At 60.4% G+C, this 55,205-nt stretch carries 57 protein-coding genes and 1 pseudogene (1 of these 58 running past the window's edge); 23 read left to right on the forward strand and 35 right to left on the reverse strand.

Annotated features, from left to right (window positions below; all coding sequences use genetic code 11):
* Positions 1–29 precede the first annotated feature (29 nt).
* A complete protein-coding gene (locus tag HX818_RS02965) occupies positions 30–785 on the reverse strand; it encodes a spermidine synthase (RefSeq protein ID WP_087693646.1) in 756 nt (251 codons plus the stop codon).
* Between the two features lie 118 nt (positions 786–903).
* Here HX818_RS02965 and HX818_RS02970 point away from each other — a divergent pair, with 118 nt between their 5' ends.
* Positions 904–2,250 carry a class II 3-deoxy-7-phosphoheptulonate synthase gene (locus tag HX818_RS02970; RefSeq protein ID WP_003218681.1) on the forward strand — a complete coding sequence of 449 codons (1,347 nt, stop codon included), beginning with the start codon at positions 904–906 and terminating at the stop codon, positions 2,248–2,250.
* Here the strand turns inward: HX818_RS02970 and HX818_RS02975 are convergent.
* Together HX818_RS02975 and HX818_RS02980 are read right to left on the reverse strand one after the other, a co-directional pair.
* The gene (locus HX818_RS02975; RefSeq protein WP_177019471.1) at positions 2,230–3,459 is read right to left on the reverse strand and encodes a winged helix-turn-helix domain-containing protein; all 1,230 of its coding nucleotides are present in this window, start codon (positions 3,457–3,459) and stop codon (positions 2,230–2,232) included. The two genes, HX818_RS02970 and HX818_RS02975, sit on opposite strands and share 21 nt — an antisense overlap.
* A gap of 45 nt (positions 3,460–3,504) precedes the next feature.
* Positions 3,505–3,711, reverse strand: coding sequence for a DUF1127 domain-containing protein (locus HX818_RS02980; RefSeq protein WP_003218685.1), 207 nt, complete (start codon positions 3,709–3,711; stop codon positions 3,505–3,507).
* 70 nt (positions 3,712–3,781) lie between these two features.
* Here HX818_RS02980 and HX818_RS02985 point away from each other — a divergent pair, with 70 nt between their 5' ends.
* Positions 3,782–4,663, forward strand: coding sequence for a LysR family transcriptional regulator (locus HX818_RS02985; protein ID WP_023659060.1), 882 nt, complete (start codon positions 3,782–3,784; stop codon positions 4,661–4,663).
* Here HX818_RS02985 and HX818_RS02990 read toward each other — a convergent pair.
* Entirely contained in the window at positions 4,653–5,402 is a 750-nt protein-coding gene (locus HX818_RS02990; protein WP_102605071.1) for a sulfite exporter TauE/SafE family protein, read from the reverse strand. The genes HX818_RS02985 and HX818_RS02990 overlap by 11 nt on opposite strands.
* Positions 5,403–5,510: 108 nt before the next feature.
* Between HX818_RS02990 and HX818_RS02995 the strand changes: the two genes are divergently transcribed.
* The 4 genes from HX818_RS02995 (at position 5,511) to HX818_RS03010 (ending at position 8,706) form a co-directional block, all read left to right on the forward strand.
* Positions 5,511–6,461, forward strand: coding sequence for a LysR family transcriptional regulator (locus tag HX818_RS02995; protein WP_008437773.1), 951 nt, complete (start codon positions 5,511–5,513; stop codon positions 6,459–6,461).
* A 77-nt stretch (positions 6,462–6,538) separates the two neighbouring features.
* Complete coding sequence (locus HX818_RS03000; RefSeq protein WP_003218693.1) at positions 6,539–6,991, forward strand: MarR family winged helix-turn-helix transcriptional regulator; 453 nt, start codon at positions 6,539–6,541, stop codon at positions 6,989–6,991.
* A gap of 253 nt (positions 6,992–7,244) precedes the next feature.
* Positions 7,245–7,664 carry an organic hydroperoxide resistance protein gene (locus HX818_RS03005; protein WP_003218695.1) on the forward strand — a complete coding sequence of 140 codons (420 nt, stop codon included), beginning with the start codon at positions 7,245–7,247 and terminating at the stop codon, positions 7,662–7,664.
* Positions 7,665–7,689: 25 nt separating this feature from the next.
* On the forward strand, positions 7,690–8,706 hold the full coding sequence (locus HX818_RS03010) for an alpha/beta hydrolase (RefSeq protein WP_134325998.1): 1,017 nt from the start codon (positions 7,690–7,692) through the stop codon (positions 8,704–8,706).
* 67 nt (positions 8,707–8,773) lie between these two features.
* Here HX818_RS03010 and HX818_RS03015 read toward each other — a convergent pair whose 3' ends face one another.
* Complete coding sequence (locus tag HX818_RS03015; RefSeq protein WP_003218698.1) at positions 8,774–9,346, reverse strand: elongation factor P; 573 nt, start codon at positions 9,344–9,346, stop codon at positions 8,774–8,776.
* Between the two features lie 49 nt (positions 9,347–9,395).
* A complete protein-coding gene (gene earP / locus HX818_RS03020) occupies positions 9,396–10,529 on the reverse strand; it encodes an elongation factor P maturation arginine rhamnosyltransferase EarP (protein ID WP_008437768.1) in 1,134 nt (377 codons plus the stop codon).
* Between the two features lie 131 nt (positions 10,530–10,660).
* On the opposite strand from earP, the gene HX818_RS03025 reads away from it, so the two are divergent.
* A complete protein-coding gene (locus tag HX818_RS03025) occupies positions 10,661–11,029 on the forward strand; it encodes a hypothetical protein (protein ID WP_003218702.1) in 369 nt (122 codons plus the stop codon).
* Positions 11,030–11,044: 15 nt separating this feature from the next.
* Entirely contained in the window at positions 11,045–11,527 is a 483-nt protein-coding gene (locus tag HX818_RS03030; RefSeq protein WP_003218705.1) for a GreA/GreB family elongation factor, read from the forward strand.
* 5 nt (positions 11,528–11,532) lie between these two features.
* Here HX818_RS03030 and cysB read toward each other — a convergent pair whose 3' ends face one another.
* The 5 genes from cysB to HX818_RS03055 form a co-directional block, all read right to left on the reverse strand.
* A complete protein-coding gene (gene cysB, locus HX818_RS03035; RefSeq protein ID WP_003218707.1) occupies positions 11,533–12,507 on the reverse strand; it encodes an HTH-type transcriptional regulator CysB in 975 nt (324 codons plus the stop codon).
* A 104-nt stretch (positions 12,508–12,611) separates the two neighbouring features.
* Positions 12,612–13,112, reverse strand: a complete 501-nt coding sequence (locus tag HX818_RS03040; RefSeq protein WP_003218709.1) for a universal stress protein — start codon at positions 13,110–13,112, stop codon at positions 12,612–12,614.
* Between the two features lie 63 nt (positions 13,113–13,175).
* Positions 13,176–14,093 carry a 5'-nucleotidase gene (locus HX818_RS03045; protein WP_003218711.1) on the reverse strand — a complete coding sequence of 306 codons (918 nt, stop codon included), beginning with the start codon at positions 14,091–14,093 and terminating at the stop codon, positions 13,176–13,178.
* A gap of 14 nt (positions 14,094–14,107) precedes the next feature.
* Positions 14,108–15,070, reverse strand: coding sequence for a putative 2-dehydropantoate 2-reductase (locus tag HX818_RS03050; protein ID WP_177019472.1), 963 nt, complete (start codon positions 15,068–15,070; stop codon positions 14,108–14,110).
* Positions 15,067–15,459, reverse strand: a complete 393-nt coding sequence (locus tag HX818_RS03055) for a thioredoxin (protein ID WP_102605075.1) — start codon at positions 15,457–15,459, stop codon at positions 15,067–15,069. Before HX818_RS03055 ends, HX818_RS03050 begins: the two co-directional genes overlap by 4 nt.
* Between HX818_RS03055 and HX818_RS03060 the strand changes: the two genes are divergently transcribed.
* Positions 15,458–15,892: a PilZ domain-containing protein gene (locus HX818_RS03060; RefSeq protein WP_177019473.1), complete on the forward strand. Its 435-nt coding sequence runs from the start codon at positions 15,458–15,460 to the stop codon at positions 15,890–15,892. The two genes, HX818_RS03055 and HX818_RS03060, sit on opposite strands and share 2 nt — an antisense overlap.
* A gap of 133 nt (positions 15,893–16,025) precedes the next feature.
* Positions 16,026–17,102 (forward strand): 3-deoxy-7-phosphoheptulonate synthase, encoded by a 1,077-nt coding sequence (locus tag HX818_RS03065; RefSeq protein ID WP_003218719.1) that lies wholly within the window; start codon positions 16,026–16,028, stop codon positions 17,100–17,102.
* A gap of 114 nt (positions 17,103–17,216) precedes the next feature.
* Here HX818_RS03065 and HX818_RS03070 read toward each other — a convergent pair whose 3' ends face one another.
* Entirely contained in the window at positions 17,217–17,498 is a 282-nt protein-coding gene (locus tag HX818_RS03070) for a GNAT family N-acetyltransferase (RefSeq protein ID WP_003189869.1), read from the reverse strand.
* A 626-nt stretch (positions 17,499–18,124) separates the two neighbouring features.
* Between HX818_RS03070 and oprI the strand changes: the two genes are divergently transcribed.
* On the forward strand, positions 18,125–18,376 hold the full coding sequence (gene oprI / locus HX818_RS03075) for an outer membrane lipoprotei OprI (protein WP_003172710.1): 252 nt from the start codon (positions 18,125–18,127) through the stop codon (positions 18,374–18,376).
* A 132-nt stretch (positions 18,377–18,508) separates the two neighbouring features.
* On the opposite strand, the gene HX818_RS03080 is transcribed toward oprI, so the two are convergent.
* From HX818_RS03080 to HX818_RS03090, 3 genes are all read right to left on the reverse strand, one after another.
* Positions 18,509–19,477 carry a L,D-transpeptidase family protein gene (locus HX818_RS03080; protein WP_008437756.1) on the reverse strand — a complete coding sequence of 323 codons (969 nt, stop codon included), beginning with the start codon at positions 19,475–19,477 and terminating at the stop codon, positions 18,509–18,511.
* A 72-nt stretch (positions 19,478–19,549) separates the two neighbouring features.
* Positions 19,550–19,843: a hypothetical protein gene (locus tag HX818_RS03085; protein ID WP_003218723.1), complete on the reverse strand. Its 294-nt coding sequence runs from the start codon at positions 19,841–19,843 to the stop codon at positions 19,550–19,552.
* Positions 19,844–19,901: 58 nt separating this feature from the next.
* Positions 19,902–20,507 (reverse strand): arylesterase, encoded by a 606-nt coding sequence (locus tag HX818_RS03090; RefSeq protein WP_003218725.1) that lies wholly within the window; start codon positions 20,505–20,507, stop codon positions 19,902–19,904.
* A gap of 10 nt (positions 20,508–20,517) precedes the next feature.
* Here HX818_RS03090 and HX818_RS03095 point away from each other — a divergent pair, with 10 nt between their 5' ends.
* Positions 20,518–21,201: an ABC transporter ATP-binding protein gene (locus tag HX818_RS03095; RefSeq protein WP_003218726.1), complete on the forward strand. Its 684-nt coding sequence runs from the start codon at positions 20,518–20,520 to the stop codon at positions 21,199–21,201.
* Entirely contained in the window at positions 21,201–23,711 is a 2,511-nt protein-coding gene (locus HX818_RS03100; protein ID WP_003218728.1) for an ABC transporter permease, read from the forward strand. The genes HX818_RS03095 and HX818_RS03100 overlap by 1 nt, the downstream gene beginning before the upstream one ends.
* Before the next feature lie 46 nt (positions 23,712–23,757).
* Here HX818_RS03100 and greB read toward each other — a convergent pair whose 3' ends face one another.
* Positions 23,758–24,231: a transcription elongation factor GreB gene (greB, locus tag HX818_RS03105; protein ID WP_008437752.1), complete on the reverse strand. Its 474-nt coding sequence runs from the start codon at positions 24,229–24,231 to the stop codon at positions 23,758–23,760.
* A gap of 152 nt (positions 24,232–24,383) precedes the next feature.
* Complete coding sequence (locus HX818_RS03110) at positions 24,384–25,613, reverse strand: hypothetical protein (protein WP_177008076.1); 1,230 nt, start codon at positions 25,611–25,613, stop codon at positions 24,384–24,386.
* A 304-nt stretch (positions 25,614–25,917) separates the two neighbouring features.
* Between HX818_RS03110 and HX818_RS03115 the strand changes: the two genes are divergently transcribed.
* From HX818_RS03115 to HX818_RS03125, 3 genes are read left to right on the forward strand one after another with little or no spacing between them, the layout of a single operon-like run.
* A complete protein-coding gene (locus tag HX818_RS03115; RefSeq protein ID WP_177019474.1) occupies positions 25,918–26,844 on the forward strand; it encodes an ABC transporter ATP-binding protein in 927 nt (308 codons plus the stop codon).
* A complete protein-coding gene (locus HX818_RS03120; RefSeq protein ID WP_177019475.1) occupies positions 26,841–27,566 on the forward strand; it encodes an ABC transporter permease in 726 nt (241 codons plus the stop codon). The genes HX818_RS03115 and HX818_RS03120 overlap by 4 nt, the downstream gene beginning before the upstream one ends.
* A gap of 15 nt (positions 27,567–27,581) precedes the next feature.
* Positions 27,582–29,387: a Gldg family protein gene (locus tag HX818_RS03125; RefSeq protein WP_177019476.1), complete on the forward strand. Its 1,806-nt coding sequence runs from the start codon at positions 27,582–27,584 to the stop codon at positions 29,385–29,387.
* 4 nt (positions 29,388–29,391) lie between these two features.
* Here HX818_RS03125 and HX818_RS03130 read toward each other — a convergent pair whose 3' ends face one another.
* From HX818_RS03130 to HX818_RS03140, 3 genes are all read right to left on the reverse strand, one after another.
* Positions 29,392–29,700 (reverse strand): hypothetical protein, encoded by a 309-nt coding sequence (locus tag HX818_RS03130; protein WP_003218736.1) that lies wholly within the window; start codon positions 29,698–29,700, stop codon positions 29,392–29,394.
* Between the two features lie 255 nt (positions 29,701–29,955).
* Positions 29,956–30,390, reverse strand: coding sequence for a DoxX family protein (locus HX818_RS03135; protein ID WP_177019477.1), 435 nt, complete (start codon positions 30,388–30,390; stop codon positions 29,956–29,958).
* Between the two features lie 104 nt (positions 30,391–30,494).
* Positions 30,495–31,916, reverse strand: coding sequence for a transglycosylase SLT domain-containing protein (locus HX818_RS03140; protein WP_177019478.1), 1,422 nt, complete (start codon positions 31,914–31,916; stop codon positions 30,495–30,497).
* A 238-nt stretch (positions 31,917–32,154) separates the two neighbouring features.
* On the opposite strand from HX818_RS03140, the gene HX818_RS03145 reads away from it, so the two are divergent.
* The 3 genes and pseudogenes from HX818_RS03145 to HX818_RS03155 form a co-directional block, all read left to right on the forward strand.
* Positions 32,155–32,961 carry a TatD family hydrolase gene (locus HX818_RS03145; protein WP_177019479.1) on the forward strand — a complete coding sequence of 269 codons (807 nt, stop codon included), beginning with the start codon at positions 32,155–32,157 and terminating at the stop codon, positions 32,959–32,961.
* A 96-nt stretch (positions 32,962–33,057) separates the two neighbouring features.
* The gene (locus HX818_RS03150; RefSeq protein ID WP_102605081.1) at positions 33,058–34,539 is read left to right on the forward strand and encodes a methyl-accepting chemotaxis protein; all 1,482 of its coding nucleotides are present in this window, start codon (positions 33,058–33,060) and stop codon (positions 34,537–34,539) included.
* A gap of 108 nt (positions 34,540–34,647) precedes the next feature.
* Positions 34,648–34,905 (forward strand): annotated as a pseudogene (locus HX818_RS03155) (terminase); the annotation flags it as partial.
* A gap of 19 nt (positions 34,906–34,924) precedes the next feature.
* On the opposite strand, the gene HX818_RS03160 reads toward HX818_RS03155, so the two are convergent.
* From HX818_RS03160 to HX818_RS03170, 3 genes are all read right to left on the reverse strand, one after another.
* The gene (locus HX818_RS03160) at positions 34,925–35,722 is read right to left on the reverse strand and encodes an acyl-CoA thioesterase II (protein WP_008437738.1); all 798 of its coding nucleotides are present in this window, start codon (positions 35,720–35,722) and stop codon (positions 34,925–34,927) included.
* 101 nt (positions 35,723–35,823) lie between these two features.
* Entirely contained in the window at positions 35,824–36,588 is a 765-nt protein-coding gene (locus HX818_RS03165) for a CHAD domain-containing protein (protein WP_134325986.1), read from the reverse strand.
* A gap of 80 nt (positions 36,589–36,668) precedes the next feature.
* Positions 36,669–36,947, reverse strand: a complete 279-nt coding sequence (locus HX818_RS03170; protein ID WP_003218744.1) for a hypothetical protein — start codon at positions 36,945–36,947, stop codon at positions 36,669–36,671.
* A gap of 217 nt (positions 36,948–37,164) precedes the next feature.
* Here HX818_RS03170 and HX818_RS03175 point away from each other — a divergent pair, with 217 nt between their 5' ends.
* Complete coding sequence (locus HX818_RS03175) at positions 37,165–38,202, forward strand: patatin-like phospholipase family protein (RefSeq protein ID WP_087693690.1); 1,038 nt, start codon at positions 37,165–37,167, stop codon at positions 38,200–38,202.
* Between the two features lie 128 nt (positions 38,203–38,330).
* Here the strand turns inward: HX818_RS03175 and HX818_RS03180 are convergent, their stop codons facing one another.
* The 6 genes from HX818_RS03180 to kdpF all read right to left on the reverse strand — a co-directional run bounded on the left by HX818_RS03180 (position 38,331) and on the right by kdpF (position 46,335).
* Positions 38,331–39,026 carry a response regulator gene (locus HX818_RS03180; RefSeq protein ID WP_003218747.1) on the reverse strand — a complete coding sequence of 232 codons (696 nt, stop codon included), beginning with the start codon at positions 39,024–39,026 and terminating at the stop codon, positions 38,331–38,333.
* A gap of 37 nt (positions 39,027–39,063) precedes the next feature.
* The gene (locus tag HX818_RS03185) at positions 39,064–41,715 is read right to left on the reverse strand and encodes a sensor histidine kinase KdpD (RefSeq protein WP_177019480.1); all 2,652 of its coding nucleotides are present in this window, start codon (positions 41,713–41,715) and stop codon (positions 39,064–39,066) included.
* 143 nt (positions 41,716–41,858) lie between these two features.
* Positions 41,859–42,404 carry a potassium-transporting ATPase subunit KdpC gene (gene kdpC, locus HX818_RS03190; RefSeq protein WP_087693688.1) on the reverse strand — a complete coding sequence of 182 codons (546 nt, stop codon included), beginning with the start codon at positions 42,402–42,404 and terminating at the stop codon, positions 41,859–41,861.
* A gap of 67 nt (positions 42,405–42,471) precedes the next feature.
* A complete protein-coding gene (kdpB, locus tag HX818_RS03195; RefSeq protein ID WP_177019481.1) occupies positions 42,472–44,529 on the reverse strand; it encodes a potassium-transporting ATPase subunit KdpB in 2,058 nt (685 codons plus the stop codon).
* A 12-nt stretch (positions 44,530–44,541) separates the two neighbouring features.
* The gene (kdpA, locus tag HX818_RS03200; RefSeq protein WP_177019482.1) at positions 44,542–46,236 is read right to left on the reverse strand and encodes a potassium-transporting ATPase subunit KdpA; all 1,695 of its coding nucleotides are present in this window, start codon (positions 46,234–46,236) and stop codon (positions 44,542–44,544) included.
* Positions 46,237–46,245: 9 nt separating this feature from the next.
* A complete protein-coding gene (kdpF, locus tag HX818_RS03205) occupies positions 46,246–46,335 on the reverse strand; it encodes a K(+)-transporting ATPase subunit F (protein WP_003218754.1) in 90 nt (29 codons plus the stop codon).
* 344 nt (positions 46,336–46,679) lie between these two features.
* Here kdpF and eat point away from each other — a divergent pair, with 344 nt between their 5' ends.
* From eat to HX818_RS03220, 3 genes are all read left to right on the forward strand, one after another.
* Complete coding sequence (gene eat / locus HX818_RS03210) at positions 46,680–48,044, forward strand: ethanolamine permease (protein ID WP_003218757.1); 1,365 nt, start codon at positions 46,680–46,682, stop codon at positions 48,042–48,044.
* A 110-nt stretch (positions 48,045–48,154) separates the two neighbouring features.
* Positions 48,155–48,322, forward strand: a complete 168-nt coding sequence (locus HX818_RS03215) for a DUF2897 family protein (protein WP_177019483.1) — start codon at positions 48,155–48,157, stop codon at positions 48,320–48,322.
* Positions 48,323–48,421: 99 nt separating this feature from the next.
* Positions 48,422–49,000: a TetR/AcrR family transcriptional regulator gene (locus HX818_RS03220; RefSeq protein ID WP_177019484.1), complete on the forward strand. Its 579-nt coding sequence runs from the start codon at positions 48,422–48,424 to the stop codon at positions 48,998–49,000.
* 28 nt (positions 49,001–49,028) lie between these two features.
* Here the strand turns inward: HX818_RS03220 and HX818_RS03225 are convergent, their stop codons facing one another.
* From HX818_RS03225 to HX818_RS03250, 6 genes are all read right to left on the reverse strand, one after another.
* Positions 49,029–49,361 carry a ComEA family DNA-binding protein gene (locus tag HX818_RS03225; protein WP_008437725.1) on the reverse strand — a complete coding sequence of 111 codons (333 nt, stop codon included), beginning with the start codon at positions 49,359–49,361 and terminating at the stop codon, positions 49,029–49,031.
* Positions 49,362–49,472: 111 nt separating this feature from the next.
* Positions 49,473–51,467, reverse strand: coding sequence for a nucleoside-diphosphate sugar epimerase/dehydratase (locus HX818_RS03230; RefSeq protein WP_177019485.1), 1,995 nt, complete (start codon positions 51,465–51,467; stop codon positions 49,473–49,475).
* Between the two features lie 164 nt (positions 51,468–51,631).
* The gene (locus HX818_RS03235; protein WP_177008085.1) at positions 51,632–52,810 is read right to left on the reverse strand and encodes a DegT/DnrJ/EryC1/StrS aminotransferase family protein; all 1,179 of its coding nucleotides are present in this window, start codon (positions 52,808–52,810) and stop codon (positions 51,632–51,634) included.
* A gap of 99 nt (positions 52,811–52,909) precedes the next feature.
* Positions 52,910–53,536 carry an acetyltransferase gene (locus tag HX818_RS03240; protein WP_177008086.1) on the reverse strand — a complete coding sequence of 209 codons (627 nt, stop codon included), beginning with the start codon at positions 53,534–53,536 and terminating at the stop codon, positions 52,910–52,912.
* A complete protein-coding gene (locus HX818_RS03245; RefSeq protein WP_177008087.1) occupies positions 53,533–54,129 on the reverse strand; it encodes a sugar transferase in 597 nt (198 codons plus the stop codon). Before HX818_RS03245 ends, HX818_RS03240 begins: the two co-directional genes overlap by 4 nt.
* A protein-coding gene (locus HX818_RS03250; protein ID WP_177008088.1) for a glycosyltransferase family 4 protein crosses the window boundary here: on the reverse strand, positions 54,126–55,205 show its 3' portion. It continues 138 nt past the right edge of the window; only the last 1,080 of its 1,218 coding nucleotides appear in the window; its start codon lies off the right edge, out of view; its stop codon occupies positions 54,126–54,128. Before HX818_RS03250 ends, HX818_RS03245 begins: the two co-directional genes overlap by 4 nt.

Here is a 55,205-nt window from a genome sequence, read left to right on the forward strand (position 1 = left end):
CAGCAACGGATATGTACACAATCAAAACCCTACGTAGCCGGCCGAATCGCCTTGATCAGCGACTGCAACGAATACCCCAACCGCGGCGCCAACGCCTCAGCCCGCGCAGACAACGCCGCCACATCGAGCACCTGATCCAGATCCGCCGGCACCAGCAAAATCACATTCCCCTCCTTCACCGGCAACTCCCAATAATGCCGGTGATACAACCCACGCAACAACGCCGCTCCCAACGGCTTCCCATCATCCGTAGCCCACTGATTAATCACCAACCACCCCCCCGGGTTCAGCTTCTTCTGGCAGTTCTCCAAAAACGTCCAAGCCAGATGCCCAACGCCCGGGCCAACATCCGTATACAGGTCGACAAAAATCAGGTCCGCCGACTCAGCCGAAGGCAGCAATTCCAACGCATCCCCAACGCGGATATACAGCCGAGGATCATCATCCAGCCCCAAGTACTCAATGGCCAGACGCGGCACATCAGGCCGCAGTTCGATGGCTTCTACATCATCCAAAGGCAGAAACTTCAGGCAAGCCTGGGTCAACGTCCCAGCCCCCAACCCAAGAAACAACGCACTCTCCGGCTGCTCATGGCACAACGCCCCAATCAGCATCGCGCGGGTGTAGTCATACTCCAACCAGCTCGGGTCAGCAGTAAACACACAACTCTGCTCGATGGCATCGCCAAACTCGAGAAAGCGGTAATCGGCCACTTCCAGCACGCGGATCATGCCGAAGTCATCATGGACCTCGGCCAGCAGGCGCTCGACGCGCTCCTCAGACATTGCAACTCCTAACGGCGTGCCAACGGGAAAGCCGGGATTGTGGGCGAACCGGCGGCAGCAGGTCACGTACTAATTGCTGATAACATGACGGCCCGACCGCAAATCACTCGAGTTCATGATGAGCCAACCCTGGAGCCCCGACAGCTGGCGCGCCCTGCCGATCCAGCAACAACCCCAGTACCCTGACGCCGCGCATTTGTCGCAGGTCGAGCAAAACCTGGCGAGCTATCCGCCGCTGGTATTTGCCGGTGAAGCCCGTGAGTTGCGCCGTCAGTTTGCCGAGGTGACCCAGGGTCGCGCCTTCCTGTTGCAAGGCGGCGATTGCGCCGAGAGTTTTGCCGAGTTCTCGGCGGCAAAAATCCGCGACACCTTCAAGGTGCTGCTGCAGATGGCGATTGTGATGACCTTCGCTGCCGGCTGCCCGGTGGTCAAGGTCGGGCGTATGGCGGGCCAGTTCGCCAAGCCGCGCTCTTCCAACGATGAAACCATCGACGGCATCACCCTGCCCGCCTACCGCGGCGATATCGTCAACGGTATCGGCTTCGACGAAAAAAGCCGCGTGCCCGATCCGGACCGCCTGCTGCAGTCCTACCACCAGTCCACCGCCACCCTGAACCTGCTGCGGGCGTTTGCCCAGGGCGGTTTTGCCGACCTGCACCAGGTGCACAAGTGGAACCTGGACTTCATCGCCAACTCCGCCCTGGCCGAGAAGTACAGCCAACTGGCCGACCGCATCGACGAAACCCTGGCCTTCATGCGTGCCTGTGGCATGGACAGCTCGCCGCAACTGCGCGAGACCAGTTTCTTCACCGCCCACGAAGCGCTGCTGCTCAACTACGAACAAGCCTTCGTGCGCCGCGACAGCCTGACCAACGACTATTACGACTGCTCGGCACACATGCTCTGGATCGGTGATCGCACCCGCCAACTGGACGGTGCCCACGTCGAATTCCTGCGCGGGGTGAACAACCCGATCGGGGTCAAGGTCGGCCCGAGCATGAACCCCGACGACCTGATCCGCCTGATCGACATCCTCAACCCGGACAACGACCCGGGCCGCCTGAACCTGATTGCGCGCATGGGTGCCAACAAGGTCGGCGACCATCTGCCCAACCTTATCCGCGCCGTTCAGCGCGAGGGCAAACAGGTGCTGTGGAGTTCCGACCCGATGCACGGCAACACCATCAAGGCCAGCAGCGGCTACAAGACCCGGGACTTCGCGCAGATTCTCAGTGAAGTGAAGGAGTTCTTCCAGGTGCATGAAGCCGAAGGCACTTACGCCGGCGGGATTCATATCGAGATGACCGGGCAGAATGTCACCGAGTGCATCGGTGGCGCACGGCCGATTACCGAAGACGGGTTGTCGGACCGCTACCACACCCACTGCGACCCACGGATGAATGCCGATCAGTCGCTGGAATTGGCATTCCTGATCGCCGAGACGCTAAAACAGGTCAAGCGTTAAAAGCTCTACCCGCAACCGTGCCGCACTGGCCCGCTGGCAATTGAGCTGTATCTGCTCAAGCCCGAGCCAGTCGGCCATCTGCCGCAGATTCAGGGCCAGCGCGCGCATGCCCTCCTCGTCCAACCCCGGCTCTTCCTCGTGAACGGCGTGCACCGCCAGGCGTCCGGCCGCCCGTTCCGCCCGCAGATCCACGCGCGCGGCGATCCGCTCGTTGTGCAGGAACGGCAGCACGTAGTAGCCATATACCCGCTTGTCCTGGGGCGTGTAGATCTCCAGCCGATAGCGGAAATCGAACAACCGCTCGGTACGGCTGCGCTCCCAGATCAGCGAATCAAAAGGCGATAACAGTGCGCTGGCAGGCACCTTGCGCGGGACTTTCGGCTCGGGCAGGCAATAAGCCGGCTGTTTCCAGCCCTGCACGTCGCAGGTGATCAATTGCCCATCCTCGACCAGCTCCGCCAGGCGCCCACGGCTGTCGGCCGGGTCCAGACGGAAGTAGTCGCGCAGGTCTTTTTCAGTGCCCACCCCCAGCGCCGTGGCGCTGTGCAGCAGCAAACCGCGTTGCGCCTCAGCCTCGTCCAAGGGGGGTTGCTGGAGAATGTCGGCCGGGATCACACGCTCCGGCAGGTCATACAAACGCTCAAAACCCCGCCTCCCGGCGACGGTCACCTGGCCGGCGGCGAACAACCATTCCAGCGCATGCTTTTCATCGCTCCAGTCCCACCACGGGCCGGCGCGCTCCTCGCGGGTCGACAAACTGCCCGCACCCAGGGCGCCTTGTTGTTCGACGATGCCCAGCACCCGGGCGATGGTGGCCTGCTGCTCGCGACCAAAACGCGCCATTTGCTGATAGATCCCCTGCCCCCGGGCCGCCCGTTCCATGCGCCAGAGCATCAATGGGTACAGCGCCATTGGCAACAACGACGCCTCATGGCCCCAATATTCGAACAGCGAGCGGCGCCGCCCCGAACTCCAGGCGGCCTGTTCTAGAATCAACGGAGAGTAATGCCCCAGACGGGAAAACAGCGGCAGGTAGTGCGAACGCACCACCGCATTTACCGAATCAATCTGCAACACGCCCAAACGCTCAACCAGGCGATTGACCTGCGCCGCCTTGATCAACGCCGGCGGCTGGCGCCCGGAAAAACCCTGGGCGGCCAGCGCCAGGCGTCGCGCCTGCTTGAGGGAAAAGGACAGTTCTGCGGGCATGGGCATCTCCTTGTGTGCTCGCGAACCACCCTACTGCATCCCGAGTCATTTTCGCAGCGGGTCTTCCCAAAAATGCCGGCGGCTTTCCTGCTCGACATCGCCACGGTTGAGCCCGATGTCCTTGAGCGCCTCATCGCTCATGCTCATCAACAGCTGACGCTCACGGTGCACGGCCATCCACCGGGAACCCAGTTGAAGCAGCCCGGAAAACGGCCGCTTCGCCATCAGTACAAAGCCTCTTTGACCTTTCATCATCTCGCCCTCCAGTGGGGATGACTGAAGTCTGTGCCTGGCGCTATGATCAATCCAACGAATGTTTCTTATGCAATACATCTCGGAGATTGATCAATTGTCCAGCTACCCGAGTATCGACACCGAGGTGCTGCGCACCTTCGTCGCCATCGCTGATCAAGGGGGCTTTACCCGCGCCGGCGAGCAGGTCAACCGCACCCAGTCGGCGGTGAGCATGCAGATGAAGCGCCTGGAAGAAGATGTGTTGCAGCGCAAGTTGTTCGAGCGCGATGGTCGCCAGGTGCGGCTGACTCCGGAAGGCCAGGTGCTATTGGGCTATGCCCGCAGGATCCTGAAGCTGCACAGCGAGGTGTTCAACACGTTGCGCGAGCCGCACATGGTCGGGTTGGTGCGCATCGGCACACCCGACGATTACGTGATGCGCTACTTGCCGGGGATTCTCAAGCGCTTCTCCAAGGCTTACCCGCTGATCCAGATTGAAATGCACTGCGAGTCGTCGCCGGTGCTGATGCAGCGCCGGGACCTCGACCTGACCGTTATCAGCCGCGAACCGGGAAATGAAATCGGCGAACTGCTGCGCCATGAACGCATGGTGTGGGTGGCGGCGCCCTGCTTCTGCATGGATGAGCACAGCGCCCTGCCCCTGGCCATTTCCGGCCTCGACAGTTTTTGCACGCAGTGGGCACGCGCCGCGCTGGACGCCCAGGGGCAGGAGTACCGACTGGCGTATCACAGCTCCAACGGGGCCGCGATCCTCGCTGTGGTGGGTGCCGGCCTGGCCGTCACGATCAATATGGAAAGCCTGGTGACCGAAGACCTGCGCATATTGGGCACAGCGGACGGTTTTCCGCCGCTGCCGTCGGTCAATCTGCGATTGTTGCGCAACCCGCGTACCACCTCGCCGATTACCGAATGCCTCGCCGAATACATCCTCGAAGGCTTCAAACTTTAAACGTCAGCATCACCGCACACACCGCCAGGAACCCGCAGAACAGCCCGCGTAACATGCGCTCCGGCATGGCGTGGGCGACTTTCACGCCCCAACTGATACTGAGCAAACCGCCGACGGCCAAAGGCACGCCGATCAGCCAGTCCACTTCGTGGTGCCAGGCGTAGGTCACCAGGGTCACGCTGGTGCTCGGCAGCGCCAGGGCCAGCGACAGCCCTTGGGCCACCACCTGGCTGGTGCCGAAGATGCTGGTCAGCACCGGCGTGGCAACCACTGCACCGCCCACCCCGAACAAGCCACCCATGGAGCCCGACGCCGCGCCCAACACCCCAAGCCACGGCCAGGAATAACGCATCTGCGCTGACGGCGGTGCATTGTGGGTAAACATTCGCAGCAGGTTGTAGGACGCCAATACCAGCAGAAACGCGATAAAACCCACCCGCATCACGTCAGCATCGATCCCCACCGCCCAGATCGAGCCCAGCCAGGCGAAGGAAAAACCCATCACGCCCAACGGCAGTGCATGACGCAATTCAATCCGGTTGCGCTGGTGATAACGCCACAACGCCAGCATCACATTCGGCACCACCATCACCAGGGCCGTGCCTTGGGCGATCTGCTGGTCGAGGCCGAAAAATACCCCCAGCACGGGAATGGCAATCAGCCCGCCGCCGATGCCGAACAAGCCACCGACCGTGCCCAACGCTACGCCCAGCATTAAATACAACGTTAAATCTGCCACCCGCTCGCTCCTGCTGTTCCCAGGCCTTGCATGCTACGCAGTCCGCTCTGGTGCGGAAACGCACAGCAACGCACAATGGCTATGCCAATCTCGCACAAGCAGACGCTGATGAACCCCAATACATTGACCGATCAACTGAGCCTGTTTCTCGACGTACTGGAAGCCGGCAGCTTTTCCGCAGCCGCGCGCCGTCACCCGCTCACGCCCTCGGCCGTGGCGCGGCGCATCGACAGCCTGGAAAGCTCGGTGGGTAGCCGGCTGTTTCAACGCAGCACCCATGCGGTGGTGCCGACGCCCGCCGGCCTGGCGTTTGCCGAGCGCGCCCGGCGGATTGTCAGCGAGCTGCAACTGGCGCGGGCCGAAGCGGTGTCGCTGAGTCATGCGCCTGAAGGCTTGATCCGCGTGGACGCACCGGCGGCTTTCGGCAGGCGGCATTTGGCGCCTGCCATCGCTGACTTTCTCAATGTCTATCCGGGACTGGACGTGCACCTGCACTTGATCGACAGCTTTGTCGACATGCAGGGCGAGCATCTGGGCAAGGTCGACCTGGTGCTGCGGGCCGGGCATATCGTCGACACCCGGCTGATTGCCACGCCACTGGCCAGCATCGTGCGCATCGCTTGCGCAAGCCCGGCCTACCTGAAAAGCCGTGGCACCCCGACCCATCCCAGCCAGTTAAGCGAGCATGACGGCCTGGATTGGGAAGGCCTGGCACCGATGTTCGCCTGGCGTTTTGAGCTCGATGGGCGCAAATCCACCTACCGCCCGCAGCGCATTCGCATGAGCGCCAATAACGCCGAAGCCCTGCTTTCAGGCGCGCTGGCCGGACTGGGTGTTGCGCATCTGCCCACCTGGCTCGCCAGTGAATACCTGGTGCGCGGTGAACTGGTCCCGCTGTTCTGCGAGAACGGCCTGCCGACGCCTGAAACCGCGGGCATCTATGCGCTACGCCTGGAGCAACACGCCAACGCCCGCAGCCGCTTGTTGCTGGAATACCTCAAGGCGCGCTTCAGCCCTGTGCCGCCCTGGGACCTGGCACTGCAAAGCGGCCTGGGTTGACCGGCCGGACAGAATTGTCTGGCGCGTTAAAGATTTGCCCGCTAGATTCGAAACCAGACACGTTTTAAGGCACTGCCATGACCAAGCCCCTCGATACCTGCGAATCCTTGCTGCTCGACAACCAACTGTGTTTTGCCCTGCATTCCACCTCGTTGTTGATGACCAAGGTCTACAAACCCCTGCTGCAAGCCCTCGGCCTGACCTATCCGCAGTACCTGGCCATGATGGTGCTCTGGGAAGAGGATGGCTTGACCGTAGGCGAAATCAGCAATCGCCTGCTGACGGATCCCGGCTCCCTGACGCCACTGCTCAAGCGCCTGGAAGCCGAAGGCCTGCTCAGCCGCACCCGCAGCCGCGAAGACGAGCGCGTGGTGGTGGTTGAATTGACCGAGGCCGGGCGCGCCCTGCGGGACAAAGCCATGGATATTCCACAGTGCATCCTGGGCGCCAGCGGGCTGGACATCGAGCAGTTGCGCAAGCTGCAGGGCGATTTACTGGCACTGCGAAAAAACCTGCAAGTCTCCCTCTAAAGGCACCACGCATCAAAAAATGTGGGAGCGGGCTTGCTCGCGAATGCGGTGGATCAGTCAATGCATCTAGTGACTGTCACACCGCATTCGCGAGCAAGCCCGCTCCCACATTTGTTTGTGCAATGCCTTGCTATCAAAGCGCGCAAAATATTTTCCAAATATATCTTGCGCACTAACTATTAGCGCGATACATTCACCTCGCCACTTACTTAGTGCGCAAACATTTAGCGCAAACACTGACGAGGAAATCACCATGCAAGCTCTCTACACCGCAGTAGCCACCGCCACCGGCGGCCGTGATGGTCGTGCTGTTTCCAGCGACAACATCCTCGATGTAAAACTCTCCACGCCAAAAGAACTGGGCGGCGCGGGTGGCCAGGCCACCAACCCGGAACAACTGTTCGCCGCCGGTTACTCAGCCTGCTTCATCGGCGCCCTGAAATTCGTCGCCAGCCAGACCAAACGCAAAATCCCGGATGACGCTTCGATCACTGCCCACGTCGGCATCGGTCAAATCCCCGGCGGTTTCGGCCTGGACATCGACCTGCACGTCAGCTTGCCCGGCCTGGCCCAGGACGACGCGCAAAGCCTGGTCGACGCTGCGCACCAGGTCTGCCCTTACTCCAACGCCACCCGTGGCAACGTCGATGTACGCCTGCACGTAACCGTCTGACCCACGCGGTTTTTTGGAGAAGAACATGAACACATTTGGCAAAGTACTCACCGGCACCCTGCTCGCCTTCTCGATCACCAATGCCTTTGCGGCCGGCGGTGACGTGGAGCACAACACCCAGGCGTTTCTCGATGTACTGAACGCCGGCACCGGCAAACCGATGGAGCAACTGACGCCCAGGGAAGCCCGTGCGGTGCTGACAGGTGCACAGTCAGGCGTGAAACTGACGCTGCCCAAGGCCGACGTGAGCCAGAAGACCATTCAGGTCGATGGCCAGCCGCTGAGCCTGACCATCGTGCGTCCGGCCGGGGTCAAGGGCACATTGCCGGTGTTCATGTTCTTCCACGGCGGTGGCTGGGTACTCGGGGATTTCCCGACCCACGAGCGTCTGGTACGTGACCTGGTGGTGGGGTCGGGAGCGGCGGCGGTGTTCGTCAACTACACGCCATCACCTGAAGCGCACTACCCGGTGGCGATCAACCAGGCGTACGGGGCAACCAAGTGGGTGGCCGAACACGGCAGCGAGATCAACGTTGATGGCAAACGCCTGGCCGTCGCCGGCAACAGCGTCGGCGGCAACATGGCAGCGGTGGTCAGCCTGATGGCCAAGGACAAGGGCACTCCGTCAATCAAGTTCCAACTGCTGTTGTGGCCGGTGACCGACGCCAACTTCGACACCGGGTCCTACAACCAGTTTGCCGAAGGCCACTTCCTGACCCGCAACATGATGAAGTGGTTCTGGGACAACTACACCACCGACACCAACCAGCGCGCCGAGATCTATGCGTCGCCCCTGCGGGCAAGTACCGCGCAGCTCAAGGGTTTGCCACCTGCGTTGATTCAGACCGCAGGCTCGGACGTGCTGCGTGACGAAGGCGAAGCCTATGCCCGCAAGCTGGATGAAGCCGGTGTACCGGTGACCGCCGTACGCTACAACGGCATGATCCATGACTACGGTTTGCTGAATGTCGTCAGCCAGGTACCGGAGGTTCGTTCGGCGCTGCTGCAGGCGTCCGAGGAACTGAAGCAACACCTGAAGTAAAAACCGGCACCCACAAAAAAGCCCGACTGATGGTCGGGCTTTTTTTATCGTACCGGTGGCGCAGGAATTACTTCTTGGCGCGACCTTTGTACGAACCACCTTCACGGGTGTCGATCTCGATCAGGTCGTCGATTTCGATGAAATCGGCTACTTGCAGTTCGGTACCGTTAGCCAGCTTGGCAGGCTTCATCACCTTGCCCGAAGTGTCGCCGCGAGCGGAACCTTCGGTGTAGGCAACCTTACGCACGATAGTGGTCGGCAGCTCTACGGAAACCAGACGGTCTTCGAAGAAGATAGCTTCGCAGACGTCTTCCATGCCTTCTTCCACGAACGGCAGAACGGCTTCGATGTCTTCAGCGTTCAGCTCGTACATGGTGTAGTCGGTGGTGTCCATGAACGTGTAGGTGTCGCCGCTGATGAAGGACAGGGTCGCTTCTTTGCGGTCGAGGATCACGTCGTCCAGTTTGTCGTCGGCGCTGTAGACGATCTCGGTCTTGTAACCGGTCAGCAGGTTCTTCAGCTTGGTCTTCATGATTGCGCTGTTACGACCAGACTTGGTGAACTCAGCTTTCTGAACCAGCCAAGGGTCGTTTTCGAGACGGATCACTGTACCGGGTTTCAGTTCTTTACCAGTTTTCATTGCGAATATCCGAAATTTGGATGGGATTTACAAAAATCAAGGTCGCGTATCATATCCAATTTACATAAAACTGTACCAGCGCCGTCGCAAGATCGGTCCGCGAGGCTTGTTCCAGAGCCCATTTCTCGGCGTTCGCGGTCACTTCCGGCCAGTGTTCCAGCAGCATTTTCCAGCAAAGTGCCATATCGCCATCAGCGTTCCAGGCCTGCCAAAGGCCGACCAACGCGACTTTCGCAGCCGGAGACAGACCTTCGGTATACAACTCAAGGAACGCATCGAGCTTGTCCAGGTGAATGTCTTCGTCCTGGCGATAGATATGCCACAACAGTGGCCGCCCGGCCCATTGCGCCCGCACGAACGAGTCTTCGCCGCGCACGGCGTTGAAGTCGCAGCACCACAACAGCCGGTCGTATTGCTCCTGGCGCACAAACGGCAGCACTTGCACGGTCAACCCGTCGCGCCGGTGCACATCACCTACTTCCAATGACTCGACCCCCAGCCAGCCCTGCACATCTCCGAGGATCCGCCCTTCCGGCACCAGCAGATGAGTGGCGCGCCCATCGGCCGCCAGCACGTCGAGCCAACTGGCCAGCCCGGCGTTTTCATAGGCGAACAACGACATCATCCGCGCACCGTCCACCGGGAAAACCCCAAGCGCCTGCAGAAACTGCTGCCGGGCGGCGGCGTCTTGCTGGAAGGCATCGCGCTGTTCCAGCAGCCCCGCCTCACGCAATAAGCCGCCGGTGCCGGGACGGAATCCGGGAAAGAAGAAGTACTTTTGCACGCCCTTGAATTTCACCGAGGGCAAACCGTGGCAGCCGACCACCCAGTCTTCGGCGCTCAGGTAATCCAGGTTCATCCACAGCGGCGTGCGGTCGCGTGCGGCCATCGCCTCCATGTAGTCAGGCGGCAATTGACAGGCGAACGCAGCGATCACCACGTCTGCCGCGTCGGTCGCCGGCCAGTCGGAGGGCCAGTAGCGCACGTCGACGCCCTCTTGCCATTGCTGGTGCACCTGCACATCAATCTCGGGGCACATGCGTTCGAACGCCCGCAGGTCATCGACCCACAAGCGCACCGCACACCCTTGTTCCGCCACCAATTGCCGGGCCAGGCGCCAGGTCACGCCGATGTCGCCGTAGTTATCGACGACGCTGCAAAAAATATCCCAGCGGGCTTTCATTCCGGGCTCCAACGCTCAAAGGCTCGATTGTCCGTATAAATGCCTCGATACAGAAGGGTTGATCGCGATTATTCTGCGCGCGGCTGTGGGACAATCGGCGCCATGCCGCACGTGCCTGCCAGGAGGCCACCATGTCTGATCGTTCGTTCTCGCTGTTCAAACTCAGTATCGCCGTGGCCTTCGGCCTGTGGCTGGGGTTTATCGCCATTGTGCTGAGCGTGTGGCTGGCTTCCCGCTACCTGCCCGAGCAAACCGTGGCGCCGGTGGCCCGAGTGGTGCAGCAACTGGGCAAGCCAGAGGTGGTTGCACCGGAGCCGCCGAACCGGATGTTCGAGCAGTACCAGGAGAACCTGCGCAAGCAGGAGCAACAGCAAACCCTGGACCAGGCCCGCAACAACCCGCGTAACCTGTCCAACCCCAAATGCCAGTTCTGGCTGCAACAGGACCAGAACGCCCCCAACGACAAGAGCCGGGCCAACGTCCTGCAATTTTGCGATTGATCACGAAAGCCGCCCATGAATAAACACGCCGTTCACCAGTTGGTTTTGGACAAACTCGCGGTCGATCTCGATATCGCCCAGCGCGCTGCGCAAACCGCGTACGAAACCGCGACCCACGAAGAAAACATCGCCGAGAACAAGTACGACACCCTGGGCCTGGAGGCTTCTTACCTGGCAGCCGGCCAGGCCCGACGCGTCGAGGAGATCCGGCAGGCGCTGACGCTGTGCCAGAACATGCAGCTACGGGCCTACGATGACCAGCGCGGCATCGAAGTGGGCGCATTACTGGGGTTGGCAGATGAAAACGATCGCCAGCAGTGGCTATTCCTGGCGCCGGACGGCGCAGGCTTGAAGGTCGATGTGGTGGGGCAACCGGTGACCGTCATCACCCCACGCTCGCCCTTGGGCAAAAGCCTGTTGGGCAAGTTCGAAGGGGATGAGGTGGAGATTCTGGTGGGGGGCGCTCGGCAACAGTTTGCTGTTACCGAGGTGAAGTAAGCCGATCAGTGAACCGGTAGTTCAACGCCGTCGAACAGCTCTTCCAGTTCCTGCTTGTTGTGGCACTGGATGGCCTTGGCCATCACTTCGCGCGTCAGGTGCGGCGCGAACTTTTCGATGAAGTCGCACATGAAACCACGCAGGAAGGTGCCACGACGGAAACCGATCTTGGTCACGCTGGACTCGAACAGCTCGCTGGCATCGAGCACCACCAGGTCGTTGTCGAGCTTGGTGTCGACCGCCATCTTGGCGACGATACCGACACCCAGGCCCAGGCGCACATAAGTCTTGATGACGTCGGCATCAGCCGCGGTGAACACCACTTTCGGCGTCAGGCCACGATGGCTGAAGGCTTCGTCGAGTTTCGAACGGCCGGTGAAACCGAACACGTAAGTCACGATCGGGTATTCAGCCAGGGCTTCCAGGGTCAGCTTCGGCAGCTTGGCCAATGGGTGGCCTTGTGGGACCACGACGCAACGGTTCCAGCGGTAGCACGGCATCATCACCAGGTCGCCGAACAATTCCAGCGCTTCGGTGGCAATCGCGAAATCGACGGTGCCGTCGGCGGCCATCTCGGCGATCTGCATCGGCGAGCCCTGGTGCATGTGCAAGGCCACGTCCGGGTACTGCTTGATAAAGCTGCTGATCACCGGCGGCAGCGCATAACGCGCCTGGGTGTGGGTGGTGGCGATCGACAGGGTGCCCTTTTTCTCGTTGGAGAATTCCTGGGCGATCTGCTTGATGCTTTCGACCTTGCGCAGGATCTCGCCGGCGGTGGTGATGATGCGCTCACCGGCCGGGGTGACACGGGTCAGGTGCTTGCCGCTGCGTGCGAACACTTCAACGCCCAACTCATCTTCGAGCAGGCGGATCTGCTTGCTGATACCGGGTTGCGAGGTGTAAAGGCTTTGAGCAGTAGCGGAAACGTTGAGGTCGTGGTGCGCCACTTCCCAGATGTAGCGCAGTTGTTGAAGCTTCATATGTGTCCCTCAAAGCGGATAGACGCCACGGGTATCAGCGACGGTATATAACTATATTAAAGGTTAGACGGATAAATCTAGAACTTTTTATCGTTTTCTACCAATCACACGTCGTCACTGCGTCGACGCTGCAACAGCGGCACCAGGTACACCGGCACCTGGGACAGCTGCAGCACCCGTGCTGCGGTTCTCCCCAGGGGTGTTGCCACCCCGACCGCCTGGCTGTGACTACCTACGATCAACAAATCCACAGAGAGTTTCTGCGACTGGTCGAGAATCACTTCACAAGGATCACCCTGGATCACCCGCACCGAACGGATCAACTTGAGGTCCTGCTCCCCGTCCCCCAGCTCCTCGCGAAAACTGTCGAGCACCCGTTGTTCGATGGTCGCCATCACCGTCGTCAGGCCCTGGCTTTGCCATTCACTCAAGGCCTTCTCATCAAGGTAGCTCTGCAACACCGATTCGGCGAACAGCCCGATGGGCTCGACCACGTGAATCACATACAGATCAGCCTTGAACGTTCGCGCCAGCGCCAGGGCATGTTGCATCACATAGGGGGCATACAGACCGAGGTCAGTGGCGTACAGCATCGAACGAATCATAGAACCTCCTGGGCAGCCAGGATGGCGGGGATTGATTCAGCTTAGCAGCGCCTTTGGCAGTGCTCAGCCCTCGGTCTGAATTTTCAACTCGTTACTGATGCCATGGGGTACGTGGCCGGTAGCCACGAACTCCCGGGCCTTCTCGCAATGCCCTTCCTGGTCATCGAAAAACACATCGGCGGCGAAGGCTTCGAGGAACGCTGACTTCTCCAGGCCACCAAGAAACAGCGACTCGTCGAGACGGATATCCCACTCGCGCAGCGTGCGAATCACCCGCTCGTGGGAAGGCGCCGAACGGGCGGTCACCAGCGCGGTGCGGATGGGGCAGGACTCGTCGGGGAACTCGCGCTGCAACAGGTTGAGTGCCGCCAGGAAGCCCTTGAATGGGCCGCCGCGCAACGGCTCGCGGGCGGATTCGCGCTCGCTGGCCTGAAAGGCTTCAAGGCCGCCCGACTGATAAACGCGCTCGGACTCGTCGGAAAACAGCACCGCGTCGCCATCGAAGGCGATCCGCAATTCGGCACTGGAGGCCCGACCTGCGCCGCCCGACAGAATCGTCGCTGCGGCAAACCCGGCATCCAGGGCGCTGCGCACATCCTCGGCATGGGTGGACAGAAACAAGTGGCAGCCAAACGCCGCCAGATAAGGATAAGGGCTGCGCCCGCCGACAAACGCCGCGCGGGAGATGTCGAGCCCGTAATGCTGGATCGAATTGAATACACGCAAGCCGGTGTCGGCACTGTTGCGCGACACCAGCACCACCTCGACCCGGGCGCGGCCGAGGCTGGCGTTGAGGCTCAGGAGTTTCTTCACCAGCGGGAAGGCGTCACCGGGCTCGAGGGTTTCTTCCTCGTGGTCGATCTGGTACTTGCGGTACGCCTCGACGCCTTGGGCCAGGTAGACCTTGTGGCTCTCGCTCAGGTCGAACAGCGCTCGCGAGGAAATCGCCAGCACCAGTTTGTCGCCCAATCCCTTCGCCATGGTGTTCCCCCCAATCAGCGGTTATGCCGATCCATAAAACTCAAGGCCTGATACAGCGCCTGCATGCGTGGCAATTCACAACCCGCCGCGTTGGCCGCGGCCAAGGGGCGCGCGTAGATCGCCGCCAGTTCCAGCGGGCGCTTGTGCACGTAATCGTGATACATGCTGGGCAAGTAGTCATCCATGCTCTCGGTCATGGTGAACATCTGCCCGGCGTAACTGGCGGGAATCTCATGCCCGCAGGCGTGGGCGCCCTGCACCACTTCGGCCATCAGCGCCTGGATCAGTTCGCGGCTGGACTCATCCGCCATCATCGCCGTGGTGCCCGTGCCGAACACTACCGAGAGGCCGTTGTAAGGCACGTTCCACACCAGTTTATGCCAGCGCGCCTGGTGCACATTGGCCATGGCCTGGGAATCGATACCGGCCAGGTGAAACAGCGCGGCGCCTTCTTCGACGATGGCTTGCCGACCGTTGTCATCGTTGGCCGCGGGGCCACTGTGGTAACCCAGGTTGACCCGGCCCAGCGCCTGATGCTCGACGATCCCGGGACCGGAACGGTGCACGCCGATGTAGCACAAGCCACCCAGCAGGTGCAGCGACGGCGGCAGGTGTTCACGCAGGCTGTCCTCTACGTCGAGGCCATTTTGCAACAGGATTATCCTGGCGTCCGGGGCGGCAACTTGAGCGATGGTCGGGGCCAGTTCGACATTCCCGGTCGATTTGGTGCCCACCAGCAGCCAGTCGCACGGCGGCATGTCGGCGGCGCGGGCATAAGCCTGTACCGGGTGAAGGTGCACGGTTCCGTGGATCGTGCTGTTGAGTTGCAGGCCGCGCTCGCTGACCGCCGCGTACTCGCTGCGCAGCAGGAAATGCACATCGAAGCCGGCGCGCGCGAGCATCACACCGTAGTAGCCACCAATGGCCCCGGTGCCGATGATCCCGATCCGTGGCGACTGTTTTGTTACTTCGGTCATGGCAACTCCTCTGGTATTCGTTTGAGCGCCTGCTGCACACCTTGAGTCAGGTCGCTGGCGGTCAGACGCGTCAGTGACGCTAATATTCCATGGAATTTCCCGTTACACACCACAAACAACGCCGGCAGGTGAAAGATCTCGTAGCGCTCCACTGCCCCGCCATTGTGACCCGCATCCACCCAGCACACCCGGTCCACCGGCAAGTCCCAACCCGGCAGTTGCTGGTGCAGGAAGCGGCAACGCGAGCAGCCGTCACCGGTAAACACCACCAGGGACGTGCCGGGAAGCCCCAGTAATTGCTGGTCGATATCCAGGTCGGTAAGTTGCAGTTCTTTCACTATACTGCTGCCACCGCCGTCAACTGGACGGTGCTCGGAGTCCGTGTGCATGGGTCGTTTCTTTCCTCACCCTGATGATGTCGCTGTCGAAATAACCCAACGCCCCATTTCCGGCATTTCCCGCCAACGGCTGCACACTATCGGCCTGGGCGGCGTCGCATGCAATTGCCCACGCGCCTGGCGCCAGGGCGCGGCCATCGAGTTGCACATCCCCTCACTGGGCCAGACGGCCCGCTATCCGGGCTATGTGGCATGGTGCTGCAAGGCCGAAAACGGCTACCGCGTCGACATTGCCTTTACCGATGAGCAGGCCTTGTTCGGTGCGCGGATGGGTGAGCAAGTGTGCCAGATCGAACGGTACTGCCGCCTCCACGAAGGCGTCGAGCCCACACCCGGGCAGAGCGAAGCGCTGGCCCGGGAATGGGTCACGCGCCATGCCGGCGAGTTCTCCCATGAGGCTTTTGTGCTGCCAGCGCTGGATTAAAGCGGACGTTGCCCATTGTCTCGCAGCCTTGTAACGCGCTAAGGTTCCGCTCCCCGCTGCACTTAAATCATGCTGTGCTCCGCCGCACGGGGATCGCTGGCGGCCGGCACCCGTGACCCTGACGAGTAACACGATGGCTGATTTACCGATCAACGACCTTAACGTCGAATCCAACGAGACCCTGATCACGCCCGATCAGCTCAAGCGCGAAATCCCCCTGAGCGACGCTGCCCTGCAGACCGTCACCAAGGGCCGCGAAGTCATCCGTGAGATTCTCGACGGCACCGACCACCGCCTGTTCGTGGTCATCGGGCCGTGCTCGATCCATGACCTCAAGGCTGCCCACGAATACGCCGAGCGCCTGAAGGTGCTGGCGGCGGAAGTGTCCGACACCTTGTACCTGGTGATGCGTGTCTATTTCGAGAAGCCGCGTACCACCGTCGGCTGGAAAGGCTTGATCAACGACCCGTACCTGGACGACTCGTTCAAGATCCAGGATGGCCTGCACATCGGTCGTCAATTGCTGCTGGACCTGGCAGAAATGGGCCTGCCGACGGCAACCGAAGCCCTGGACCCGATTTCCCCGCAGTACCTGCAAGACCTGATCAGCTGGTCGGCAATTGGTGCACGCACCACCGAATCCCAGACTCACCGCGAAATGGCTTCCGGCCTGTCCTCGGCCGTGGGTTTCAAGAACGGTACCGATGGCGGCCTGACCGTGGCGATCAACGCCCTGCAGTCGGTCTCCAGCCCGCACCGCTTCCTGGGTATCAACCAGGAAGGTGGCGTGTCCATCGTCACCACCAAGGGCAACGCCTACGGTCACGTGGTACTGCGTGGCGGCAATGGCAAGCCCAACTATGATTCGGTCAGCGTGGCCTTGTGCGAACAGGCGCTGAACAAGGCGAAGATCAAGCCGAACATCATGGTCGATTGCAGCCACGCCAACTCCAACAAGGACCCGGCCCTGCAACCGCTGGTGATGGAGAACGTGGCCAACCAGATTCTGGAAGGCAACCAGTCGATCATCGGCCTGATGGTCGAAAGCCACCTGAACTGGGGCTGCCAGGCGATTCCAAAGGACCTGGCCGACCTGCAATACGGCGTGTCGATCACCGATGCGTGCATCGACTGGTCTGCCACCGAGACCACCTTGCGCAGCATGCACGCCAAGCTCAAGGACGTGTTGCCCAAGCGCCAGCGCGGCTGAGCACAGACTGCGGACACAAAAACGCCGGGCTAAACCCGGCGTTTTTTTTGATCGTTCCCCCGCCCTGCGTGGGAATGCATCCTGGGATGCTCTGCGTCCCGCCCTACTCAATGCTCAAAGCTTCGCGGCATGGCGCTGGTGGCGCTCCATGTAGCGCTCAACGTAGGAGCAGGACGGGATCACCGTATAACCTGCCTCTTCGGCGAACTTCAACGCTTCCTCGGTCAGCGCGGCAGCAATGCCACGGCCGCGCAATGCGTTGGGCACGAAGGTGCGATAGATATCCAGGGTCTGCTTCCCGAGATCCATATAGGTCAGATAGGCACGATGACCGTCCACATTGGTCTCGAACTGATGACCAGCCTGGTCATGGTGGATGGACAACGCCTCGCTCATCACTACTCCTCGCGGGTCTTGGTTTCTGACCCCTACCTTACCGATGTTTTTCCGGCGAAGGAACATCTACGCCACCCGGTGCCGGTTTCGACAACGAGAAAAGCGGCCAGTGCCTTGCACTAGCGCTCACAACCAGCACAGGGAAATAGTAGGCGCCAATCGCACAATTGCTCAAGACGCGCTCGTCTTCCGTTGCGCTGGCGGACATAGAAAGGGCCAATCGAGATTCCTTACGTCGATGGCCTGAACATTGCCGGCAGTTGAAGCTTGAGACGAACACGCGCTCTTAAAGTCACCTCAACATGCACAAAAGATACCGAATGGCGAAAAGACAATCTGAACAATAGTGTCAGGGACGATATATAAAATGACTTATGTTTACATGGCTTAACACATGCCAGCCGGCCCTTTCAGGCTGGATCCAATCCTCGGCCGAGTGCAAAAATCTGCATATTTTTTATACAGACTCTCGAAAGATTAGCCAAAATAGATTGGACGCGAGAATTTTTTTTGCTTCTTGCGCTACGTCAGTTTACTTACTACAAGTAATGGGTAGTATGTACGCCGGCTATTAGCTCACTCTGAGAAAGTAGCCATTTAATAGAAAGTCCTTGAAGGGGAACACGATGAACAACGTTCTGAAATTCTCTGCTCTGGCTCTGGCCGCAGTTCTGGCTACCGGTTGCAGCAGCGTCTCCAAAGAAACCGAAGCTCGTCTGACTGCAACTGAAGACGCAGCAGCACGCTCCCAGGCTCGTGCAGACGAAGCCTACCGTAAAGCTGATGAAGCTCTGGCTGCTGCTCAAAAAGCACAACAGACTGCTGACGAAGCTAACGAGCGCGCTCTGCGCATGCTTGAAAAAGCAAGCCGCAAGTAATAATCCTCCGGGGTTGTTATCAAGCCGATCCATTCTTGGATCGGCTTTTTTTTGCCTGTGATTTGGCTGGATTCCAGACAATAAAAAACCCGTCACCGCGCGAGGCGATAACGGGTTATGGATCGTGCAGGCTTACTGCTGCAGATCGACCGGCGTACTCGATACCATCGGCGCCCCGCCGGGTACACCGATTTCCGTCGGCAAACCGTCTTCAGCCGCAACCACGTCACGCACCTGGTCCCAGTTGACCCGCAGGTTGCTGGACAGGTCTTCACGCTTGAGCAAGGCGTTGATGACGGCGGTGTGCTTGTCGACGACCGATGGGGTGCCATCGTCGTTCAGCGGCGTATGGGCTTCCAGGTAGACCTTGCCCCCGGCCGCGCCGAACTTGTAGGCGTCGTTGATAATCCGCACCGACGTGCCCACCGGCACCATGTCGGCCATTTCCAGCACGTTGTTGTTGAACATGCGGAAGCAACCGTGGCTGGTACGGGTACCGATGCCGAACTTCATGTTGGAACCGTGGATCAGGTAGCCCGGCGTGCCGAGGGTGAACTTGAACGGCCCCAGCGGGTTGTCCGGGCCCGCCGGCACGACGTTGGGCAACGGGTCGCCATTGGCGGCGTGTTCTGCCTTGATCGAGGCTGGCGGGGTCCAGGTCGGGTTCGGGATCTTGCCCGTGATGGTGGTGTGGGCCACTGGCGAGCCCCAGCCTTCACGGCCAATCCCCAACGGGAACGTGTACACCACGTTCTGGCCCTTGGGGTAGTAGTAGAGCCGGTACTCCGCCAGGTTGATCACGATGCCTTCACGCGGGCCGGGCGGCAGGATGAAGCGCGTCGGCAACACGATCTCGGTACCCGCTCCCGGCAGCCAGGCATCCACGCCCGGGTTGGCCGCGACCATCTCCGAATAACCCAGGTCGTAGGTGGTGCCGAGGTCCGCGAAGGTATCTTCGTACTTGGCCTTGATCACCTGGACCTGGCCAACGATATCTTCACCCGGTGGCGGCAAAGGCAACTGCAAGGCTGCAGCAGGACCGGCCGCGCAGAGCGCAGCGAGAGACAGGCAGCAGGTGACGGCGGAAAGGCGCGACAACATCCGGGAATTCCTTCGCAGATCGACGGGTAGTAGAAAATGGATTGTACACGGCTGCCCGGCGGGCACCCATATTCAAAGCTCGAAGCGCAGCTCCGGCCAGATCGGCGGTGTGCCGCGTTTTTGCGACTCGAGGATCGCCCGGCACAGGGGGCACAAACGCTGGTCCTGGAAGATCGAGCGATCCACCGATGACCAGCGCGGCTGGGCAGGCAACAACGTGCCGCAGAGGGTGCGGTCGATGGACCCGCCCAACTCCAATTGACGCGTCACCAGATGCACCCGGACTTCCTGGCAGGCGAACAGATCCAGCTGTTCGTCAGGCTCGATCAGTTGGTAGGCAAACAGTGACCAGGCAGGACGCGACATCGGGGGCTCCAAATCGGGGGGGCGCCACCTTAGCCGAAAGACCGCTGCTAGAAAAGCGTCATAGCAGTGGTTTTAGCGTTGGCCAGACATTTTCCAGCAACTTGCCCTGCGCGCCAACCGCCGGGTGCAATTGGTCAGCCTGCATCAGGTCCGGATGACCACCGACGCCTTCAAGGAAAAACGGCACCAGCGGGACGCTTTTTTCCTTGGCCAGGGCCGGGTAGACATTAGCAAACGCGGTGGTGTATTTCGGCCCGTAATTAGGCGGCAACTGCATGCCCAGCAGCAGCACCTTGGCACCGCTGGCCTTGGACTGTTCAATCATCGATGCAAGATTTTGTTTCAATTGCTCGGGTGGCTGCCCACGCAGGCCGTCATTGCCGCCCAGCTCAATGATCACCAGGTCCGGCTTATGCTCTGCAAGCGCCGCCGGCAGCCGCGCCCGGCCTCCGGCACTGGTGTCGCCGCTGATGGAGGCGTTGACCACTTTATCGTCGAAACCTTCGCTCTTGAGCCGTTGTCCCAACAACGCTACCCACCCTTTGCTGGTATCCAGCCCGAAACCGGCACTGATACTATCGCCAACGATCAGGACTGTACCCGCCGCTGCGTTCTGGGCCATGCACATCAAGGCCAGGCCAGCACTCAAAAACCACATTCGCATTGGATTCTCCATGGGCGCAAGCATTCTCACCGCGCGAAACCTTAGCAAAGTGGTTCCCAGCGCGGAAGGTGAACTGACTATCCTGCACGAACTGAGCCTGGAACTGAACAAGGGCGATAGCCTGGCTATCGTCGGCGCCTCCGGTTCCGGCAAATCCACCCTCCTCGGCCTGCTGGCCGGCCTCGACCTGCCCAGCAGTGGCGAAGTCACCCTCGCCGGCCAGGCCCTGAGTACCCTCGACGAAGACCAGCGTGCACGCATCCGCGCCGAGCACGTGGGGTTTGTGTTCCAGTCCTTCCAGTTGCTCGACAGCCTCAACGCGCTGGAAAACGTGATGCTGCCCCTGGAGCTGGACGGCCGCAAGGACGCCCGCGAGCGCGCCAAACACCTGCTGGAGCGTGTCGGCCTGGGCCAGCGTCTCACCCACTCGCCGCGCCAACTCTCGGGGGGTGAGCAGCAACGGGTAGCGATTGCCCGGGCGTTTGCTGCCGAACCGGACGTGCTGTTTGCCGATGAACCCACCGGCAACCTCGACAGCCATACCGGCGAGCGCATCAGCGACCTGCTGTTCGAACTCAACAAAGAGAGCGGCACGACCCTGGTGCTGGTGACCCATGACGAGCGCCTGGCCCACCGTTGCCGTCGCCTGATCCGTCTTGAAGCCGGCCTGATGGTCGCGCCCCTGGAGCCTTGATGGCACGCTTGCCCTTGTTGCGCCTGTTCAGCCTTGCCCTTCGCCAGTTGCTGCGCGATGCCCGCGCCGGCGAACTGCGCGTGCTGTTCTTCGCCCTGCTGGTGGCCGTGGCCGCCAGCACCGCCATCGGTTACTTCGGTGCCCGCCTGAACGGCGCGATGATGTTGCGCGCCACCGAGTTCCTGGCGGCCGACCTGGTGCTGGAAGGCAGTTCACCCGCCCGCACCGAGCAAATCCAGAGTGGCACCGAGCTGGGCCTGCAGCACGCCAGGGTGGTGGAATTCTCCAGCGTGATTGCCACTGACGCTGGCATCCAGCTGTCCAGCATCAAGGCGGTCAACGAGGCGTATCCGTTGCGCGGCGAGCTGAAGAGCGCCGCCGAACCCTTCGCCGAAGAAACTGCCGGAGGTGGCCCCAAACCCGGTGAAGCCTGGGTGGAAGCACGGCTGTTGACGGCACTGAACCTGAAAATCGGCGACAGCATCGACGTCGGCATGAAGACCCTGCGCCTTTCGCGCGTGCTGACCTATGAGCCGGATCGCGCCGGCAACTTCTATAGCCTGACGCCCAGGGTGATGATCAACCTGGCCGACCTTGACGCCACCGGCGTGGTGCAGCCCGGCAGTCGCGTGAGTTATCGCGACCTGTGGCGCGCGCCACAAGGCGGCACCGTGCTGCAAACCTATCGCGACCTGGTCAAGCCCGGCCTGGCTGCCAACCAGCGGCTGCAGGATGCGCGCGACGGCAACCAGCAGATCGGCGGCGCGCTGGGCAAGGCCGAACGTTACTTGAACATGGCCAGCCTGGTGGCGGTGCTGCTCTCCGGCGTGGCCGTGGCGCTCTCGGCCAATCGCTTCGCCAGCCGACGCTTTGATGCCAGCGCCTTGCTGCGCTGCCTCGGGTTGTCGCGACGCGAAACCATGTTGCTGTTCAGCCTGCAATTGGCCGTGCTGGGGTTGCTGGCCAGCCTGACCGGCGCCCTGCTCGGCTGGCTGGCGCAATTGGGCCTGTTTGCGCTGTTGCATGACCTGCTGCCGGCGGACGTTCCACCCGGCGGGCTGCTGCCGGCCGTTGCCGGGATTGGCACCGGGCTGGTAGCCCTCGCCGGTTTCGCCCTGCCGCCGCTGGCCGCCCTGGGGCGGGTGCCGCCACTGCGGGTATTGCGCCGCGACTTGCTGCCAATCCCTTCCAGCACCTGGATGGTCTACGGCGCCGCACTCTTCGCCCTGGGCCTGATCATGTGGCGCTTGAGCCTCGACCTGGTGCTGACCTTCGCCCTGCTGGGTGGCGGCGTGATTGCTGCACTGGTTCTCGGCGGCCTGCTGCTCCTGTTGCTGCAAAGCCTGCGACGCCTGCTGGCCCGGGCCTCCCTGCCCTGGCGCCTGGGGCTGGGCCAGTTGCTGCGTCATCCCCTGGCCGCCGCGGGGCAGTCACTGGCGTTCGGGCTGATCCTGTTATCCATGGGCTTGATCGCGTTGTTGCGCGGCGAATTGCTGGACACCTGGCAGAACCAGTTGCCCAAGGACGCCCCCAACTATTTCGCCCTGAACATCCTGCCCGCCGACAAAGACACCTTCGGCGCACGCCTGCTGGAATTACAGGCGCAATCGGCTCCGCTGTATCCGGTGGTACCGGGACGACTGATCAGCATCAATGGCTCGCCAGTGCAGGAGATTGTCAGCAAGGACTCCAGCGGCGATCGTGCAGTACAGCGAGACTTGAGCCTGACCTGGGCCGCCGACCTGCCACCGGGAAACAAGCTGACGGCGGGCTCCTGGTGGACGGCGCAACCGACCGACGAGATTCCAGGCGTCTCGGTGGAGGCCAAGGTCGCCGACAGCCTGAAACTCAAGCTCAACGATCACCTGGTGTTTACCGTCGGCGGGGAAAACCGCGAAGCGCGGGTCACCAGCCTGCGGGAAATCAACTGGGACAACTTCCAGCCCAACTTCTTCATGATCTTCCAGCCCGGCACCCTGAAGGACCTGCCGGCCACCTACCTGACCAGCTTCTACCTCGCACCCGGCCATGACCAACAGATCGTCGACCTGTCCCGGGCCTTCCCGGCGGTGACCATCCTGCAGGTGGAGGCATTGCTGGAACAACTGCGCAGCATCCTGGCCCAAGTCACCCTGGCGGTGGAGTACGTGCTGTTGTTTGTCCTGGCCGCGGGGATGGCGGTGTTGTTCTCCGGGCTCCAGGCAACCCTCGATGAGCGGATTCGCCAGGGCGCCCTGCTGCGGGCGCTGGGGGCTGAGCGCAAGTTGCTGGTCAAGGCCCGGCGTATCGAGTTCGGGCTGTTGGGCGCGGTCAGCGGGCTGTTGGCGGCGTTGGGTACGGAACTGGTGACACTGGTGCTGTACCGCTACGCGTTCGACCTGACCTGGCACCCGCATCCGTGGCTATTGCTGCTGCCGGTGATAGGCGCCGTGCTGATCGGCGGTGCCGGCGTGTTCGGCACCCGCCGCGCACTGAATGCCAGCCCGTTGACGGTGCTGCGCGAGGGCTGAAAACGCAAATGGCCCGCACGCGTTCATGCGTACGGGCCATCCGTTGTCACTTCACATATTCGATAGCGGTGATCCACCAGCACACTTCGCCACTGGGGGTCTGCACGAGCGCCTCGTCATCCACTTCCTTGCGCAACAGTGCCCGGGCCATGGGTGAGTCGATGGAGATGTAGTCCATACGTTCATAGATCTCGTCGTACCCCACGATGCGAAACCGCTTGGTCTCGCCCTGTTCGTTTTCAATCTCCACCCAGGCGCCGAAAAACACCTTCCCTTCCTGCTCGGGCATATACTCGACCACGCGCATGTCTTCCAGGCGCTTGCGTAAATAACGCACCCGACGATCAATTTCCCGCAGCAGCTTCTTGTTGTACTGGTAGTCAGCGTTTTCGCTCCTGTCCCCCAGGGAGGCCGCCCACGTCACTTTGCGGGTGGTATCAGGGCGCTTTTCTCGCCACAGGTAATCAAGCTCCTTTTTCAGGGCCTCATGACCTTCTTTGGTAATCAGCTTGGTGCTCAAAAGCTCTACATCCCCTGGAAGTTTGCATTTTTCAGACCCGCTGCCGCATCAGGCACAACGCATTTAACGCCCGATGTCGGCTGTGGGGGTCGATGATAAATGAACTCGGGAAAGTAGCCAGACCCACCGGCGGATTCCGGCAACGACGCGTATCAGTCAGCCTCCGTCTGGGTCGGGCCGCATTCAGGCTGGCCGCGCCCGTTCTCGCCAAGCCATGCAAGTGACTCATCCAGGGATTGAAGCGTAACCCTCAGGTTGTCCCGCAGGACAGGCAACTGGAACAGCGCAGCCGTCAGCTGTTGCTCCTTGAGGCGCACCGCAAGGTCACGGTCGTGCAACTGGGCTTCCTGGCTCTCCAGGTAGCGCGCACGCTCGTCCATTCGACGCTGCTCTGTCTGGTTCAGCGCCGAGCTGCCAGCCAGATGCTCCTCCCGGAGGGCCAGCGTGCGGGCCAACTGTTCCAGGGACGTTTCCTTTTCGGCAATCCTATCGGCACTCCGCTGACTCTCCTGCTCAAGGTCAGCCTTTTCCTGGCGCAGTTCGAGACGCAACTGATCAAGCGCTTCTTCCTGCTTGAGCACGCTGAGCTTTTGCTGCGTCAGCTCCTGTGACAATCGGGAAAGATTGGCCAGCGTATCGTCCACTTCAAACAACGAGGATGACTCATTCCGGGCAGGCATGGGCGGCGGCGCCTGGGGGACCGGTTCAGGTTGTTGGACTATGGGCGCCGGCACTGGCGCAGCGACAGCAGGCGCCTCGATCGGTGCCTGTAGTGGCGCCTCAACGAGCGGCTCGGATATCTCGAGCTCAGCCTCGGGCGCCTGCGCCACCGGCTCGGGCAATGACCGCGCAGGCTCTGAAGGATCGGGGGACCTGGGAGCAGACACCATTCTTGAGGAGAAACGAATCGACGGCACGATCAACGTATTGCTTTCAATGGCGGGCAAACCGGGCGCCGACGTTCCCAGGGTAATCACCTTCATCACCAGGGATTTCTTGATCGTCAACGAGTGATGATCTTCAGGCCTGGCCGGGGGCAATTTGCAGCCTTTCAAATCAACAAAATGAAAGGGAATCTGAGTTTCGCCGCTGCTTGCAGATTTTGCCCCGGGAGCAGCCGCGAGCGTCAGGATTTGCTTGAAGACATGGGTCGCTATTTGCAGGTCTTCCTTGGAGTCTATCGCCCCCAGAAAGTAACGTTCGGACTTTTTGCGCAACGCTGCGATGTACACCCGTGAACTACCGGGCTCTGTTTCTTCATCCAGACTGTAGGCAAGAAAGTTTGAAGAGATCTGCGCCACCGCAAAACCACAAAGCAGTGCACCATTGACCGGCGCATCATGCCCGGACTGTTCAAGAACAAGGGTACGTAGAAGCAGCATGACATCAGGCTCCATTTCAAATTGGCATAAACTTTAAATAAACACCAAATAAACAACGACTGTAATTAAATCATCAAAAGCAAAACAATTGTTTCAGCGAGTCATAGTCTGGCATGTAGGACTTATCTTATTCAGCCCCCTCAGCATTTCCAAGAGCGTTTATTGAACGTACCATTTTTTAACAGTGCGACACCGGAAAAGCTTCAACATAAAAAGATTTCAAGCATTGAATTTCGAACATTCACAACCTGCTGTTCACCCAGGTTAATCCAGCCTTGCCATATCCATTCAGTAGAAAAGCATAATGATCGAGATAACGAGCCTGACAAAAACCATGGGCGGAAAAAACATTATTCATGACTTCTCATTCAACGCCCAACCCCAGGAATGCCTCGGGCTGTTTGGAAATGATGGTGCGGGAAAAACAACTATTATCAAAATGATCTCAGGCTCGACTACACCCTCTTCAGGCCATATAAAAATATTCGGTAACGATATCGCCCTGAACGCATTCCAGGCAAAGAAAGTCACCGGCTACCAGCCAGAGCGACTCTTGAGCCATGGTGCAATGAGCGTAAAGGCCTTTCTCGGTTTCATTGCCGAAATACGCGGATTCCGCGGCGCGGAAAAACGCAAGATGATTGACCGGGCAGTTGCACGACTTGAGCTGTGGCGAATACTCAAAAGCCCGGTGGAAACCCTCACGGACGGGTTGAAACGCAAGGTAGCCATCGCCCAGGCAATCCTGCATGACCCCGGCCTGCTGTTGCTCGACGAGCCAACAGAAGGTCTGAGTGCCGACCAGAAACACAAAGTCAGAATGCTCATCAAGTCGCTCAGCGACGAGATGACGATCATTGTCGCGTCCCGTGCGCCGGAAGAACTGACCGGTATTTGTACCCGCGCACTGGTGATAGCCGACGGTCGATTGGTGGCAGACACCTCGGTGCCCGAACTGCAGCGCAGCTCACGTCATCACCAGGCGGTCACCCTTGCAGCCGACACACCACTGGACCTGTTGGCCCTGGCGGTATTGCCCGGGGTCGCCGGCATCGAGGAAGACCGCGAGACTCCCGGCACAGTGACCGTACTCGCCCTGCCGGGGCAAATCATCTACCCCCACATCAATGCACTGGTCACCCAGCGCCGCTGGAAGCTCAATGCCCTGAACCTGGAAGCCGGGCGCCTGGATGACGTTGTGCACCATATGAGCCAGGAGGCATCGATTTGAAACTTCTCCCGGTCATATTCAAGCGTCAACTGGTCAGTTATCTTTCGGCTCCCCTCACTTACCTGAGCACTGCGGTTTTCCTGACCGCCGCTGCTGTATTTGGCTTCCATGCAACCCGGTTACTGGAAGTCGGCAGTGCCGACTTGCAGGGCTTCTTCCAGTTGCACCCCTGGCTCTACTTACTGTTGACACCTGTTCTATGCACTCGGCTTTGGGCCGACGAGCCCACCACCGGTTCCATGGAGTTCCTGAAAACCCTGCCCGTCACACGTTTCGAGATAGTGGTCGGAAAGTTTCTGGCGGCCTGGATTGTTTCTGGCGTGGCTCTGCTGTTGACCTTCCCGATAGTCATCACCCTCAACTATTTTGGCAATCCGGACAATACAGTCATTGCATCACAATACCTGGGAAGTTGGGTATTGGCCGGATGTTATCTATCCGTGGGTTGTTTTATCTGCGCACTGACACACCATCGCGCGATTATATTCACCGTAACCCTGTGCTTGCTGCTGACCGCCAGTGGCCTGTCATCCATTCTTGATGCGATTGAACATCAAGTTCCGGTATGGCTGATTGACCGCCTTCTTTCCCTGAGCCCGTCTGCGCGTTTTGACGCCATTGACCAAGGGGTACTGGCTCTTCAAGACAGTTTGTACTTCATCAGTATGATCATCGCCTTTCTTGGCGCGACGGTCATTGTCCTGAATGTAAGAAACGGTTGAGAGGGACACATCACGATGAAAACGCGACTAAGTGCCAGCCTCACAATTATCACGCTCCTGTTACTGTTTCTCGCTTTTAACCTGGTCTGGGCACTGAAACTTCCAAATCCACGGCTGGATTTTTCGGAACAGAACATCCATACACTTTCCGATCCTGTACAGACTATGCTCGGTTCACTGGAAAGACCGGTGGATCTGTACTTCTTCAATTCAAGCAACCGTGCACACAAAGCCAACGCCGTTGAAAGCTACGCTAAACGGGTAGAGCTGTTGCTCAAGGAATATGAAAAAGCGGCAAAGGGCAAAATCAACCTGCACCTCATCGACCCCACCCCTTTTTCTGAAGATGAATACAAAGCCAGGTTACTGGGACTTGACGAACAACACGGATTCTTCGGCCTGGTGGGTACCAGCGCGGGCCATGCGCCCCATAGCATCCCGTCATTCAGCCCGGACCGGGAGTCACTGCTGGAGTATGAAATCAGCCATTTGATTCATAAGGTGATCCACCCCGAGCAACCCGTCATGGGCGTGATCTCCCGGCTGCCAATAAACGGTGAGCGAGATGAACGCAACGGCGTTAATACGCCTCCCTGGCAGGTGTTGCAAGAGATCCGTCGCCAGTTCAACGTGGTGAGCCTGGAGCCGGGTATCGCGCAAATTCCTGAACACGTCAAAACCCTGATGGTGGTTCATCCCGGCAACCTGCCTGACCAAACCCTTTACGCAATAGACCAGTTTGTATTGGGCGCAGGCAAGTTGATGATGTTTATCGACCCGCTTGTCGGGCTGGACACCAGCGTCACGGCCCCGGAAAACCCCAGGCTGGAGGCATTGCTGTCCGCCTGGGGCATCCAGATGCCCGCGAACAAGGTGATTGCCGATCGCGACTATGCCACTTCGGTGATCCTGACCACGGGCCAGCCGCCTGTGCGCCATCCCGCGGCACTGACCTTGCCCCGCCAGGCGATGGCACAGGATGACATCAGCGCCTGGAAACTTCACAACGTCAACGTCTTGAGCAGCGGCGCCCTGGCCCCTGCCAAGAGAAGCCGCATGACCTTCACCCCGTTGCTGCAAAGCTCCGCGCACGCCGCGCTGTTTGAGACAGAGCACTTTGTCCTGCCAGCGCAGCTCAATTCACTGATCAATGAAACAGCCACTCGCGCTCAACAACAGGTGATCGCCGCCCGCGTCGAAGGGCCCGCCTATTCCGCCTTTCCTGACGGCATCAGTGGGCGTAACACCGGCTTGCAAAAGGCTGCGAACATCCATGTGGTCGTGGTCGCCGACACTGACCTGCTCAGCGATCGCGTGTCTGGAATGCTCCAGAAGCATCGCGCGGCGGGTAGCCCGTTGTCAGATAACGCGATGTTTGTATTGAACACCCTGGACAACCTGGCGGCGCCCGATGCACTGATGAACATTCGCCCTCGCGCAGGCGGTGCTCGATCACTGCAGGTGCTGCAGGCAATGCGCGAAGACGCGGCACTGGCCTACGGTGAGAAGTCCGCCGAACTGGCGCAACGCCTGGAACAAACGGAAAAGGAATGGCAACTGCTCAACCCCCCGACAATTTCCCCGGGCCCTCAGGCTGCAACCTCCAACACACTGCTGCAAGCGCTCAACAAGGAGCGCTTGCGAATCCCCATGGAAATTCACGCGCTGAAGGTCCAGTCATACGCCGAGGTTCACGCCCTGGAACGCAAAGTGAAGCTGCTCAATATCGTGCCTGTACCGCTGATACTGTGCCTGATTGCGGGGGGTATTTTCCTGTTGCGTCGCCGTCACCGGCACCTGCCTTCAGCAGCGTTCTACTGAGGGCTCAACGCCGGGCGATCAGCCCTTGCCGGGCAATGCGGGTCAGTTGGCGTATCACTTCGCCCGCGTCGCTGGCACTGGGTGCCTGAATGACGGCCAGGTCGAAGCTGTTGGACGCAAAGCGCGCAAGGGAGTCGCCGTCTTCGACAAACTGGATCAGAAAGGCCGAAGGCCGCCCCGTGCGGCGCGGCCAGCCATCCAGATAGCGCAGCAACGTCGGCTGATGCTTGCCGCCCAAGAGGATTTTAGGATTGCGTTGGGTCAGGTCCGCGGTGATCGGGGCCAGGCGTATGAGGGGGCGTAGTGCATTCATTGTGTCGTGTCTCTGCCTCAAAAGTCTGCGGGCAGGTGAGAGGCAACACCGAACCAGCGCTTTAGCGGAATTTCGAAGCTGGCCCATGGCTCTGGCTTCTGTCGGGACTGTGATCAGTCACCCGTGGCGCCCCGCAATTAGCTGTTTAAATCGGCGCATGGGCAACATCCTAGAGAAGCCTGTAGGGCGGTGTCAAGAATCCCGAGCAACGAAAAGGCCCGCACTGGGCGGGCCTTTTAAGGGGGGTTCGCGGTATCAGTGAGTGATGACGCGGTCTGCGGACAATTTGCCCGCACCTTCCAACAACACGGCCAGCGTACCGCCCAGCAGCGCCAGGGCGAACTCGTAGCCGTTGTTGGCCATGAACAAACCGTTATGGATATGCACCGAGAAAATCGCCACCAGGGAAATGATCGACAGGCCGAGTGCCGCCGGCCGCGCCAGCAAACCAATGATCAGCGCCAGCCCGGCGAAGAACTCGGTACCACCGGACAACACCGCCATCAGGGTACCCGGGGCCAGGCCGATACTTTCCATCCACTGGGCAGTGCCCGCGAGGCCGCCGCCGCCAAACCAGCCAAAGAGCTTTTGCGAACCGTGGGCGGCGAAGATGATCCCGACAAAAATCCGCAGGACAGTCAGGCCGTAGCCGGCGCGGGTGGAGAGGATGCGGGTGATCAATGGGCTCATGCTGATAATCCTTTTCAAGGTAGGGGTTGGGTTGGCCGCTATATTAATCAGTTTAAACAATGATAAAAGCCGATAAAACGGCTCATAATTATCGAATTAATAGATTATTTCCGTGAGGCAACCCGTGGCGCTGCCGGCTCCAACGACTCCCGCTCACGATCAAACGCCAGGTAATACTTGTTCACGCTATTAACATAGCTGACGCCGCTCATTCCCACCTGCTCCATGGCAATGCGCTCGACCTGGAAAAACCATTGGTTTGGGTTAAGCCCCCGCCGCCGCGCCTCGGCACGCATTCCCTGGACCCGCTCGGGCCCCATGTTGTAGGCCGCCAGCACAAACGCCATGCGCTCGCGCTCGTTGAGCTTGGGGCTTGAGAAGAACTTGCGCCGGATCATCGCCAGGTACCGCGCGCCCGCCTGCACATTGTTGTCCAGGCTTTCGATGTTGTTCACCCCGACCCGCTGCGCCGCCGATGGCGTGATCTGCATCAGCCCGGTGGGGCCGCCGCTGCTGCGAGCGCCAGGGTCCAGGGCAGATTCCTTGAACGCCAGCGCGGCCAGGTTCAGCCAGTCCATGCCCTGCTCGCGGGCATGCTTTTGCAGCACCGGGCGCAGTTTTTCCAGGCGCTGGCGGTCGACGCGAGCCAGTGGATAACGTACCTGGTAGAGGCGGCGGTAGATGCGCTGGAACGCCACATCCTGATCGGACGGCGTGCGGTAGGTCTTGAGGAAGCGATCAATACTGGCCCGCAGCATCGAGGCATCCTGGCGCACAAACCAATACTCTTCGCCCGGCTCGCTGATGGTCACTTGCCGGTCGAAACGCAGCTTGGGCAGGATCTTCGCCCAGCGTTCGGCAATCGGCCGCTCGACAATGGTCAGGTGGAAAATCCCGGCCTGTACCATCTCCAGCACGTCCTCTACCGCGAGGCTCGGATCCACCCATTCCACCTTCACCGGCGGCAATTTGTGCAGCGCCAGCTTCTGGTTGACCTGGCTGATCGCATCCGACGCGGCACTGCCCGTGGTCAAGGCCAGCGTGCGCCCGGACAGTTGCTCCAGCCGGGTAAACCGCCGCTCGCCCTTCAGCCCCACCAGCCATAACGGCACGTCGCTGGCGATCGGGTCGCTGGTGGCAATCTTGTGGGCGGCCTTCACATCCAGCAATTCGCCGGGTGCCACCAGGTCGCCCTCGCCACGGGCCAATGCGCCAATCAACTGATCCTTGGCCTTGGGAATAATCTTGAGGTTGATTTCCTCGCCGTCACGGGCGTGACCGTTGAGGTATTGCTCGAAAGCGCGTAGGCGATGGTATTCAACACCGATGGCCTGGCCCTGGACTTCGCCGGAACTGTTGCGGCTCTGGTTGACCAATACCCGCAAGGTGCGGCTGCTGCGGATTTCCGCAAGGTCGCGGACCTTGCCGGGCCGGGTCACTTCCAGCGGCCCGTCCAGACGCGCAACCGCCGCCGTGGGCAGCAGTAACGTCAGGCACAACACAAGCAACGCCGAGGGTCGGATCATCCGCTCTCCGGAAGAAAGAATACTGCCCATTACTTCGCGAAAAACGAGGCGTTGGGGGACAGAAACAGAGCGCCATGAGCGCAGGCTTTGGGCGCAAGGGTGGCACGGCAGATGGCGACAAACCAAACACGGTGTTACTTGCGACTTTCAAAGACAGCTTTAACTCGTTGTAGTTCTTGGCTTTTCTTATAAATCTACAGCTCTGATATGCTTTCCGACCGCAGGCGGAGGTAGCACCATGCAACTCATTGATATCGGCGTCAACCTGACCAACCCAAGTTTCGACGAAAAGCACCAGGCCGTTCTCGACCGTGCCTACGCCGCCGGGGTGAGCCAATTGGTGCTCACCGGTACCAGTGTCGACGGCAGCGAACAGGCCCTGGAGCTGTGCCAGCAACTGGACGAAAGTGGCCAACGCCTGTTCGCCACCGCCGGCATTCACCCCCACTCTGCCAGTGACTGGAACGCCGAAAGCGCCAGGCGCCTGCGCGGCCTGCTCAAGGAAAGTCGCGTGCGTGCGGTGGGTGAATGCGGGCTGGATTTCAACCGGGATTTCTCACCGCGCCCCCAGCAGGAAAAAGTCCTCGAAGAACACCTGGCCCTGGCCGTGGAGTTGAAGCTCCCGGTATTCCTCCACGAACGTGACGCCAACCAGCGCCTGCTGGAAATCCTGCGGGACTACCGCGATCACCTGTCGGCCGCCGTGGTGCACTGCTTCACCGGCGAGCAGCGGGCGCTGTTCAGCTACCTCGACCTGGACCTGCATATCGGCATCACCGGCTGGATCTGCGACGAGCGCCGTGGGACGCACCTGCATGCGCTGGTCAGGGAAATTCCCCGGGGCCGCCTGATGCTGGAAAGCGACGCGCCCTACCTGCTGCCTCGCACCCTGCGGCCCAAGCCGAAAAACGGTCGCAACGAACCCGCCTATTTGCCGGAAGTCCTGCGGGAGGTCGCGTTGCACCGCGAAGAAACCGTGGAAGACCTGGCGCAACACAGCACCGCCTGTGCCCGCGCCTTTTTTGGATTGCCTGTGCCGGATTGACGCGGCGCATTGACCCATATCAAAACCCGGCATCCCGATAGCGGCACAATAATGGCACCTTGCCAATGCTGTTTCCGCTATCAGAGAAAACCTTCCATGGGTGCCTGGCTTAGCAACATCTCGCTGAAGTACAAATTCTGGGCCGTGAACGCGGTCGCCTTCATCACCACCCTGCTGCTGGTGTTGTACGCCGTGCAGCTCGAACAACAGGCCCGCAGCCAGGCCTCACAGGCGTCGGCGCAAGCCCAGGGGCGCTTGCTCGGTGCCTGGCCCGCCGGCCAGCCACTGCCCAAGGGCGAGCACTGGCTGACGTTTGCCAGGGGCAAAGTCCCACAACTGGGCGACGAAGATCTGTCAGCCCTGGCCAACGCCAGTGGCTGGGTGGATTTCAATCACATGCCACTGCTCGGCGAAAACCCGCTGATGGGCGCCGAAGTAATCAGCCGTGCCGACGGTCAACAGGTCGCCGTGCTGGCCTACGGGCCCAGCTTGAGCCAAGTGTTCGAAGAACGCTTCGCCAACTACGCCGTAGCGGTGATGATTCTGATGCTGGCCATGCTCGGCGCCTCACAGCTGCTGATCCGCTTTCTCCTCAGCCAGCTCAACACCTTGAAAGACGTGATGCTGCACGTCGAGAAAACCGGCGACCTCTCGGCCCGCGTCCCTCTGGCCTGCAAGGATGAAGTCGGGCAGATGGCCAGCGCCTTCAACGCGATGCAGGCGGGTTATCAACGGGTGGTCAACACGGTTGCGCGCACCGCCAGGCAACTGGACGACGGCGCCGCACGCCTGGCCAGCAGCATGAACGAGGTGCAGCACGGCATGCTCGGCCAGCAAAGCGAAACCGACCAGGCCGCCACGGCGATCAACGAGATGACCGCCACCGTCTACCACATCGCCCAGCACGCCGGCGCCACCCGCGACCTGTCCCAGACGGCCGACACTCTCGCCGGCAGCGGCCAGGAAGTGGTCAGCCGGGTACAGCGCTCGATTGCCGGGCTGTCCACCGGCGTGCAGCAGACCGCCGAAATGATCCAGAAGCTGGCCGAGGACAGCCAGAAAATCAATGGCGTGGTCGGGGTGATTCACAGCATCGCCGAACAGACCAACCTGCTGGCCCTCAACGCCGCCATCGAAGCCGCCCGCGCCGGCGAAATGGGCCGGGGTTTTGCCGTGGTCGCCGACGAAGTGCGCAACCTGGCCAAGCGGGTGCAAAGCTCTACCGATGAAATCACCCGCATGGTGTCCGCCCTGCAAGCCGGCACCCGGGACGCGGTGGATTTCATGCAGGAAAGCTCGTTCAAGGCCGACGACTGTGTGCAACAGGCTCAAGAAGCCGGGATTGCCCTCGCCGAGATCACCGGCGCGGTGGCGCAGATGCGCGAGAGCAACACGCAGATTGCCGTGGCTGCCGAGCAGCAAAGCCATGTGGCCGAGGAAATGAATCGGGCGGTGGTGAGCATTCGGGACGTCACCGAAAACACCGTGCAGCAGACAGTAGACTCGGCGACCACCAGCAATGAGCTGGCAACCCTGGCCGGGGAACTGAGCAAGGCCATCGGCCAGTTGCGGCTTTAACCCCTGAAGAGATGGCTATGGCCCCCATAGCCATCCTTGATTCGCGGCCCCACCCTGCCCGACCTAAACTCTGCTCAAGATGTTTCAACGGACAGAGGAATCACGATCATGGGCAAACGTCATCCGAATATCCCCGCCTGGCAATGGCGCACCCACCCGCAAAATCACCAGCACGGGACCAATCAAGTGTTGCAGCTGATTGCGCTGCCACTCCTGGTCATCGGTTTTCTGTTGATGGCATCGGGCGTGTTCAGCGAGAACCTGGCGAGTGCCGCCATCGGTATCGTCGGCATTCTGGCAGCCCTTGGATTGCAGCATCACGGTCGCCGCCTGGAGGCACGCGGCAGCGACGCCTCCAGCGATCAACACTTGCTGGTCTGAGGACTCAGGCGAACACCACCACCGACTGGCGGCTGATAGCGATCAACTGGCCGTCGGGGCTCCACAACTGCGCAGCCGCATGGCCATAGCCATCGCGGGCGTGCTCGATGTGGACCAGGTATTGGCACCAGTCCAGGGTGCTCAGGTTTTGCAGCGGTTGGACAAATTCGATGGTCCAAGTCAGGGTGCTGCCGGCCGCCGGTTGTTTCAGGTGCGGCAACACCGACGGTGGCCACGCATCCACCAGCGCGAGGATGTGCGCTTCGGTCAGCGGCTCTTCTTTTACATCGCCACGCAAGCGCACCCAGCCGCCCATCTCCCGGGATGTATTGCCGGTGAACGGCAGGCCACCGACGCTCCAGCGCATCGCCAGGTGGCGCATGAACTCCGGCGTCACGCCTTTGATGTAGGGCAACTCCTGGCATTCATCCCAATGCTTGAAGGTGGGCGCCGGTTCGGCGGCGACGTCAATCTGCGAAGGCCGTGATGCGCCAAAACTGGCCTGCACCAGGGTCATCGTTTCACCGTTCTGCACCACACGTCCCAGCACTTGGCTGACGGCCTTGCCTTCGCGCAGCACTTCGACTTCGTAGCGGGCCGGCACGTCCGGCGCCACCGGCCCCACAAAGGTGATCGCCAGTGAGCGCAACGGGCGATCCGCCGGGACTTTCGCCCGCAAGGCCTCGTACTCCAACGCCGCAACCAGCCCGCCAAAGCTGGCGCGGCCCTGGGCCCATTCGGCCGGGATCGAAACGTCCAACGGGTGGCTGCGGGCAGCGTCGAGCAAATCACTAAAGCGCATGGCGGTCTCAACTTGAAAAAGGAGTTGAGGGATCTTAACCAGCCGGCCTACACCACGCAGCGCCTATTCCGGCCAAAATCCCGGACAGATAGGTCGCAGGGTCAAGCGAAGCAGTCGGCGTTCAACTTATCCAAAACCCGATCCGCCTGCCCTTCCGCCTCGGCCATGGTGCGGTGCCAACCAGGCACGCACGGCTGCAAATCGGGCTCGTGCCCGGCTTGCGCCAGCCATTGCCAGCAATCGTGCCAATCACCCAGGGCGCCCTGGGCCGCCTTGAGACGCGATATGGCTTTGGGCGGTAGCTTGTTCAGCTCGGGATAAGCCTCGGCCGCATAACGCACGCGCTTGATCAACAGGCGCAGGCGATGACGGTCGTGGTTGGGGTCGTGCAGCGCTTCGCCGAGCTTCTTCCATTGCTTGGCCAGGCGTTTTTCAATGCGCGTGCGCAGTCCCTTGAGCAACTTCTGCCGTTGGGAAGCGCGGATAAAGCGGGGGAATGCTTCGAGGATCAACAGCAGTTGCGCCAGCTCAGGCCCTTGTGCAACCGAGCGGTAGGTGGCCGGCTGCTGCCGGATACGCCGCTCGGCCGCCTCATGATGGCCGTGTTGGTGCAGGTACGCCGCCAGCACTTCGCGGTCGCGAAATGGCGTGGTCAGTTGGCCGACGGCACTGGCGGCCGCCTCGAGCTGCTCGACACCGGGCAACCCGCGCAATGGCCGCAACAGGCTGCGCAAGCGCCGCACCGTGGTACGCAGATCATGCAGGGCCTCGTCGTCCGTGACGGCGGCGAGGCGCGCCTGGCAGCTCAGTAACCCAACTTCCAGGCCGATGACCTGAGCGACTAGCTGATCGACCAAGGCTGACATCCTTTCCTCCTCAATGATTAAACCTTCGGGCTTGAGGCCGCCGACGCAACCTCGTTGCACTCGACAACTGCTACGCGGGGTTAGCGCCCGGCGCGCGACTCACGAATATAGAAGCGGGCTTTCTCGGCCTTGGTCGAGCAGCCTTCGAAGGCTTCGAACTGCTGCTGGGTCTTGGCGCCAGTCAACAACGACAGAGCCTTGGAGTAACTCACGGTGCCGGCGAAACCTTCGGCCTTGGCCAGGTCCAGCTCGTGCCACGCAGCATCCAGTTGCGTGCCGCAGCTGTCGCGATAAGCGGTTTTCCCGGCACAACCGGCCAGGGCCAACACGATCACAGGCACACACATCCAGGCTTTCATCAAATGACACCTCAAGAAAAGAAAAAACAGTCACAGGTGTAGACGTTGCCTACACCGAAAAGTGCCTTATCCGACTGCCTGAATCCGCAGTCCCGATTGCCAGAGCATACCCGAGCGTGGTGGCCCGCTCGCGAAAATAATCGGTTGTGACAGTGATGATTGAAGCGCGCCCCTCGATGGGTGCATTGTGGTCACCTGTTTTGCGAAGGATCAGGTCATGAAGAAACGTGTTGCATTGGTGCTGGGCTCCGGCGGCGCCCGGGGCTACGCCCATATCGGCGTGATCGAGGAAATCGAAAAACGCGGCTACGACATCGCCTGCATTGCCGGTTGCTCCATGGGCGCCGTGGTGGGTGGGATCTATGCCGCGGGCAAGCTGGAAGAGTACCGAAACTGGATCGAAAGCCTCGACTACCTGGACGTACTGCGCCTGGTAGACGTGAGCTTTCGCCTCGGGGCGATCCGTGGCGAGAAGGTGTTCGGGCAGATCCGCAAGATCGTCGGCGAGATCAATATCGAAGACCTGCGCATTCCCTACACCGCCGTGGCCACGGACCTGACCAACCAGCAGGAAATCTGGTTCCAGGAAGGCTGCCTGCACCAGGCCATGCGGGCCTCGGCGGCGATTCCCAGTCTGTTCACCCCGGTGATGCAGGGCAATCGCATGCTGGTGGACGGCGGCTTGCTGAACCCTCTGCCGATCGTGCCGGTGGTGTCGAGCCACTGCGACCTGATCATTGCGGTCAACCTCAACTCCACCAACCAGAAGCACTACAAGCTTCCGGTGATCCAGCGTCCGCCGGCGTTCAGGAGCCGCTTCGACAACCTGGTGCGTTCACTGGGTTCGCACTTGCCGTTTCGGCGCAAGCAGGCCGAGCAGTTGTTGATGCTGGAACAGGAAGCGCTGCTGGCCCAGGCTGCCGACATCAACCCGTGGCTGGACTCTGCCGAACCCGAGGCGCAACAACCGGCGGCGGCACCGGAAAAGGCCGGGGCGCCAAAGTCGGCGACCGGCTCGTTCATCATCGATAACGTGGGGCCTGCATCGCTGCTGGATTTGATCAACCAGAGCTTTGAGGTGATGCAGACGTCATTGGCGCAGTACAAGATCGCCGGGTATCCGCCGGATATTCTGATCAACGTGCCGAAGCGCGTGTGCCGGTTTTTCGAGTTTTACAAAGCGCCGGAGTTGATCGCGCTGGGGCGGGAGATCGCGAGCGATACGCTGGATCGTTACGAGAGCGAGCAACACTGAAGTTTTATAAGCAGGGCTTGTGTGGCGAGGGAGCTTGCTCCCGCTGGAGTGCGAAGCGCTCCCAGGATTCTGGGGCTGCTGCGCAGCCCAGCGGGAGCAAGCTCCCTCGCCACAGCTGAGCTAACGCTTCAGGCTTCGGTGTTCAATAGCCGATACCCAACACCGGCCTCAGTCACGATAAACCGTGGTTGGGTCGGATCATCCGCCAGTTTCTGGCGCAGATGCCCCACCACAATCCGCAGGTAATGGCTGTCTTCGGTATGGGTCGGCCCCCAGATATCCTTGAGCAGTTGCTGCTGGGTGATCACCCGCCCGGGATGCCGCGCCAGTTGCGCCAGCACCGCGTATTCCTTGCGGGTCAGCGCCACTTCGACACCGTCCAGCAGCACCCGCCGATAAGCCAGGTCTACCGTCAGCGGGCCAAAGCGCAACGCCGCTTCCTGGGCCTCCCCCGCCGGCGCCTGGCGCAACAACGCCCGCACCCGTGCAAGAAACTCCTGGATGCCAAATGGCTTGGTCACATAGTCATTGGCGCCGTTGTCCAGCGCCTCGACTTTTTGCACTTCACTGGCTCGCACCGACAACACCAGTACCGGTACCGTGGACCACTCACGAAACTCGCGCAGCACCTGCTGGCCGTCCATGTCCGGCAGGCCGAGGTCGAGCACCAGCAGGTCCGGTTTACTCAAGGCGGCCTGCGCCAGGCCTTCGTTGCCGGTGCCGGCCTCGATCACTTTGTAGCCCTGGGAGGCCAGGCTGATACGCAAGAACTTGCGGATCTGCGGTTCGTCGTCAATGACCAAAATCGTCGCAGTCTGGCTCATGGTGTCCAATCAAAATCCGTGAAGAAAAGAGGGTAGCTCAAGGTTCGCTTTCCAGGCCAGGCTGGGCCTGCAATGGCAGGAATAAAGTGATGCAGGTGCCACGGCCCTCAATGCCGTCGGCCACGCTGATATGCCCGCCGTGGGCGCCGACCATGCCCTGGCAGATCGCCAGGCCGAGCCCGGTGCCCTGCCCGCCGCGATCCCCCCTGGCGGCGGTGTAGAACATATCGAAAATTTTCGCCCGCTCCTCCTCGGGAATCCCCGGTCCCTCATCGGCAACAGCAAAAAACAACTGGTTATCCTGCACGCCCGCGCTGAGTTTCAGCCGGCCTTGTGGCGGCGAGAAGCGTGCGGCATTTTCCAGTACGTTGACCAGTGCTTGCTCGATCAACGCGGCATGCACGTAGAGCAGCGGCAGCTCGGGCGGCACGTCGGTGATCACCTGCAGCGGCGCCAATACCGCACGCAAGCGGCCCAGGGAGCTGCCGACGATATCGCCGGGTGACACCCAGTCCCGCGCCAGCTTCAGCGCGCCGTGGCCCAGACGAGTCATGTCCAGCAGGTTCTGGATGTAGCGATCCAGGCGCTCAGCCTCATCGCGAGTGCCTTCCAGCAGCTCCCGGCGATCTTCCAGGGGAATCGCCTCGCCGAGGGCCAGCAGGCTGTCGATGCTGCCACGCATGGAGGTCAGCGGTGTGCGCAAATCGTGAGACACCGAAGCCAGCAAGGCGCTGCGCAATTGCTCGGTTTCACCGTGCAGGCGTGCCGCTTCCAGTTCCTGGCCGAGCTGCGCACGGGCCAGGGCTTGAGCCAATGGCTGGCTCAAGGCCGTGAGCAGGCGACGGCGCTGGCCGCTCAGTTCAAGCCCGGCCTTCGGGCTGACCCCCAGCAGACCCAACGGGCCTTCTTCGCTGGACAACGGCCACCACCACCAGCGCCCGAACGGCAAGGTGCCGGTGCCCATGCCGGCCGGCTGATCGTGCTGCCAGGCCCAGTCGGCGGCGGCGCGTTCGGCTTCGGTAAAGGTGATCGGGCCTCCGGTCTCGACCTTCCAGTCGCCCTGCCCGTCGCGGTTGAGCAGGCACAATTGCAGGTCGCTCCAGCCTTCCAGATGATGCGCGGCGGCACTGATCACTGCCTGGCGATCGGTGGCGGCGGTGAGTTTGCGGGACAGGTCGAGCAGCTCGGTGGTTTCTTCCTGGGTATCGCGCAGCGCCTGCAACTGCCGGCGCTGGCGTGCAGCGAGATTACCGGTGAGCGCCGCCATCAGCAGGAAGAACAACAGCGTCAGCACGTCTTCTTCACGCTGGATCGCGAAGGAGAAATTCGGCGGGATGAACAGGAAGTCGTAGCTCAGGAATGACAGCGCCGCACACGCCAGCGCCGGCCCCAGGCTACTGCGCACCGCCACCAGCAATACGGCGGCGAGGAACACCAGCGAGATATTCGGCAACGGCAAGGCACTGGCGACGCCCCAAGCGACCGCCGCCGCAATCACGGTTGCCACCAGCGCCAGGGCATAGTCAAACCACACCAGCCCGCGTACATCCGGCAAGCGTGGCGGAGCCGGCACTTCGTCACTGTCGAGGACGTTGATTTCCAGGCCCCGTGCATTGCGCAGCAGGCGTGCCGCCAAGCCGCCACCAAACAGATTGCGCCGCCAGCGCGGCCGGGACTGCCCCACCAGAATCAAGCTGGCGCGACGCTCGGCGGCGTGCTGGATCAGGGTCTTGGCCACCTCCCCCGCTCGCAGCAACACCACTTCACCGCCAAGACGCTCGGCCAGTTGCTGGGCGTTTTGCAGGCGCAGGCGCGATTGTTCATCGCGCACCCGGCCGTTATCCACATGCACCAGGCTCCACGGCAAATGCCGACGCTGGGCTACGCGGCTGGCATGACGCACCAGGCGTTCGGCCTGGGCATCGCCGTCCACGCCCACCAGCAAGCGGCCACGCACAGCCGGTGCGGCCTGGCCCAATTGGCGATAACCCTGGGCCAGGTCATCGTCGACATGGGCCGCGGCGGTTTGCATCGCCAGCTCGCGCAGGGCCATGAGGTTGGTCTGGGTGAAGAAGGCATCGATGGCAGCACGGGCCTGTTCCGGCACGTACACCTTGCCGTCCCGCAGGCGCTCCAGCAGTTCCCGGGATGGCAGGTCGATCAGCAGCAGTTCATCGGCTTCCTGCAAGACCCAGTCGGGCAAGGTCTCGCGCACTTGCACGCCGGTAATGCCGCGCACCTGGTCGTTGAGGCTTTCCAGGTGCTGGACGTTGACCGTGGTGAAGACGTTGATGCCCGCCGAGAGCAATTCCTGAATGTCTTGCCAGCGTTTTTCGTGGCGGCTGCCGGGGGCGTTGCTGTGGGCCAGTTCGTCCACCAGCACCAGTTTGGGCTTGGCGGCGAGCAGGCCGTCGAGGTCCATTTCCTCCAGCATCACGCCGCGGTATTCGGAACGCAGCAGCGGCTGTTGTGGCAAGCCGCTGAGCAAGGCTTCGGTCTCGGCGCGACCGTGGGTTTCCACTACGCCGGCGATCAGCCGCACACCCTGGCGCAGTTGGGTGTGGGCAGCCTGGAGCATGGCGTAGGTCTTGCCCACGCCCGGGGCGGCGCCGAGGAAGACTTTGAGCCGGCCACGGCCGTCCCGGGGCAGATCGGCTAACAGGGCATCGGCGCGGCCGGAGTCGCTCATGCGGGCGGTCTTCCTTCAGGTGTTGATGTGGGTTTCTTGAGTCCGCCTTCGCGAGCAAGCCCGCTCCCACATTTGACCGCATTCCAAAGGTGAAACTCAGTCGAATGTGGGAGCGGGCCTGCTCGCGAAAGCGGCGCCACGGCTTACAGTTTTTCCAAGGCCATGTTCAACGCCAGCACGTTCACCACCGGCGGCCCCACCAGCGGGCTTTCGATGTGCTCATCCATCAAGCGCTGCAGGGTCGCCACCGGCAGATTACGCGCGGCAGCTACCCGGGCCAGTTGATAGGCAATTGCCTGCGGTGGCAAGTGTGGATCAAGACCGCTGCCGGAGGTAGTCAGCAATGCCATCGGCACCGGTCCCTGGTCTGGCACCAGCATTTTCCTGGCATCGTCAAATACACGAGTTGCCAGTGCGGGGTTGCTTGGGCCGAGGTTGCTGGCGCTGCTGGAAACCGTAGCAAACGCACCAGCAGATGGCCGTGGGTGGAACCAGCCGTCACCGGTGAAATCCTGGGCAATCAGGCTCGAACCACGCACCTTGCCGCTGGCATCGTGTACCAGGCTGCCGTTGGCCTGGTCAGGGAACGCGACTTGCGCCACGCCGGTAACAACCAGGGGATAGGCCACGCCGGTGATCAGGCTCATCAACACCAGCAGGCTCAGGGCCGGGCGGATAATGTTGGACATTTCAAATTCCTCAATTCGGTCATTGCAACCTGCAGGCACCGGTTTGCCGGTACCTGCGGGCATCGAGTCAAACCAGGTGCAGCGCGGTCAACAGCATGTCGATCGCCTTGATGCCCACGAACGGCACCACGATCCCGCCCAGGCCGTAGATCAGCAGGTTGCGACGCAGCAATGCCGCCGCACTCGCCGCCTGTACGCGCACACCGCGCAGCGCCAGCGGGATCAGCACCACGATGATCAGCGCGTTGAACACGATGGCCGAGAGGATCGCGCTCTGCGGGCTTTGCAGGTGCATCACGTTGAGCACACCCAGTTGCGGGTAGATCGAGGCGAACAGCGCCGGCAGGATCGCGAAGTACTTGGCCACGTCGTTGGCAATGGAAAAGGTGGTCAGCGCACCACGGGTCACCAGCAATTCCTTGCCGATCTGCACCACGTCCAGCAGCTTGGTCGGGTCGCTGTCGAGGTCGACCATGTTGGCCGCTTCACGGGCGGCCTGAGTGCCGTCGTTCATTGCCATGCCGACGTCAGCCTGGGCCAGCGCCGGGGCGTCGTTGGCGCCGTCGCCGCACATCGCAACCAGGCGACCATCGTTCTGTTCGTGACGAATGCGCGCGAGTTTTTTCTCTGGGGTGGCTTCGGCGAGCACGTCATCCACACCGGCTTCAGCAGCAATCGCGGCGGCGGTCAGCGGGTTGTCGCCAGTCACCATCACCGTGCGGATCCCCAGCTTGCGCAGCTCGGCAAACCGTTCGCGGATGCCGGGCTTGACCACGTCCTTGAGGTGAATCGCGCCGAGCAACTTGCCGTCGGCACACACCAGCAATGGAGTGCCGCCGCTCTGGGCGATCTTGTCGATTTCCCGCGACAGCGCCGGTTGCAGGTCGCGGCGTTGCAGGCCAATGAACGCCAACAGCGAATCCACGGCGCCCTTACGGAACACACGGCCCTGGTAGTCGACGCCGGACAGGCGGGTTTCCGCGCTGAACGGTACCGAGGTCAGCTCATCCGTCGACGGCTCGGCTTGCGGGTGCTGGCCGCGCAGGTATTCGACGATTGACTTACCTTCGGCCGTGTCGTCCGCCAGGGATGCCAGCAGCGCGCCCTCGGCCAGTTCCTTGCCGCTGACACCCGGCGCGGCGATCACGTTGGTGCAACGACGGTTACCGAAGGTGATGGTGCCGGTCTTGTCCAGCAACAGCACGTGCACGTCCCCCGCCGCTTCCACCGCGCGACCGGACTTGGCGATCACGTTGAGGCGCACCAGGCGGTCCATGCCGGCAATACCAATGGCCGACAACAGGCCGCCGATGGTGGTCGGAATCAGCGTGACCAGCAGCGCCACCAGGAACACCAGCGGCAGGTTGCCATTGGCGAAGTGGGCGAACGGCTGCAGGGTCACCACCACCAGCAGGAAGATCAGCGTCAGGCCGATCAGCAGGATGTCCAGCGCGATTTCGTTGGGGGTTTTCTGGCGCTTGGCGCCTTCCACCAGGGCGATCATGCGGTCCAGGGTCGACTCGCCCGGGTTGGCGGTGATGCGAATCATCAACCAGTCCGAGACCAGGCGGGTATTGCCGGTGACGGCCGAGCGGTCGCCGCCGGATTCACGGATAACCGGGGCCGATTCACCGGTGATGGCCGCTTCGTTGACCGCGGCAATCCCTTCGATGACTTCGCCGTCACCCGGGATCATTTCCCCGGCGACCACGCGTACCACATCACCTTTGCGCAGGCTGGTGGCCGGCACGACCTTGAAGCTGCCGTCGGCTTCCTTGCGGCGGGCGCTGAGGCCCTCGCTGCCGGCCTTGAGGCTGTCGGCGCGGGCCTTGCCGCGGCCTTCAGCCAAGGCTTCGGCGAAGTTGGCAAACAGCACGGTGAACCACAGCCACACGGCGATTTGCACGGCGACGTAGGTCGGTACGGCAACATCCGGCACGAAGCACAGGATGGTGGTGAGGATCGCGGTCAGCTCGACCACCAGCATCACCGGCGAGCGTTGCAGCTGGCGCGGGTCCAGCTTGACGAACGCCTGGACCAGCGCCGGGCGCCACAGGGCCGACATTGCGGTTTTGGCCGGCTCCTGGGTTTTCACCGGAGCCGCGTTTTTTGCAGGCATATTCATTTTCATATCCCCTTAGAAGCCCATGCTCAGATGTTCAGCGATAGGCCCAAGTGCCAGCGTCGGCAGGAAGGTCAGGCCGCCCACCAGCAAAATGGTCACGGTCAACAGGGTCACGAACAGCGGGCCGTGGGTCGGGAAGCTGTTCTGGCCAATCGGTGCGGTCTTCTTCATCGCCAGGCTGCCGGCCAGGGCCAGTACCGGGAGGATGTAACCGAAGCGACCGAGCAACATCGACAGGCTCAACATCAGGTTGTGGAACGCGGTGTTGGCACTGAAGCCGCCGAACGCCGAACCGTTGTTGGCACTGGCCGAGGTGTAGGCGTACAGCAACTGGCTGAAACCGTGGGGGCCAGGGTTACTGATGGCGCCGGCCGGGCCAGGCAAACTGGCAGCGATGGCGCCCAGTACGAGGGTGCCGACCGGCATCACCAGCAAGGTCACGACCAGCAACTGCACTTCCTTGGCCTGGAGTTTCTTGCCGAGGTATTCCGGTGTACGGCCAATCATCAAACCGGCGAGGAACACCGCAATCAACACGTTGAGCAACATGCCGTACATGCCGGCGCCGACGCCGCCGAAGATCACTTCGCCGACCATCATGTTGACCAGCGACACCATCCCGCTCAGGGGGTTGAGGCTGTCTTGCATACCGTTGACCGAACCGTTGGACGCGGCGGTGGTCGCCACCGACCACAACACGGTGCCAGTGGTGCCGAAGCGCGCTTCTTTACCTTCCTGCGGCGCGGCCTGTTCAACCGCCGGGTTGTTCAGCGCCGGGTTGGGCTGGTATTCGGCCCACATGGCGGTTGCGCCGCCGATGATGAACAAGGCCAGCATGCAACCGAGGATCGCCCGGCTCTGACGCAGGTCTTTCACGTAGTGGCCAAAGGTGAACACCAGCGCCACCGGAATCAGGATGATCGCGCCCAGTTCAAACAGGTTGGCCCAGGCAGTCGGGTCTTCGAACGGATGCGCCGAGTTGACGCCGAAGAAGCCACCACCGTTGGTGCCCAGTTGCTTGATCGCAATCTGGCTGGCAGCCGGGCCCAGTGGGATGACCTGGTCAACGCCCTGCATGGTGACCGCGTTCACATAGTGAGCGAAAGTTTGTGGCACGCCCTGCCAGACCAGGAACAACGCGAACACCAGGCACATCGGCAACAGGCCGTAGAGAGTGGCGCGGGTCATGTCGACCCAGAAATTGCCCAGGGTCTTGGTGGACTTGCGACCGATGCCACGGCACAACGCGACCAGTACGGCGAGGCCGGTGGCGGCACTGACGAAGTTCTGCACGGTGAGGCCGACCATCTGACTGAGGTAGCTCAGGGACGCTTCACCGCTGTAGTTCTGCCAGTTGGTGTTGGTCATGAAACTGATGGCGGTGTTGAACGCCAGGGTCCATTCCTGACCCGGCAATTTCTGCGGGTTCAGCGGCAGGTATTCCTGGAACAGCAGGATCGCGAACAGCAGCACGAAACCGGCAAGGTTGAACGCCAGCAACGCCAGCGCGTATTTCTGCCAGCTCTGTTCCTGGTCTGCATCGACACCCGAAAGGCGATAGCACACGCGCTCGACCGGGCCGAACACCGGCGTGAGCCAGGTTCGCTGCCCTTCCATTACCTTGTAGTAGAACCGCCCCAGGGCCGGTGCCGGAATCAGCACCAAGGCAAAGAAGGCGATGATCAGCCAATAGTCATAACTGTGCATAGCCTGCTCCTAGTTCCGATCCGCGCGTAACAGCGCAACCAGCAGATAAATGAACAGCGCCACAGCCAACAGCAGTGACACCCCGTCCAGAACGCTCATGGAAGTTTCTCCGTCGTGCGGCGACTGCCGCGTGTAGGAGGATTGTCCGCAGGAGTGGCGTAAAGGAACGAGAGCGACGGTATGGGTGGGGCGTAAAGACGGCGTAAAGAGTGGGTTTATGCGGGGTTTACGGGGGGTATGCACTTCAAATGTGGGAGCCGGGCTTGCCCGCGATAGCGTCAGACCAGACACCAACGCCCTTATCTGGTGCAGCGCTTGAAATGATTCAAACGCCAAACCGTTCCCTCGGCGACATTTCGGCGCCTTTACGACACGGCTTTGGTTAATGGCATGTCCGCTGCAATGCCCTGAAACATTCCAAACCGTTCAGGGAGAGCTACACGATGAACACACAACTCAAACCCACCTTGGGCACTCTGCATTTGTGGGGCATCGCAGTCGGGCTGGTGATTTCCGGAGAGTATTTCGGCTGGAGCTATGGCTGGGGCGTGGCGGGAACATTGGGCTTCCTGGTGACCTCGTTGATGGTCGCCGCCATGTACACCTGCTTTATATTCAGTTTCACCGAGCTGACCACCGCGATTCCTCACGCTGGCGGCCCGTTTGCCTACAGCCGCCGGGCGTTTGGCGAGAAAGGTGGCTTGATTGCCGGGCTGGCGACGCTGATCGAGTTCGTCTTCGCCCCGCCCGCGATCGCCCTGGCCATCGGCGCGTACCTGAACGTGCAGTTTCCGGCCCTCGATCCGAAACATGCGGCCGTCGGCGCCTACATTGTGTTCATGGGCCTGAACATCCTCGGGGTGAAGCTCGCCGCCACCTTTGAATTGGTGGTCTGCGTGCTTGCCGTGGCCGAGTTGCTGGTGTTCATGGGCGTGGTCGCTCCCGCCTTCAGCTTCAGCAACTTCGCCCTCAACGGCTGGGCCGGCTCCGACACCTTCGGCGCACCGGCGATCGCCGGAATGTTTGCGGCCATACCCTTTGCCATCTGGTTCTTCCTCGCCATCGAAGGCGCCGCCATGGCGGCCGAAGAGGCGAAAGATCCCAAGCGCACTATTCCAAAGGCCTACATCAGCGGCATCCTCACCCTGGTGATTCTGGCCATGGGCGTGATGTTCTTTGCCGGTGGCGTGGGTGACTGGCGCACCCTGTCGAACATCAACGACCCGCTGCCCCAGGCGATGAAAACCGTGGTCGGCGACAGCTCGGGCTGGCTGCACATGCTGGTGTGGATCGGCCTGTTCGGCCTGGTGGCCAGCTTCCACGGGATCATCCTGGGTTACTCCCGCCAATTCTTCGCCCTGGCGCGCGCGGGCTACCTGCCCTCCTTCCTCGCCAAACTGTCGCGCTTCCAGACGCCGCACCGGGCAATCATCGCCGGCGGCATCGTCGGCATCGCCGCCATCTACAGCGACGGGCTGATCAACCTGGGCGGCATGACCCTGACCGCCGCGATGATCACCATGGCGGTGTTCGGTGCCATCGTCATGTACATCATGAGCATGCTCAGCCTGTTCAAACTGCGCAAGACCGAGCCACTGCTGGAGCGGACCTTCCGCGCCCCGGGCTATCCAATCGTGCCGGGGATTGCGCTGGTACTGGCCGTCGTCTGCCTGGTGGCCATGGCGTGGTTCAACGCGCTGATCGGGCTGATCTTCCTGGGCTTCATGGTGGTGGGTTTTGTGTACTTCCAACTGACCGCGCAAGACCGCGCCGATGCACCGGCGGACGCTATGTTGACCGGGCTGTAAGGCTACCGGGGCAGAACGGGCCTACAATGAACTACTAAGAAAGCCCGTTACTCAAAGCAGTCATTACCGTGGGAAATTTCCCCACGGTTTGCTGCCTCAAGGAGAGCCCTATGCCGTGGTATGCCTGGTTGATTTTAGTGGTCGCGTTCGGTTCGATCGTCGGTGGTTTGTTGATGCTGCGAGACAGCGCCAACAAGGTTGAATTGACTGATGAACAACGTAAGCGCGTGGCAGAACGCAATGCCCAGGCGGACGCCAAGGATGCGCAGGATCGTTGAGGCTGAAGCGGCTCCCCGTTGAGCCGCACAATTTTGTAAACACCCGCGTATGCCCCGCCAAGCTTGGTTAATATGGCCTGATGTTTCGGAGGCCTTCCCATGCGCTATTCACAAGACCACAAAGCCCAAACCCACCGGCGCATCATCAAGGAGGCCTCGGTACGCTTTCGCCGCGACGGCATTGGCGCTACCGGCCTGCAGCCGCTGATGAAGTCGCTGAACCTGACGCATGGCGGGTTTTACGCGCACTTCAGGTCAAAGGACGAGTTGGTGGAAAAGGCGTTGCAAGAGGCCGCTGCTCAACTGGATGAACATTGCAAAAAACTGTTCAGCCAACAGCGACCGTTGGACGCGTTCATTGATAGCTACCTGTCGCAATGGCATCAGACATCACCCCATGAGGGGTGCCCGCTGCCCACGATGTCTTCCGAGCTGGGGTTGCGCGGGCAGAACAGCAGGACGACGGATGAGGTGCTTAACGCCCGGCTCAAGCAGGTCGAAGCCGCCCTCGAGAGCCCGAATGCCCGCGAACAGGGCCTTGTGCTGATGTCGACGCTGGTGGGAGCGTTGGTGTTGGCAAGAAGTGTGGAGAGCGCCGAGTTGGCCACGCGGATTCTTGATGTGGTGCGGGGGAGCTTGAAAGCGGGGTTCTGCGGCCAGAAGAAAGCCGGTCAATGACCGGCCTCCTCGCCTGCTTTTCAGATGTTCAATTGACCTCAAGCCTGTCGCGGTTCTTCTCCAGCAATGCCTTGCCGATACCTTTTACTTCCAGCAACTCATCTATCGCAGTGAAGGGCCCGTTGGTTTCGCGGTAAGCGACGATGGCCTTGGCTTTGGCTGCGCCAATGCCGAAGAGGTCCCGGCGCAGGGTTTCGGCGTCTGCGGAGTTGAGGCTGACCTTGGTGGTGTGGTCGACCTTGGTCATTTGTGTGGAAATGGAGGTTGGCGTTTCGGGTTTGGTGGAAGGTGCGGCAGTAGTGGCTAGGGAGAGGCTGGCAAGAAAGGCAAAGACAAAGGATGAGAAATAAGCTTTACGCATAGGTGACACTCCATGACATCGATAAGGGAAAAGCAGCTTTTCCGAAGCTGCTTTTCAAAGTTAGGCGATGTTTGGGGAGAGTCAAAAATGGGTGAGTTACAGGGTGTGAGCTCAGGGCTCAAGACGACGCTGCTGGTAGATCCAGTCGACGATTTCACCGTCCGGGGAATAGCCGCTGACCGTTTCGCGCAGCAGCTGACGCACACGCGTGTAGTCATCCTGTTCAACGGCGCTGAGCAGCTCCGTTAAACGGGCCTTCAACACCTCCCAGGGCAAGTAGTCTTCATTGGCACTCATAATCATCGGGTGCGGCGTCGTGACTACGTTGTCGCCGATCAACAGCTCCTCATAAAGTTTTTCGCCGGGACGCAGCCCCGTAAACTCAATGGAGATGTCACCTTGAAGATTTTTATCAGAGCGAATACTCAAGCCGGAAAGGTGCACCATCTTCTCGGCCAGCTCGACGATTTTCACCGGCTCGCCCATATCCAGAACAAATACGTCACCGCCCTGCCCCATGGAGCCCGCCTGGATAACCAATTGAGCGGCTTCAGGGATGCTCATGAAATACCGGGTAATCTTGGGGTGCGTAACCGTCAGCGGGCCACCGGATTTGATTTGCTTGTGGAACAACGGGATCACTGATCCTGATGAGCCCAGCACATTGCCGAACCGCACCATGGTAAAGCGCGTCTTGTTCACACGGGAAACATTCGAAGTCTCACCGAAAAGCACCGGAGCAATTTCACTGCTGAGCGCCTGCAGTGTCATTTCTGCGAGACGCTTGGTGCTTCCCATTACATTGGTGGGACGCACCGCCTTATCAGTAGAAATCAGCACGAAGTTCGCCACATTGGCGCGTAAAGAGGCTTGCGCGGCGCTCAGCGTGCCCATCACATTATTCAGCACGCCTTCAGCAATATTATGCTCGACCATCGGTACATGCTTGTAAGCCGCCGCATGGTAGACCGTGTTCACGCGCCAGGTTTTCATGACGTCAAAGAGCTTTTCCTGATTGCGCACAGAACCCAGGATTGGCAATAACTTAACTGAAAGCGACTCACGCACGATTCGCTGCTCAAGCTCTTGCAGGATGCTGTAGAGATTGAACTCGCTATGCTCATACAACAGCAGTGTCGTGGGTTGCAGCGTGAGAATCTGCCGGCAAAGCTCAGACCCGATTGAACCGCCCGCCCCGGTTATAAGAACCGACTGCTCCTTGATGCAATGTTCAAGCAGCTCGTCCTGAGGGGGGACAGAGTCACGGCCCAACAAGTCAGCAATATCAACTTCCTGGATATCATCGACTTTCACTCGCCCGCTGGCCAAATCCATAAAACCGGGCACGCTTTGCACATGGAGTGCGAACCCCTCCAGGAAGGTCAATATCTCCCGGCGGCGCCCACGATTGGCAGACGGAATGGCGAGAAGAATCTGCTGGGCACCGGTGACGTCAACCATCTGCTGGATATGCTTTGGCTTATAGACATGCAAGCCTGAAATCACACGATCGGCAATGCTGCTGTCATCATCAATAAAGGCGACAGGACGCAACAGCCTCCCCATGCGCAATGCAGCAACCAATTGATTACCGGCTGCCCCCGCACCATAAATGGCCACCTTCGGCAGTCCATCATCTCGATTGGTAAAAGGAACATGTTGCGCAGCCGCGAACCAGTCTCCCAGGAAATACTGGCGCATCGCGAGGCGTAGCCCCCCGATCATGACCATGCTCAACCACCAGTAATTGAAGATGACCGAGCGTGGAACAAACAACTGATGGTTGCCGCTCCAGTAAACAACCAGCGCGAGAATCAACGATGACAGGCTGACGGCCTTGATAATTGCGATCAGCGCATCGTTTCCAAAATAGCGCATGACTGCACGGTACATACCAAACCGTACAAACAGCGGAATAGCGATGACCGTGGCGCTCAGGAATAGCCATAGGTATTCAGTGAAAGGATTGATCAGCTCATCAATCCCCAAACGAACGACAAAGGCCATCCAAAGGGCAAACCAGACAAGAAAAACGTCGGTCACTACCTGGAAGGCACGTTTCTGCCGCCGCGTTAAACCCAGTAATAAGGTTCTCAACTTATCCATAACGCCTTGAAACACCTCTGTTACTCCTAAAGTACATCCGCCACCACCATGGATGATTCCAAGGGACCTCATACCATGATGATGGAAAATTCCATTTGACTGGCCCGCAGCTCAAATCCTTCTGCGTTGCAAACAAAGACGGGCATTCCTGACTGTCTAACTGATTACTCTTCGGTAGCCAACTGCATAACGGTCTTGAGCACCGAGCATGTCTTGTCGATCTCATGCTGCGTCAACGTCGGGTGCACGAGAAACATTACACTTGTCTCGCCGAGCTCCCGTGCTACCGGCAACCGGCTCGCCGGACGCCAGCCAGTATTGTCAAACGCCTTCTCCAGATAGACCTCGGAGCAGGAACCGGAAAATACCGGAACGTCTCGTGCCGAAATCTCCGCCAGAATACGATCACGATCCCATCCGGCCTTGAGAGCCTGAGGCTCGACAAACACGTAGCACTTATACGCCGCGTGAACACTGCCCTCAGGCATGATTGGCACACGCAAGCCTTTGAGTTGGCTGGCGCACTCCCATATCTGCCCGGCATTCGCCAGCCGGCTGGCCTGCCAGTCGGTCATGCGCTTGAGCTGAATCCGACCGATGACGGCCTGAACCTCGAGCATTCTCCAGTTCGTACCGAAGCTTTCATGCAACCAGCGAAAACCAGGAGGATGGTTACGTTCGTAGACAGCTTCCCAGCTTTTGCCATGATCCTTGAACGACCACATGTCCGACCACAACTTACGATCGTTGGTTGTGACCATTCCGCCCTCGCCACCTGTGGTCATGATCTTGTCCTGACAAAAGGACCAGGCAGAGATATGGCCAATTGACCCCACCGGGCGCCCCTTGTAACGGGCGCCATGGGCCTGGGCACAATCTTCGATCACTTTAAGGTCGAATTCCTCGGCCAGGGCCATGATCGGATCCATATCGCAAGGCCAGCCAGCCAAATGCACACAGATTACGGCCCGGGTGCGAGGAGTCAGTACAGCGCGGATAGTCTGCGCGCTGAAGTTTTGCGAATCGCGATCCACATCGGCGAAAACCGGAACAGCCCCGGCATTCACAATGCTCGAGACGGAAGCAAGAAACGTGCGTGAGGTGACAATCACTTCATCGCCAGCACCGATACCCAACGCCTTCAAGGCAAGGTCCAGGGCAACCGTTCCGTTGGCCAGGCCGATGGCGTATTCGGTGCCCGCCCATGCAGCGAACTCCTTCTCAAACTCACGCCCCTGTGTACCAGTCCAGTAGTTGACCTTATTGGACAGAATCACATCACGTACGGCGTCAGCTTCCTCTTCAGTAAAAGAAGGCCAAGGAGAAAATGGTGAATTCAACACAACCAGTACCCGTCAGTTTTCATTCGAAAATATGAAAGACTCGTCACTACGAGCCCCGTTGCAATTCGCTCAATCCGCTGTTCGCGCGGCGACGACTTTTCAAGAGCCGTCCAATAACCTGGCCGGCACTCCGGCGACCGTAACCTTGTCTGGCACGTCTCTGACAACTACGGCACCCGCACCAACCATGACCTGTGAACCGATGCTCACAAGTTGTCGTATGCAGGCACCTATGCCAATCCAGCTCAGATCCTGTACGCAGACGCCCCCTGCAAGCCGGGCGCCGGGGCTGATGTGCACACACGATCCCAATAGACAATCGTGGTCGACACTGCTGCCCGTATTGAGAATAGCGCCCCTGCCAACTTTGGCATCGGCGTTTACCACCGCGCCAGCAAACACCACCGACCCCTCACCAAGCGTGGCATACCGGCTGACGGTTGAATCCGGATGGCGCAGCGTTACCAGCGTAGCGCCTGCCGCCTTCAGCTGGTCCAGTTTTGCCTGGCGAACCCGATTATTGCCGATCGCCACCAACACACCGTCATATTCATGCACAGCCGCCAACAGTCTCTCGGTGTTGCCTACGACGCTCCAGGCACCATTTCGAAGCAAACCGGGCCAGGCGTCATCAAAGAATTCAATCGTGTCCCAACCGCAGCATTCGGCCGTATCCGCGACGACTTTGCCATGGCCGCTTGCACCCAGCACCGCAAGGCGGCTCATGGCTTGGAGCCTGTGAACTTCGATGCTGTAGCTTCGCCTTCGGCACTGATACCGTCACGCACCAGAACTTTCTTGATCGTCAGGAAAATCACCTTCATATCCAGCCAAAAAGACTGATTATCGACATACCAGGTGTCCAGCTTGAACTTTTCTTCCCAGCCTATTGCGTTGCGCCCGTTGACCTGTGCCCAGCCGCTGACGCCAGGGCGAACCTCATGGCGACGATATTGTTCGGCGCTGTAGAGAGGCAGGTATTCCATCAGCAACGGTCGCGGGCCCACCAGGCTCATATCGCCCTTGACCACATTCCACAACTCGGGCAATTCATCCAGGCTGCTGGATCGCAGAAAACTGCCAAAGGCTGTCATGCGCTGGGAGTCTGGCAAAGGCTCACCGTTTGCGTCATGAGCATCACGCATCGTACGGAACTTGATCATTTCGAACGGTTTGCCATTCCGACCTGGCCGAACCTGACGAAACAGAACGGGAGATCCTAATTTCTTGCGAATGTTCCAGGCAATTACTGCTATGACCGGAGAAAGCAGAATTAGTCCAAGCAACGACGCAAATAAATCAAAACCACGCTTGATCATCTGGCAACACCCTCCAGCCAATCCACAAACCGGTCAGCCAATTTACGTCGATCAAACTCTCTGACCGCCAATTCTCTGCCTCGTGCGCCCTTCGCCCGCAGCTCGTCACGATCATCTGCTGCCTGTATCAACGCATCTGCGAAAAGCGCAGCATCATCTGGAGGTACGACAAAACCGCAGTTCTCGGTGGAAATCATCTCGGCGAGCCAGCCCGGGTAGTTATTCAAAACAGGCAACCCTGACGCGATATAGTCGAAAAACTTGTTAGGCGACGTTCCGTAGTAAAAGGCCGGTACGTTTGCCAATATCTGCAGCCCCAGGTCCGCGCTGGCCATCAAACCGGACAACCGGGCCTTGTTCACCGGGTCATGAAATATCACATTGTCCAGCTGTTCTTCCGCTGCACGCTTCTGAAGCGCGGGCTTGAGCTTGCCCTGCCCGATCAAAACCAGCCGGATATCATCGCGCTTTCGCAGTTTAAGCTCTCGAGCCGCATCGAGCACCGCGTCCAGCTTGTTGGCCACTCCATGAGTACCCGCGAAGACCGCTACCAGATGGCTTTTATCCACTCCAGCCGGCAACCATGGCTCAGCAGGCGTGTTGAAAATATCAAGGTCACAACCGTTTGGGATCATTTCGATTCGATCACGCGCCACACCGCGGTGCGCAATGCCATCCACAATACCTGGAGACAATCCAATGACCCGGTGAGCCGAGCGATAACTTGCCCACTCAAGAAAAGACATGGCGGCAAGGATGACCGGATTACGAATGACGCCCATCGCTTTCGGCAGCTCGGGCCAGAGATCCCGGACCTCAAATACAAACGGCTTATTACGAAACCACCGGGCGAATATCCCGGGGATACCGGCTGTCAATGGCGTCGTGGTCGCAAAGACCAGGTCGTAACGCTCGGTTAGCGCAATACCGATACTGCGCACTGCAAACTTTAAAAAGCTGAGCGCTCGAACGAACAGGCCATCGCTGTTGGAGTACGCCAGGTCAAATTCGATGATCTCGATACCGTCGACGGTACCTTTGCGTTTTCCACCAACGAAAGGGCTTTCCAGCCCCGT

It is taken from the genome of Pseudomonas sp. F9001 (assembly GCF_013385435.1).
GTDB lineage: Bacteria > Pseudomonadota > Gammaproteobacteria > Pseudomonadales > Pseudomonadaceae > Aquipseudomonas.

Excerpts from the sequence above, each read along its gene's own strand:
- HX818_RS03240 (WP_177008086.1), bottom strand. The coding sequence starts at position 53,536 with ATGAGCCGCCTTGCGGTGCTGGGTGCAAGCGGCCATGGCAAAGTCGTC.
- HX818_RS03030 (WP_003218705.1), top strand. The coding sequence starts at position 11,045 with ATGAATAAACACGCCGTTCACCAGTTGGTTTTGGACAAACTCGCGGTC.
- HX818_RS03060 (WP_177019473.1), top strand. The coding sequence starts at position 15,458 with ATGGGTCGTTTCTTTCCTCACCCTGATGATGTCGCTGTCGAAATAACC.
- kdpA (WP_177019482.1), bottom strand. The coding sequence starts at position 46,236 with ATGCACAGTTATGACTATTGGCTGATCATCGCCTTCTTTGCCTTGGTG.
- oprI (WP_003172710.1), top strand. The coding sequence starts at position 18,125 with ATGAACAACGTTCTGAAATTCTCTGCTCTGGCTCTGGCCGCAGTTCTG.
- HX818_RS03245 (WP_177008087.1), bottom strand. The coding sequence starts at position 54,129 with ATGATCAAGCGTGGTTTTGATTTATTTGCGTCGTTGCTTGGACTAATT.
- earP (WP_008437768.1), bottom strand. The coding sequence starts at position 10,529 with ATGAAAGCCCGCTGGGATATTTTTTGCAGCGTCGTCGATAACTACGGC.
- HX818_RS03145 (WP_177019479.1), top strand. The coding sequence starts at position 32,155 with ATGCAACTCATTGATATCGGCGTCAACCTGACCAACCCAAGTTTCGAC.
- HX818_RS03230 (WP_177019485.1), bottom strand. The coding sequence starts at position 51,467 with ATGGATAAGTTGAGAACCTTATTACTGGGTTTAACGCGGCGGCAGAAA.
- HX818_RS03010 (WP_134325998.1), top strand. The coding sequence starts at position 7,690 with ATGAACACATTTGGCAAAGTACTCACCGGCACCCTGCTCGCCTTCTCG.
- HX818_RS03140 (WP_177019478.1), bottom strand. The coding sequence starts at position 31,916 with ATGATCCGACCCTCGGCGTTGCTTGTGTTGTGCCTGACGTTACTGCTG.
- cysB (WP_003218707.1), bottom strand. The coding sequence starts at position 12,507 with ATGAAGCTTCAACAACTGCGCTACATCTGGGAAGTGGCGCACCACGAC.
- kdpF (WP_003218754.1), bottom strand. The coding sequence starts at position 46,335 with ATGAGCGTTCTGGACGGGGTGTCACTGCTGTTGGCTGTGGCGCTGTTC.
- HX818_RS03225 (WP_008437725.1), bottom strand. The coding sequence starts at position 49,361 with ATGCGTAAAGCTTATTTCTCATCCTTTGTCTTTGCCTTTCTTGCCAGC.
- HX818_RS02980 (WP_003218685.1), bottom strand. The coding sequence starts at position 3,711 with ATGAAAGGTCAAAGAGGCTTTGTACTGATGGCGAAGCGGCCGTTTTCC.
- HX818_RS03150 (WP_102605081.1), top strand. The coding sequence starts at position 33,058 with ATGGGTGCCTGGCTTAGCAACATCTCGCTGAAGTACAAATTCTGGGCC.
- HX818_RS03220 (WP_177019484.1), top strand. The coding sequence starts at position 48,422 with ATGCGCTATTCACAAGACCACAAAGCCCAAACCCACCGGCGCATCATC.
- HX818_RS03160 (WP_008437738.1), bottom strand. The coding sequence starts at position 35,722 with ATGCGCTTTAGTGATTTGCTCGACGCTGCCCGCAGCCACCCGTTGGAC.
- kdpB (WP_177019481.1), bottom strand. The coding sequence starts at position 44,529 with ATGAATATGCCTGCAAAAAACGCGGCTCCGGTGAAAACCCAGGAGCCG.
- HX818_RS03130 (WP_003218736.1), bottom strand. The coding sequence starts at position 29,700 with ATGAATGCACTACGCCCCCTCATACGCCTGGCCCCGATCACCGCGGAC.
- HX818_RS03080 (WP_008437756.1), bottom strand. The coding sequence starts at position 19,477 with ATGTTGTCGCGCCTTTCCGCCGTCACCTGCTGCCTGTCTCTCGCTGCG.
- HX818_RS03055 (WP_102605075.1), bottom strand. The coding sequence starts at position 15,459 with ATGCACACGGACTCCGAGCACCGTCCAGTTGACGGCGGTGGCAGCAGT.
- HX818_RS02995 (WP_008437773.1), top strand. The coding sequence starts at position 5,511 with ATGAACCCCAATACATTGACCGATCAACTGAGCCTGTTTCTCGACGTA.
- HX818_RS03000 (WP_003218693.1), top strand. The coding sequence starts at position 6,539 with ATGACCAAGCCCCTCGATACCTGCGAATCCTTGCTGCTCGACAACCAA.
- HX818_RS03170 (WP_003218744.1), bottom strand. The coding sequence starts at position 36,947 with ATGAAAGCCTGGATGTGTGTGCCTGTGATCGTGTTGGCCCTGGCCGGT.
- HX818_RS03025 (WP_003218702.1), top strand. The coding sequence starts at position 10,661 with ATGTCTGATCGTTCGTTCTCGCTGTTCAAACTCAGTATCGCCGTGGCC.
- HX818_RS03185 (WP_177019480.1), bottom strand. The coding sequence starts at position 41,715 with ATGAGCGACTCCGGCCGCGCCGATGCCCTGTTAGCCGATCTGCCCCGG.
- HX818_RS03065 (WP_003218719.1), top strand. The coding sequence starts at position 16,026 with ATGGCTGATTTACCGATCAACGACCTTAACGTCGAATCCAACGAGACC.
- HX818_RS02970 (WP_003218681.1), top strand. The coding sequence starts at position 904 with ATGAGCCAACCCTGGAGCCCCGACAGCTGGCGCGCCCTGCCGATCCAG.
- HX818_RS02985 (WP_023659060.1), top strand. The coding sequence starts at position 3,782 with ATGCAATACATCTCGGAGATTGATCAATTGTCCAGCTACCCGAGTATC.
- kdpC (WP_087693688.1), bottom strand. The coding sequence starts at position 42,404 with ATGTCCAACATTATCCGCCCGGCCCTGAGCCTGCTGGTGTTGATGAGC.
- HX818_RS03215 (WP_177019483.1), top strand. The coding sequence starts at position 48,155 with ATGCCGTGGTATGCCTGGTTGATTTTAGTGGTCGCGTTCGGTTCGATC.
- HX818_RS03090 (WP_003218725.1), bottom strand. The coding sequence starts at position 20,507 with ATGCGAATGTGGTTTTTGAGTGCTGGCCTGGCCTTGATGTGCATGGCC.
- HX818_RS03115 (WP_177019474.1), top strand. The coding sequence starts at position 25,918 with ATGATCGAGATAACGAGCCTGACAAAAACCATGGGCGGAAAAAACATT.
- HX818_RS02965 (WP_087693646.1), bottom strand. The coding sequence starts at position 785 with ATGTCTGAGGAGCGCGTCGAGCGCCTGCTGGCCGAGGTCCATGATGAC.
- HX818_RS03095 (WP_003218726.1), top strand. The coding sequence starts at position 20,518 with ATGGGCGCAAGCATTCTCACCGCGCGAAACCTTAGCAAAGTGGTTCCC.
- HX818_RS03070 (WP_003189869.1), bottom strand. The coding sequence starts at position 17,498 with ATGAGCGAGGCGTTGTCCATCCACCATGACCAGGCTGGTCATCAGTTC.
- HX818_RS03050 (WP_177019472.1), bottom strand. The coding sequence starts at position 15,070 with ATGACCGAAGTAACAAAACAGTCGCCACGGATCGGGATCATCGGCACC.
- HX818_RS03110 (WP_177008076.1), bottom strand. The coding sequence starts at position 25,613 with ATGCTGCTTCTACGTACCCTTGTTCTTGAACAGTCCGGGCATGATGCG.
- HX818_RS03125 (WP_177019476.1), top strand. The coding sequence starts at position 27,582 with ATGAAAACGCGACTAAGTGCCAGCCTCACAATTATCACGCTCCTGTTA.
- HX818_RS03045 (WP_003218711.1), bottom strand. The coding sequence starts at position 14,093 with ATGGCGAAGGGATTGGGCGACAAACTGGTGCTGGCGATTTCCTCGCGA.
- HX818_RS03005 (WP_003218695.1), top strand. The coding sequence starts at position 7,245 with ATGCAAGCTCTCTACACCGCAGTAGCCACCGCCACCGGCGGCCGTGAT.
- HX818_RS03040 (WP_003218709.1), bottom strand. The coding sequence starts at position 13,112 with ATGATTCGTTCGATGCTGTACGCCACTGACCTCGGTCTGTATGCCCCC.
- HX818_RS03100 (WP_003218728.1), top strand. The coding sequence starts at position 21,201 with ATGGCACGCTTGCCCTTGTTGCGCCTGTTCAGCCTTGCCCTTCGCCAG.
- HX818_RS03165 (WP_134325986.1), bottom strand. The coding sequence starts at position 36,588 with ATGTCAGCCTTGGTCGATCAGCTAGTCGCTCAGGTCATCGGCCTGGAA.
- HX818_RS03175 (WP_087693690.1), top strand. The coding sequence starts at position 37,165 with ATGAAGAAACGTGTTGCATTGGTGCTGGGCTCCGGCGGCGCCCGGGGC.
- HX818_RS03085 (WP_003218723.1), bottom strand. The coding sequence starts at position 19,843 with ATGTCGCGTCCTGCCTGGTCACTGTTTGCCTACCAACTGATCGAGCCT.
- HX818_RS03015 (WP_003218698.1), bottom strand. The coding sequence starts at position 9,346 with ATGAAAACTGGTAAAGAACTGAAACCCGGTACAGTGATCCGTCTCGAA.
- HX818_RS03135 (WP_177019477.1), bottom strand. The coding sequence starts at position 30,390 with ATGAGCCCATTGATCACCCGCATCCTCTCCACCCGCGCCGGCTACGGC.
- eat (WP_003218757.1), top strand. The coding sequence starts at position 46,680 with ATGAACACACAACTCAAACCCACCTTGGGCACTCTGCATTTGTGGGGC.
- HX818_RS03180 (WP_003218747.1), bottom strand. The coding sequence starts at position 39,026 with ATGAGCCAGACTGCGACGATTTTGGTCATTGACGACGAACCGCAGATC.
- HX818_RS02975 (WP_177019471.1), bottom strand. The coding sequence starts at position 3,459 with ATGCCCGCAGAACTGTCCTTTTCCCTCAAGCAGGCGCGACGCCTGGCG.